We start from the raw sequence: 57,671 nt of genomic DNA, 5'->3' as shown, positions 1-57,671 counted from the left end.
TGGGCGATGTTTTTTTGGATTTTTCCGCATGCATGTCAACACATATTGCCCTGGAAAAATCGGACAGCAAACCAAACAGCACCGCGGTCGCAGCTGTATGGTGCGCCTCTGTCAGATACTTGACCGCCGATATTTTGAGCCAATGCTTGCGTATAAACTGCTCAATTCACAGTCCTTTGGGTAAGTCAGTGCCCGCCCCAGACCCTTTACAAATCTTTATAAACACAACCCGCTATGCGGCCATAGACAAAGCAGTTGACCTTGGCAAAAGGACCTGAAATGTCAACACAGTGCCTCGGCAGCTGACACCATATTTGACCACAACTAATTGGAAAATCTGAAACCTGAGACGAGATTGCGAATGCAGCGCACCGGGAAAAGGATACTTGGTTGCGGCCAAGTTTAAGAAATTTTCAAGGAGAAGCAATGATACTTTCTCGCAGGCATAAGTTTATTTTTATCCACATTCCCAAAGCAGCTGGCCAATCGGTCGCCAATGCCTTGATGCCTTTTGCCGCGGGGCCTGTGCAAAGAATGTTATCGCCCTTGTTGCCCTATAGGCAGCAACTGAAAATACACACAAAGCTTCACGAAAGAACGGGACTTCGAACAGTGGCTCAACCGTTCAAAGACCACGTTCGGATTGACGAAGTCGTAGACAAGCTAGGTCAAGAAATTTTTGACGACCTGTTTTCTTTTACATTTGTTAGAAACCCTTGGGATCGGCTTTTTTCTACCTATAGCTATACTTTGTCAAACCCTCGCCATTGGAACCATTCATTCGCGAAGTCCCTAGGTGATTTTTCTGCATTTGCAGAATGGCATTGCGGGCGGGGCAACATCCCATTTCAGTCAGAGTTCGTCTTCAACAGGAGCGGGCAGAAATTAGTGAAATATGTAGGTCGGTTCGAAACGATCGAAGACAGCTTTCAGGAAATTTGCGAACAGGTGGGCATAGAATGCCAATTGCCGCGGTTTAACACGTCAAGGAATACTCATTCCTATAGAGAGGCCTTTACACCTCAGACGCGGGATCTTGTTCATCGCACCTACGCCAAAGACATCGAAGCCTTTGGTTACGTATTCTGAGTGGCAGTAGACAGCAATGACCCAGCTATCGCGCCCAGATCGTTTCAATAAAGTTGCGTTAAAAGTTCAAGGCTGTAGAGTTCGCGCTCCGCAACGAACGATCACAAAAAAAACTAGTTTTCGGGTTCAGCGACCGCCTCAAGCCTCGTGAAGGTGCTTTCTGACGGTTGGATCAATCCTATTGCTTTGGGCAGGATAGATTCCACAAGCAGCAATTGCCTCACGGGCGGTTACACGCTCGTGCAATCGTTTCCAGATTGCCTTGGCAGCGTAGGGATGCGGGTAAGGGCGCCATGCGACGCCCATTGTCATGCCTCGCAGATATTTCAGCTGTTGACGGTGTGCGGAATACAAAATCGTATTGGCAACGCTACCTTCGCGCGTAAGCTCGTGCTCGGCCACGAATATCCTGTTTCCGCGCATTGTCACCAAACCAGCATAGCGTGAAATCTGGTGCGTACTTTTGTCTGGAGACGTAGCAATTTCTCGGGAGCGGATCGTGAACAGCCCATCAACTTCCTGAATTCGGATCAATGAACAAAAGATTTTTCCTTCCCATGAAGGTGTGCAGAAATAGGAATGATAGAACCCTACATACCGCCTGAGGTTTTTCTGTTGACCTCGAAAAGGTTCCAAAAAAGCATCCGTTGGCGTTGTTCCGGTATGCGACAGGGTGCCTTTTAGCATCAGTTCGAAGACGCCGGTTTCAGCGAATAAATCGGCTTCTGTCAGGTCGAAATGACGCGCAATGCGACGCATGTTGTACGCGGAAGGCAGACTGGAACCATTCAAATAACGATTGAATTGCTGTCTGTTGACGCCGATATCACGACAAATCTGCGAAATGTTCCCATGTTCTGCGCATAACGACCGCAGGTTGGCAGAAAAATTCTCAGACACAGGCAAAACCTTTCGCATTCTGACGCGATATCACTGCAAATAGCGTCAACCCGCATAAGATCGCACAATTTGTTTTGTCTGCAAATCGGTTTCTTCTTCGGTATCGGCCCACAACAGATAAGTCTCAGATGCCAATCGAAACCATCGAAAACACATGGATCACCCTTGCGGACGGGCGGCGGCTTGCCGCGCGGATCTGGTTACCCGAAACAGATCCGGCCCCGGCCATTCTGGAATACCTGCCATATCGCAAACGCGATGGCACTGCGCCAAGAGATGAAACGACACACACCGTATTTGCAGAGGCGGGCTATGCCTGCATCCGCGTCGACATTGCTGGGACCGGAGACAGCGAAGGGCAGTTCGACGACGAGTATTCCGAGCAGGAACTGCGTGATGGCGAGGAGATCATAGCCTGGATTGCCGCGCAGGATTGGTGTGACGGGTTTGTCGGGATGATTGGAATATCGTGGGGCGGGTTTAACGGTCTGCAACTGGCCTTTCGACAACCACCTGCGTTGAAAGCCGTGGTCAGTGTCGCTTCGACTGTGGATCGCTATGCGGATGACATCCATTTTATGGGTGGATGCCTGCTAAGTGACAATATGAACTGGGGCAGTCAGATGTTTGCGTACCTGACCCGCCCTGCTGATCCTGAGCTTTGTGCGGATTGGCGAGAGGATTGGCTTGCCCGACTGCAAAACGTCCCATTCTCTGCGGTGGATTGGTTGCGTCATCCGACACGGGACTCTTTCTGGAAGCACGGCTCAATTTGCGAGGATTGGGCCGCGATCCAGACCCCTGTATTGGCAATCACTGGCTGGGCAGATGCTTATGTCAATGCACCCCCGGCTTTGGTCGCGAACCTAACCGTGCCCGCCAAAGCCGTCATTGGACCTTGGGAACATCGCTACGCGCATATCTCGAAACTTGATCCGGCGGATTTTCACTCAGAAGTCATCGGCTGGTTTGATCGCTGGCTGAAAGGGCAAGAAAATGGCGCCGAGGATTTGCCTGCGTATCGGACCTATATGCAGGAACACTTCAACCCAACAGCGCATAACAGCCCTCGGCAAGGTCGTTGGATCGCTGAGGCGACATGGCCTTCGCCTCATGTCTCTAAACAGGTCTGGCATCTGACAAAGGGCGGTTTTTCGCAGGAGTCTACGGCTGGCACGGTCGCTATCGCGTCGCCCTGCAATATTGGTGCCGATGGCGGGTATTTCTGTGCCGGCATGCGGATCGACAACGAACTTGCGGGCGACCAAGTCAGGGACGATGCCCTGTCGGTTTGTTTTGACAGCGCACCGCTGCAAGCTCCGTTAGAGTTGCTGGGGCGCGCAAAGCTGAAGTTTCAATTTTCAGTGGATCAACCTGTGGCACAATTGGTCGCGCGGTTATGCGACGTCTCGCCCGAGGGTGTATCGCAGCGGATCAGCTATCGGTCTTTGAACCTATGCCACTACCACAGTCATGAGACGCCGCAAACGCTGGAGCCAGGTCAGATTTACGAGGCCGAGATAGCCCTGAATGAATGCGCGCATCACTTACGCGGGGGCCATGTGTTGCGGCTGGCCCTGTCTACATCTTACTGGCCGATCGTCTGGCCGGCGCCGAATTCTGCCGAGGTGACATTGCACTTGCAAGATTGCGCCCTGCATCTGCCGGTGCGCGAGGTCACACGCGAAATTCATGCCTCGGAACCGGGACCGGCACAGACATATCCGGTTCTGGAAGCTGAACCTTTGCGTCCACCTTCAGCCCATTCCGAACGCATGATGACCGACGATGGTCGAGTGGTTCTGGAAACGTTCGATGACTACGGCAAGACGCGCGATCCTTATCATGATCTGATTGTCGGCAGCGATGTGCGAATGCACTACGGTATCCACCCCGATGATCCCGCCACCGCCGTCTTCGAGACCGCCTGGAATTTTACCTTTGAGCGGGCGGATTGGCAGGTGGCCATCTCGACCGAGTGCCGCATGACCTGCGATGCGCAAAATTTCTATCTCTACCGCAAACTACGCGCCACCGAAGGCGCCGACGAAATCGAAGTTCTGACAAAGGAATGGTCGGAAACCGTTCCGCGCGGGCTTCTGTGAATTAATCCAAGGGAGGATACTATGAAGATCGAATGGACAAAGGCCAATGTCGGTCGCCGAGGGTTTCTGAAAGGCGCAACCGCGCTTGGGGCCGCAACCGCGCTTCCGATGGGGTGGGCGGACCGTGCGTTTGCAGCAGATGACGGTGTTTTGCGTGTGCGGGCTTATGGTGATGCACAGAACATGGATCCGGCCCATTCCGTTGGTGTTGTTGAAGAGGAAGTACATGCTTCGATCTACAACAAGCTGATCCAGTACAAACCGGGCGAGGAATGGGGCTGGCAGCTGGATGCCGCAACGATGATTGAGCAGGTTGATCCGACCCACATCAAATTCGCACTACGTGACGATATCGGGTTCACCAAGGGTTTTGGTGCCATGACCGCCGAGGATGTCAAATTCAGCATGGAACGGGTCGTGGACGACGCGACCGACAGTCCGAACAAGCCCGACTTGGGGCCATTCAGCCATGTTGAAGTAACTGGTGAACGCGAAGGGACAATTGTTCTGAACAAGCCGTTCGCACCGATCTGGTCGATCGCCCTGCCCTATATCACCGGAAACATCGTCTCAAAAGCGGCAGTCGAAGCCGCCGGTGGCCGGATCGGGGCTGATCCGGTTGCAGAGTCCGGGCCGTATCTGCGGGACAGTTGGTCACCCAAGGAAAAGACGGTTCTTAAGCGCAACCCTGATTGGAAAGGGGATGCACCGACCTGGGATACTGTCGAGATTTATCCAATTGACGATGAAAACACAGCCGAGATTGCGTTTGAGGCAGGTGAGCTGGATGTAACCCGTGTGTCGCTGGGCTCGGTCGAGCGGTACCGCGCCGGTGTTCCGAATGGCGGATCGCTGGTTGAAAAACCCTCGCTTTATTATGTCTGGTTGGGAATGAACGTCGAGCATCCGAAGCTGCAAAATCAAAAGCTGCGGCAGGCGATCCAGCACGCGGTGGATGTACCCAGCATTCTAGAGGCCGCCTATTTTGGTGCCGCTGATCCATCGACCGGCATCATTGCACCTGGTCTTGCAGGGCATCGACCTTCTTCGCTTGTGCCACCCGAGGCGAATTTTGAAAAAGCGGCGCAGTTGCTGGCGGAATCCGGTGAAACCAATGTTACGCTGACCCTCGATACACTGAACAAGACGACCTTTACGACAACCGCCCAGATCATTCAGGCGACACTGGCGCAGATCGGGATCACGGTTGAGGTGAATGTTCTAGAATCCGGGGCGTTCTGGGCGTCTGGCGACAATGAGAACCTTCAGCTTGTACTGAATCGCTATTCCATGACCCCTGATCCGTACTATGCGACGTCGTGGTTTACGCCCGAACAGATTGGCAAGTGGAACTGGGAGCGTTTCAATAGTCCTGAATTCAACGAAATCCATGAAGCCGCGGCTGCGGAAACGGATATCGCAAAACGGGCTGAAATGTATCAGCGCGCGCAGGACTTGATGGAAGATAGCGGTGCCTATCGCTTTATCACCCACGAGGCGACACCGGTCATCCACAGCGCACGTGTCATTCCTGCGCTTCGGCCGGATGGCCTGTCCCTGCTTCGCTATTTCGGCAAGGCGACCTGATCTCCCCAGGTCGACCGAGGTACGGCGGGCGCGTAACGCTCGCCGTACCAAAAACAAAGCCACCAAGCCGCAAGGAGCCAGTTGGCCATGCTGAATTTCGCAACCCGTCGTTTCGGGCTGTCGCTGCTTATCCTCTTCGTGGCGGTGACCGTCATGTTCCTGATGATCCGCGCCGTGCCAGGTGATCCGGTCCAGATCATGCTGGGCCCGCGCGCCACGCCCGAGCTTCAGGCTCAGCTAACTGCGGCGCTGGGGCTTGATCAACCGATCTGGAAACAACTTTTGATCTTCTATGGAAACCTCCTGCAGGGTGACCTTGGCACTGACGTCTTCTCGGGCCGTTCCGTGACCGAGATTGTGTTTCAGCAATTGCCTTTCACTCTGGAGCTGATCTTTGCGTCTATCCTGTGGTCTGCAAGCTTGGGCATTGCGCTTGGTGCCTATGCGGCTGCGCATCCTAACACCTTGATCGACCGGATCGCTGCTGCAGTATCCGTCAGCTTTGTTGCCGCGCCGGCCTTTGTTGTTGCACTGTTGGCGCTGCTTGTTTTTGCCGTGCATCTGCAATGGTTCCCTGCCATTGGCGCGGGCGAAGGGTTCTGGGATCGACTGGACCATCTGGTCCTGCCGGCCTTTGCCATAGGGCTCAGCTGGGTTGGCTATATTGCCAGGCTTGTGCGGGCTTCGATGCTGGAAGTTATGGGCGAAAGCCATGTACGCACGGCCCGGGCCTTTGGTATCGCCGAACGTCGCGTGGTCATGGTTTACGCGTTGCGTATTGCCATACTGCCAGTGGTTACCGTGATTGGGGTCGGGATGGGCTTTCTTCTCAGCTCGGCCGTTTTTGCAGAAATCGTCTTTGCCCGCCCCGGGCTGGGAAAGTTGGTGATCGATAGCATCACGACCCGCAACTACCCGATTGTCATGGGTTCGGTCCTCGTATCCACCGCGCTGTTCGTGGTGTCGACCGCATTGGCTGATCTGATCAATGCGTTGCTCGATCCACGTGCGCGGACGGCTCATTGAGGAGGGGGAGTTATGGAAAAATCTCGTTCTGAATTGGGCCAGATCATAGTCGGTGTCGCTCGCGACCCGCTTGGCCTAATGGGTTTGATCATCGTTGGCATCATCGTGTTCTGCGCGATATTCGCGGCCTGGATCGTGCCCTATGACCCGATTGCGATGGATATCAAGTCCCGCATGCAAGGACCGTCCGCGGCGCACTTGCTGGGGACCGACCAGCTGGGTCGCGATACGTTTTCGCGTGTGATTGCCGGAGGCCAAGTCGCGCTCAAGGTGGCTTTGCCTGCTGTGTTTGGTGCCATGGCGATTGGCCTGACGCTGGGTATGATTGCAGGGTACGGCCCGAAATGGCTCGACAATCTTTTGATGCTGTTTTTCGATACCATTCGGTCCTTTCCGACCGTGATGTTCGCGCTTGCTGTTGTGGCCCTCGTCGGGCCGAGCCTTCAGACCGTGGTTTTTGTGGTCATGGCGACCTCGATCCCGACCTATGGGCGGGTGGCGCGAACCCAGACGCTGACGCTGCGCAACTCCGAGTTCATACTGGCCGAACGCTCGATGGGGGCCAGCATGGCGCGCATCTTGGGTGTGCATATGCTGCCTAACATCATTGGCGTTCTGGCGGTACTGGCGGCGATGGACATCCCCACAGTTATCGCGCTTGAGGCTGGCCTCTCCTTCTTGGGACTGGGTGTCAAACCCCCAACCCCCAGCTGGGGAGCGTTACTGAAGGACGGTTATTCCCTGATCCGCCAGACGCCTTGGCTGGTAGTGGGCGGCGGCCTGCCAATCATTCTGGCAACGCTTGGGTTCACCTTCCTGGGTGAAAGCCTGCGCGACGTGGTTGACCCGAAACTGAGGAAACAGAGATGACCGATATACTTCTGGAAATCGACCACCTCAGCGTCGACTACGAAACAGGACGCGGCGACCTGAAGGCCCTGCGCGATATCACTTTCAACGTCAACAAGGGTGAAATTGTCGGCATTGTTGGGGAATCCGGTTGTGGCAAATCCACCTTGATTTCATCCATCCTGCGTTTGACCGCGCCCAATACGCGCTTCCGCGAAGGAGAGGTTAGGTTCAAGGGGCAGGATTTGCTGCAAGCCTCTGAGCGTCAGATGCGTGACCTGCGTGGGGCGGATATATCCATTGTCTTTCAGGATCCGATGCAAACGCATAATCCGGTTCTGACTATCGGGCAGCAGATGCTGGACATTCAGCACCGATCCAAGCAATCCAAAGCAGACAAACTGGCCCACGCAGCCAAGATGCTGGGTGCCGTTGGCATTCCCGATCCCGAAGCGCGATTGAAACAATATCCTCATGAGTTCTCGGGCGGGATGCGTCAGCGGATCGCGATTGCGATGGCGTTGATGTCCGAACCTGATCTTTTGATCGCAGATGAGCCGACTACGGCGCTGGATGCGACGCTTGAGGTGCAGATCATTGAGCGCCTGCAAGAACTACAACGCGAATTTCACTGTGCCATCCTGTTTATCTCGCACCATCTGGGCGTGATTGCGGAACTCTGCGACCGGGTAGTTGTGATGTATGCTGGCGCGGTCGTCGAAAGCGGGGATGTGCGTGAGATTTTCCACAACCCCAAACACCCCTACACCCGCCGTCTGATCGAATGCGACCCCGGTCACATCAAAGAGCGCGCCCGCATATTGCCGACCATCCCCGGCGAGGTGCCCGATCTGGCCAACCTGCCAGGTGGCTGCATTTTCAGAGATCGTTGCGATCAAGCGATGGCACGCTGCGCGAGTGAGGTACCCCCTTTGGATCAACTAAAAGAAGGCCATCATGCTGCGTGCTGGCTGAACCATGAGGAGGCCACAACATGAGCTTGCTGAACGTCGTGGACCTTAAAACCAGCTATGGACCGGTCAATGTTCTGGCGGGCGTCAGCTTTACCGTAGAACCCGGCGAGACCTACGCGCTGGTTGGTGAAAGTGGCTCTGGCAAAACGACGGTTATTCGCGCCATTGCGGGACTTGCCCCGGCGCAGGATGGTTCGGTCACTTTCGAAGGCCAGGAAATTCGAGGCGCGCCGGAAAAGGTCATGCGTCCGCTTCGCAAGGACATGGCAATGATGTTTCAGGACCCAGTCGGAAGCCTGTCCCCACGCTTGACGATCCGCAGCCTGATCACAGAACCCTATCGCATTCAGGGCATGAAAGACCGCGATCTGGATGCCGAGGCCAAGCGCCTGCTGGAAATGGTCAACCTGCCCACGCATTTTGCGGATCGTTATCCTTACCAGCTGTCTGGCGGTCAGGCACGGCGTGTGGGCGTGGCCCGTGCGTTGGCGCTGGAGCCCAAGCTGATCCTGGCGGATGAACCAACCGCTGGCCTTGATGTGTCGGTGCAGGGCGAATTGCTGAACCTGCTCAATGACCTGCGCGAAAGGCTGGGTTTGGCGATGGTTATCATCACACATAACCTCAGCGTCGTGCGCCACGTGGCCGACAGGATGGGCATAATGTATCTGGGCCGATTGGTCGAAGAAGGCACAACCGAGACGATTTTCAACGACCCGCGCCATCCTTATACGCGCTGTCTTCTGAGTGCCAATCCAGAGCCCGACCCGGATGCGCGATTGGAACGGATCGCTCTTAAAGGTGAACCCCCCAGCCTGCTCAAGCGCCCTTCCGGGTGCGAATTCCGCGAGCGCTGTCCTTTTGCCAAGGATATCTGCACCCAGACACCAGAATGGGAAGTGGGCGAAGGCCACGGCCTGCGTTGTCTGGCCCCGCTGTCGTAGTAGGAAATCCAATGCCAAGCACACTCTATTATAACGGCACTGTCCTGACGATGGACGCGCAGAACTCTTCACCAGAGGCTGTTCTGACCGAAGGAAGCAGAATTCAGGCAGTGGGGGCCGAGGCTGACCTGCGCGCGCGCATGCCTTCTGATGTTCAAGAGCATAACCTGCAAGGGCGCACTCTGATGCCTGCGTTTATCGACCCACACGGGCACTTCCCGGATCCGGGGTTTATCCGACTGTTCCGTGTTGACCTGTCCCCGCCCCCATTGGGGGATTGCACACAAATGGCTCAAGCGCTGGACAGACTTCGAGAGAAAGCCGACGCAACGCCCGAGGGTGAATGGGTCATGGGGGTGTCGTTCGACAACACGTCCATTCTAGAAGGCCGAATGCCCACACGGGCCGAGTTGGACGACGTATCATTACGCCATCCCATCTGGGTTATCCATGCGTCGGGTCACAACGGGGCGGCAAATTCTGTTGCACTCGAGAGGCGCGGGATAAACCGTCAAACACCTGACCCGGAAGGTGGCCGCTTTGGTCGTGATCCTGATACCGGCGCCCTAACAGGTTTGATCGAAGGGCTATCGGCCATGGGTGAGATGGGCGACACGGATTTCCTTATTAACCGGGAAAGATTCTGGCAGGGCTTTGATGCTTGTCGTGACGAATACCTGGCCCACGGCGTGACCTATGCGCAGAATGCTTGGACGTCGCAGGCCATGCTGGATCACTTTGCCAGTTTGCCCGCAGATCAGGACCCGGGAATAGACATTGAGCTTTTACCCATCGCAAGCCTGGAGCCCGAACTAAGCACGCATTGGATCGGCGCGTATTGGCCCGGCAATCCACATTTCACTCTTGGTCCGCGCAAGCTGTTCACGGATGGGGCGTTTCAGTTGCAGACCGCCTATCTGTCGGCCCCCTATTATCGACCGATAGATTCGGATCATCCATGCGGAATGGTTTACACCTCGCAAAAACAGCTGGATGCTGACGTTCGCAAGCTTCATGAAAAAGGTCTGCAAATTCATTGCCACTGCAATGGCGATGCCGGCGCCGAGATGTTCATTGATGCGGTTGATAAAGCCCTGCAGGCGCACCCCCGCGCAGATCATCGCCATACCATTATCCATGGTCAAGCCCTGCGAGATGATCAGCTAAGGCGTATGGCCCTGCTTGACCTGACCGTCAGCTTCTTTCCCGCTCATGTGTATTTTTGGGGGGATCGCCACTTTGACACCTTCCTGGGGCCCGAGCGGTCTGAACGGATTTCCCCTGCGGCGTCAGCGGAAAAGTTCGGCGTGCGATACACGATCCACAATGACGCCTCGGTCACGCCAACACGGCCGATCCACTTGGCCCATTGCGCGGTAAATCGCAAAACCGCTTCGGGCCGTGTGCTTGGCGAGGATCAAAAGATCAGCGCTCTGTCGGCCTTACGCGCACAAACTATCGACGCGGCTTGGCAAGTCTTTAAAGAGGATCAGCGCGGGTCTATCGAGCCGGGTAAGGTCGCTGATTTCGCCATTCTTTCGCGCAACCCTCTGCACGCCCCGGATCACCTGACAGACACACAGGTGCTGGAAACAATTCGCAACGGTCAAATTGTATTTTCAACACTGCCCACCGAGCAAGAAGTCGAGCATATATAATGACGGCCAAGCGTATCGCGATCGCTGGGTTTCAGCATGAAACCAATTGCTATGGTGTGACAAAGGCTGGTCTGGCCGAGTTTGAGATGGCGGATTCCTGGCCTAGTATGCTGCACGGTGTGCAGGTTATCTCGGAAACGGCTGGCATGAACCTACCCGCCGCAGGTTTTGCAGAAGCTGCTGCAGCAGCAGGGTTTGAAGTTGTGCCGATACTGTGGTGTTCGGCAGAGCCGTCCGCTCATGTAACCGATCACGCATTCGAAACGATTTGCGGGATGTTATTGGATGGAATCCGCGCTGCGGGTCAGATTGACGGCGTGTATTTTGATCTGCACGGCGCGATGGTCACCGAAAGCTTGGCTGACGGTGAAGGAGAGGTTTTGCGTCGCGTCCGCAATCTCGTAGGCCCCGAAATTCCAGTGGTTGCAAGTTTGGACCTGCATGCCAACATCTCTGCTCAGATGGTTGAACACGCAGATTACCTGTCGATCTTTCGCACCTACCCTCATTTGGATATGGCAGAAACAGGGGCAAGGTGTGTTCCTGTACTGCAGCGATTGCTGGCAGGTGAACCACTGTGCAAAGCGTTTCAAGCGGTGCCGTATCTCATTCCGCTGCATGCACAATATACCGGTTCTGCGCCATTCGACGAAATCTATCAATTGCCAGCAAGATTCGAGCAGCAGGATGTACTGGCAGAAATCGCGCTTGGTTTTACGGCGGCGGATTTTCCCGACACCGGCCCATCCTGCATTGCCTACGCAGCCACGGCGAAGGAAGCGGCCGCTGCCGTTGAAGAGATCGTCGACTTGTTTTTGACCCAGGAAGCACACCTTGATTGCTCCATGCTTTCTCTGGAAGAGGCTGTTTTGACAGGCCGCCAAAGACGGGAAAAGCCGGTTGTTTTGGCTGATGTTCAGGACAACGCCGGTGCAGGAGGGACGTCTGACACCACTGGGTTACTGGCAGCCCTGATTGAGGGTGAAGCCACAAGCGTTTTGATGGGCCTATTCAATGATCCGGTAAGCGCAGAACAAGCCCATGCGGCGGGTGAAGGTGCATTGGCCAAACTGGCAATTGGTGCGAAATCCAACTTGGCGGGTGACGTTCCGGTCACGGCAGAATTTGAAGTTCTGGCATTGGGTGACGGCACATGTCGCTATAGCGGTGAAATGTATGGTGGTGGCGTTGCCACGCTCGGCAAGACGGCGGCCCTTCGGTTGGTTGGGCACAAGGCCGAGATTGATCTTGTCGTCACAAGCATACGCAACCAATGTCTGGATCGCGCACATTTCACGCATATCGGATTAAACCCAACGAGTTATTCCGTGATTTGCGTGAAGAGTACAGCCCATTTCCGGGCAGATTTCGAACCTATTGCAGAAGAGGTTTTTGCGGTTTCTTCACCAGGTACCTTTCTCTGCGACCTGGAAAAAATCCCCTACACCCGTATCACCAGAAGGCTGCCCAACACTGTTGGGTCTGCGGCAGAGGGCGCACCAATCAATGTCCGCTATTCGGGTGTGGGCCCGGCATAGCTTCGCGCTTTGGACATCTTTCCAATTCCAGGGTTGAACGAATTGGTCGGATCGCAGCATTTGTAATGTGCCGCCAGATCGGGTTTTGCGGCATATAAGTGGCCCACATTGTGTTCGGCCGGATATTCCGCGCCCCGTTCGTCAAACAATTTGAGCATCGCCGCCTTCAATGCTTTAGGCTCCGCACCTTTTCGAACCACATAGTCCTGATGCATCACGTGGCACATGAAATGTCCATAATAGAGCTTGTGGACAAGCTGATCATTGATCTCGGGTGGTAGGTTTTCCAGCCAATCCTGATCATTGCGACGCAGGGCGACGTCCAAGGCGATAATGTCCTCGACCTCATCTGCGTGGATGGCCATGTAGCGCACGGCCGCCCCCGCAGCGGCGAAACGGTGAAGCCCCGCAATCTTGGCCTCACGCGCTGTGCATTCAAAGAAATCGGCGTCACGATCTTCCAGAAATCCGGGCAACCAATTGGCCGCTTCATCTATCCCGGCATCCTTCATTTTAAGGATCAGGTGATGTTCAAATCGGTCGCGGAAACCCAGCATTCTTTTGGGCAGAACTCGTGGCCACAGCGCCACTGCCATTTGCATGAAGCGGTCGGTAAAATTGCGCAGGAACGGAACCCGTCGCAACCGCGCATCCACAGCCCCTTTCATGGCAAAAAACATCGGCAGGCGGTCAGTGCCTAGCTTATCGATCATCACGACCGTGTCCTTGCCATAGCGCGCAGTAATATCGAACACGTCGCGGTGCATGTATTCTGCGGACACTGGCAAGACTTTAAACTCGGACAGAATGTGGCGGCGTAGGGCGGCCAGATCACCGGGATCGTTGGCACCGATGTAAAACACCTTCTCAGCATCGTTCTTGGGAAAGGTATCAAGGCGCACGGCGAATACGGCCAACTTTCCAGCAGACCCGGCGGATTCGAACAGTTTTCCCTTGTCGGCGTTGAACCGCGCAGGCGTTTGAGCATCCACATCGCGCACGATCAGCGCATAGTCACTGGCCGAGGCGCGTTTATTAGAGGATTCTAGTGTCCGGTTGAAGGTTCCGGCGTCCAGATTGGTCAGAATTTCTTCGGGCGTCTCGCCCAGATCAATACCCAGATGATTGACCAACTCTAGATCACCCTGTTCGGTGATCCGGGCATAGACCGAAAGTTCGGTGTAAACTGGGCCGCGTTCGACCAAGGAACCTCCCGAGTTGTTGCAGACCCCACCAACAATCGACGCCCCGATACAGGACGACCCAATTACCGAATGCGGCTCGCGTCCCAGCGGAGCCAACAGTTTTTCCAGTGCGAAAAGTGTGGCACCCGGAAAGCTGACAATCTGCGCGCCGTCATTCAACGGAACCAGGGTGTCCATCCGGCGAGTGTTTATCAGGACCACATCTCGGTCATAGTGGCCGGACGGGGTCGAGCCCTCGGTCAGGCCGGTGTTGGCCGCTTGCATGATGACGATTTTATCCGCCGCGACGCAGGCTTGCAGCACCCTCCACTGTTCCAACAGCGTACCCGGTCGGATGACACACAATGCCTCGCCCTCACCCGAGCGAAAGCCGCGGCAAAACCGTTCCGTCGCGCGTTTGTCGGTCAGGACATGGCGAGAGCCGACGATGGCGCGGAACGTCCCGATCAGGTCCTCATTGGTCATGCTGCGTCCCTTTGCACATTCAAAGTGGGCGCAGTGTCCTTGAACCGGACATTATTGCGGTTCAACTGGTCGATACGTGTCACACCCATCAGTTTCATATCGCGTTCAATCTCGGCCCGCATCAATCCCAACGCGCGTTCGACACCTGCCTGCCCCGCAGCGGCAAGCGGATACAAATAGTGACGCCCTACCCCAACGGCCTTTGCCCCCAGCGACAGCGCCTTCAACACATGGGTTCCGCGCTGGATACCGCTGTCCATCATCACGTCCAGCTTGTCACCGACCGCATCGACGATCTCGGCCAGTTGGTCGAACGGCGTGCGCGAGCCGTCCAACTGACGACCGCCATGGTTTGACAGGATAATCCCGGTGCATCCGATCTCAGCCGCGCGACGCGCGTCTTCAACGGTCATGATCCCTTTCAGGCAGAATTGACCGTCCCAATCCCGCACCATCTGAGCGACGTCATTCCAGGTCATCGACGGATCCAGCATGTCGGTGAAATACCCGCCGATCGAACTGGCACCTCCACCCATGTCTACATGTTCCTCTAACTGCGGCAGGCGGAATTTCTCGTGGGTCACATAGTTGATCCCCCACATCGGCTTGATTGCGAACTGGATCATACCCCCCAACGTCAGCCGGAACGGGATCGAAAAGCCGGTGCGCAGGTCACGCTCGCGATTGCCGCCGGTGATGCTGTCGACGGTCAGCATCATGACTTCGACACCGGCCTCTTTGGCGCGCTGCATCATGGCGGCGTTCAGGCCGCGGTCCTTGTGGAAATAGAATTGATAGACTTGCGGGTTCTTGTGCTTTTGCCGCAGCTCTTCAAGCGATACGGTGCCCAGTGACGATACGCCAAACATGGTGCCGTATTTCTCGGCCGCTGCGGCCACCGCGCGTTCGCCCTGATGGTGGAACAGGCGCTGCAGTGCCGTGGGCGAACAATAGACGGGCATGTCCAGCTTTTGACCCATCACTGTGACGGACATATCAACATCCGATACCCCGCGTAGAACCGAGGGCAGCAGATCGCAGCGGTCAAACGCGTTTGTATTCTCGCGATACGTCACCTCGTCATCCGCACCGCCATCGATATAGTTGAAGATGGGCCCCGGCAGCCGCTTTTTGGCCAGCCGCCGAAAGTCATGAAAGTTGTGGCATTGGCTCAGACGCATCACGCGAACTCCTTAATAGGCGACCGAAGGCAACCAGGTGGCAAGGGTCGGCCATAAGAAGACCAGGGCCAGGCCGGTAAGCTGCAGCAGCACAAAGGGAATGATCCCCTTGTAGATGTGCATCAGCTTGATCTCGGGCGGGCAAACGCCTTTTAGATAGAACAGCGCGAAACCCACGGGCGGTGTCAGGAAGCTGGTTTGCAGCGTCACCGCGACCAGGATCACGAACCACACCAGCGCGGGTTCGTCCAAAACGCCAAAGCCCGGGATGTCGATGCCAAGGCCGTTCACGATGGGGCGCATCAGGGGCAGCACGATCAGCGTGATTTCGATCCAGTCCAACACAAACCCCAGCAGGAAGACGATGAACAGGATAAAGAGGATGGTACCGTTTGCATTGAATCCGGTGGATTGCACCACATGTTCAATCAACTCGTCGCCGCCCAGTTCCCGCAGGACATACGAAAACACGGTTGCACCAAGGAAGATGGCAAAGATGTAGGCGGTGGTATTGAAGGTCGACACCAGCACGTTCCACAACTTGTGGAAGGTAAGCTTGCGATAGCCCAGGGCCAACAGCGTCGCGCCCAGTGCGCCGATGCCAGAGGCTTCGGTCGGAGTGGTCAAACCAGCAAAGATCGAACCCAGAACCGCAAGGATCAGCATTAGCGTCGGGATGACGGCGATCATTACGTCTTTGACCGCAGCCCAGTCGGGGGCCTTCGCGCCTTCAGGCACGGGGGCCGCGTCACGTTTCACCAGTGCTAGTATGAAGATGTATGTCAGGTAAAGGCCACCAATGATCACACCCGGGAAGACCGCGGCCATGAACAGGTCACCCACCGACAGCGCCATCTGGTCGGCCATGATCACCAGCATGATTGAGGGCGGGATCAGAATACCCAGCGTACCGGATGCCGAGACCACGCCCGCCGCAAGCGTCGGCTGGTATTTCTGTTGCATCATCGACGGCAGGGACAGCACGCCCAGCAACACCACAGATGCACCGATGATACCGGTCGAGGCCGCCAGAATGATACCGATCAGGGTAACGGTGATGGCCAATCCTCCACGCACTGTACCAAACAGGCGCTGCATCGAGGACATCAGACGTTCCGCAACACCGGATTCGTCCAGCATCAGACCCATGAAAATAAACATCGGCAGGGCCACCAGAACCGCATTGGACATCGTCGCATAGACCCGGTTCACAACCGCACCAAGCGTCAGATAGTCGAGCCCTGTAAAGGTGCTCTCCAACCCGGTCCACAGCATCAGATCGTTGTCGAACAGATAGGCCAGACCACAATAGGCAACGCCGACACCCGCCAGAACCCAGGCTACCGGGTACCCGGTAAACAACAGCGCGATGAAGGTCAGGAACATGGCGATGACAAGCTTTTCCTCGGTAGTTTCCACGAGGAAGGTCAAGCCGACGCAAACAGCGGCAAACACGGCCAGAACCAGCAGGATACGACGCAAAGATGCACCTTCGCGCTCTGAGGCCGGTCCATACAAAAGCGCGTGCCCATCGTGGATCAGTCGCGCAAGCGCCGCCAGTGCTAGAAGAACAAAGCTGATCGGGATTACTGCCTTGAAAGCCCAGCGGGCAGGCAGGCCGGTTGGGCTGTCCGAGCGTTCATTGACCCGGAAGCTTTCGTAGAAATAGTCGTACCCCTGATCGATCATCAGATAGATGAACGGGGTCAACAGGGTAAGAATACCGATCACCTCGATGACTCGCTGCGCCCGGCGTGACAGCTGCATGTGCAGAACATCGACGCGCACGTGACTGTCGGTGATCAAAGCATAAGAGATGCCGATCATCGTCACGATGCCGTAGAAATGCCACTGGATCTCGTCCAACTTGGGGTAGTTCTGGCTGAGCAAATAGCGCAGAGCGACCTGGGTGAAAATTGCCCCCATCAGCAGGACATTTGCCCACATGACCACATGGCCGACAGCCTTGACGCTTGCGTCTATCGCGACCGCAATCTTCTGACGGTCGGTTTCGGGGTGTTCCAGGATGCCTTCGTAGGCTTCGACCGGATCGGTAAGGTTGTTCTGTGTGGTCATGGTCATACCTCGCTCAGCAGCCCGACGCGCGGGCAGTGAAAGGATAGAAATTCCGAAGATCAGGAAATAAGAACCGGAGCGACGGATACCGCCGCCCCGGTTGCGTCAGCAAGAGAGACTACTGACGAGGGAGGAACGCGTTCGTTTTCCAGAGGTCATAGCCGTCGCGGAACTCGTTCATGTCGGCCAGTACCTGTGCGAAGAAGGCGTCGTTAGCAGCTTCTTCTGCTGCAACCTCATCCCAAGTTGTGCGGAAGGTATCCAGCATCTCAGGCGACCACTGTTTGATGGTGACACCGTTGTTTTCAATATTGTCGATCAGCGCAGCGTGCTGAATGGCTTCGCCTTCGGCAAAGCTGTCCGCCATCGAAGCTTTACAGGCGCTTTCAATGATCGCTTTGTGCTGGTCGCTGGTTTCGTTCCAGACGTCCTTGTTGATCAGCAGTTCGAACACAGTTGCCTGCTGATGCCAGCCGGGGAAGTAGTTGTATTTCACCAGCTTGTGGAACCCCAGACGCGCGTCGATGGCAGGCATCGAAAATTCGGTCGCGTCGATCGCGCCTTTTTCCAGCGCAGGGAAGATCTCACCACCTGGCAGCAGCGAGGTCGCCACGCCCAGTTTCTGCATCACTTTTCCACCCAGACCAAAGAAACGCATCTTCAGGCCGTTCAGGTCTTCGGGTGAATTGATCTCGGATGCGAACCAGCCCGAAGTTTCAGGCGCAATGATCGCGCAGGGCAGGACTTTGACGTTGAAGCCCGCCTGATCATACATCTCTTGGTAAAGAGTCAGGCCGTTGCCGTAATACAGCCAAGCCATGTATTCGCCCGCCTCGGGGCCAAAAGGAACGGCCGAGAACAGCGGCGCGGCAGGAATTTTGCCTGCCCAATATCCGGCCGTAGTGTAGCCAGAATTGATCTTGCCGGTAGATACAGCGTCCAGAATTTCAAACGGCGGAACCAGTTTGCCCGGCTCGTAGACTTTCATCTTCAACGTACCGCCCGACATCAACTCAAGCTGTTCGGCAACGCGCGGGATCGGTGAACCCAGGCCCGGCAGCTCGGTCGAAAAGGCAATCGGGGTTTTCAGCAACAGTTTGTCTGCGGCAACTGCAGGTGCGGCCAGCAGGCTGGCAGCTACGGCGAGGCTCGTCAGGGTCTTCTTCATGAATTCTCCTCCAGGGTAGGTCGGAACATTGTCCCGATCAGCGGCGCAGGTCCCTCCCACACCATTCCGGTGGTAAACTAACTTTACCAATAAAAACCAGTCAACAACTTTATTTACCAATGGAATTCAGCCGACGTAACAACGCAGTCACCTCAGCTACATACGTCACTCGCAAAGAAGAAAAGAAAATCGATCAAATTACGTTCAAAAACAGTCACCTGTTATACGGCGATCTTCCGGATCTCACTGCTTGAATCTAAACAGATTATGGTTATATTTATTTACCAGTGATCTTTACTTAAGACATCGAACAGAGGCACAGCACCATGAGCCCCACAGCGATATTTGAACCGGTTGGACACGAATCACTGGCCGAGGCTGTTGTGTCTCAGATCGAAGATTTGATCGCCTCGGGCATCCTGAAACAGGGTCGCAAACTGCCTTCGGAACGAGACCTCGCGGAGATGCTGCGCGTTTCGCGCCCGAAACTGCGCGAGGCTCTGTCTGTTCTGGAAGAGCGCGGCTTGGTCACGACGCAACATGGTGAAGGAACCTTTGTCGCGGCTCTGACAGGTCAGGCCATGATGCCGGCACTACTCGCACTTTATGAGAGACATGAGCCCGCCTTTTTCGATTATCTGGAATATCGGCGCGAACAGGAAGGCTTTGCCGCCCGCCTTGCAGCGCGCCGCGCGACAAAAGCAGATCAAGAGAGGATTGCCGAGATTTTGGTCGAAAATGAACGCGCCTGGCGTGAAAACGACACCAAAGCTTCTCAAGAGGCAGATTTTGCGCTGCACTCTGCAATCGTCGACGCCAGCCAGAACGCAACACTGATCCATATCATGGCTTCAATCTACAAACTTACGCGCAAGGGTGTATTCTACAATCGCGACTTTCTTAAGACGATCGATGGCACCGGCAAGAAGCTGCTGGATCAACATATGGAGCTTGGCCGGGCCGTAATCGACGGCGACGAGGAACGTGCAGAAAAGGCCGCAACCGACCACATCGATTTCGTCGAGGAGTCCTTTAGGTTGGGGATCGAACGCAGCCGCAGGGAAGCAATGGCTGAAAAACGCCGTCTGCTGTCGGATCAAAAACCCTCGTAGCGCTTTCAGATCATGAGGATGGGCCACACATCTTTGCCTAAGGAAAATGCGATCTGTTGCCCAAGGCAGCGCAGCCGAATATTCCGCTGCTGGTTGTTGGTGGGTCACAACAATCGATCCCGTGGATTGCCGAACATCTGGCTCGGGCCAGAGCAAAACTGCGCGATAACAAAGTCTAGTGGATCAGCGAATTTGTCGACCGTTGTCTAAAGATAGCCCTGCGCGCTTTTCAACTTGGGGCTAGTCGCATCTAGCCAACGGCGACATTCGCACTGTTCAAGTAGAAGCCAAGTATTTTCATAGCTGTTCCCATATTTCGCAATTAATGGATGTCGATCAGGGTTTTGCAAATTTTTACAATCGCAAAAATCATCTGTGACATGTCTGATCCTTCCTGACGGATGATCGATTGCGGCAACCACCATCTGTCGCTGCAAGCCCTGAATGTAAAACTGCGCGGTTCCAAAATCTTTGAGGCGGACAGGGAAACCACGTGGCATATTGCACCTATCGGATTTACGCATTGGACCGAGTGGATATGGACCAGATCAAAGCAAACCTGATCGGCGCAGGCCGGGTCGGCCAGACCTTCCTGAGCCTGTTGAACTCATTACCATATTGCCAAATTCAAGACGTCCTGAGCGCGCGTTTCGCTTCCGCTCAGGAAGCCGTTGAGAGGGCAAACGCCGGTCATGCCGTGCAAAGCATTTCCGATTTACGCCCCGCCGACCTTTGGGTCATCGCTGTCCCTGATACTCAGATAGCAGCGGTTGCCTCTGATCTGGCAACAACGCTTTCCCCGACAGATGGCACACAAAAACCACCCATCGCCTTTCACTGCAGCGGGTATTTTGCGGCCGATGAAATGGCTCGGCTGCGCGGACTGAACTGGCGTCTGGCAAGTGTCCATCCGGTTCTGTCCTTTGCAGATCCTGACAAGGCAATGGATCAGTTCAAGGGTGCGCTATGTGGGCTGGAAGGAGACACCGACGCCCTTGAATTCCTTCGGCCCTTGTTGGGCAATCTTGGCGCTGAATGTTTTTCGATCCGTTCCGACGCCAAAATTCTTTATCACGCCGGGGCTGTGATTTCGAACAATTTTGCCGTAGTATTACAAGCAATTGCGCAAGAAGCATGGACGGTGGCCGGCGTTTCGGAAGATGTTATCGCGCAACTGAACGCCAAACTGATGGAAAGCACTGCTCAGAACGTCATTGCCCTGGGCCCCCGACGCGCGTTGACCGGTCCAGCAGCCAGAGGAGACGATGAAGTTGTCACCTCGCAGGGCGAAGATGTTGCGGACTGGCACCCTGATGCTGGGGAGGTTTACCGAATCTTGAGCGACATGGCCCGGTCACTCAAAACGAGTGGCGTAACCAAATCTGATCGTTGAGTTTCGATAGTCAGTTTTCGAGAGATCGCATTGCCCCAGCAAGAACCAAAAGAAGATGGTGGAGCAGCGCGTGATCTAAAGGCCTGTTTCAATTTCAGTGGTTCCTCGTCGACCTGGTCAAAATTCAGTGGTGTTTTCTAACTCAGCTATGTCGGAGTGTTCTGATCGGGGAACCGTTCTCTCGGGGCAGCTTTGCTGTTGACGTTCAGTACCTCTGTCGGGCCGACATTGAAAACTTCGCGGAATGTAGCGGAAAAGGCGCTGGTACTGCCGTACCCACAATCCTGTGCCACAACACCGACGGGCGTGTTTTTGGCAAGCGCCTCCAAAACACTCCTCTGGGCCGGAACCTTCCAACATTCCTGGCAGGCTATTGACCCTCAAACTGTTTCAGGCGCTGCGTCAATAAAGTCCGACCCTAGGAACATCAGTTTTCAGACCGCGAGTTAACACAGGCTTTCGGTCCAAGAGCTTCTGCAAGCTCGCGCCAGGTTGCTGATTCCTGACGATCAAAGACGTTTGCGGGTGGGATATTTCCAAACTTCTCTTCAATGCTCAGCATAAGTATCAGGCTAAGGATGGAATCGAGAAACGGGTGTGTGTTGTCGGGATCAAAACCTGCGCGCGGGACCAACCCCTCGTGATCTGCGAAGTTTCGCAACACCTCAAGCATTGGGGACAGAGGTGACTCAGACACAGTAGCAGCCTTCGGTTGCCGCGTTGGCAAACCAGATGTGTCTGTCCCCCCGTTTTCCAATATTGATCGAAACTTTTTACGATCCAATTTCCCACTGGGAAGACGCGGCAGTTCCTCTGTGTGTACAAATCTCAATGGCGCGGCGGCGGGAAAGAAATTTTCGGTAATGGCCTGCCGCAATTCCTTTTCCAGAATGTCGACATCCTTGCGTTTGGTTTCAATGGCAATGGCAACCGCATCTGCCTCGCGAATTTGCGCGACGGTGACAAAGGCCCGCTCGATCCCTGCTACGTTTTCTGCGATTTCGGTAACGGCATTCAGCGACAGTCTACGCCCCCGGATGTTAACCACATCGTCCACTCTTCCCAATACATCTAAACTCCCGTCAGGCAGAATGGTCACCCAATCATCAAGAAGAATGGGATCCTTGAGTGGATCAAAAACCGGCTTACCTGCCTGCAAATTCTTGAAATTGCCCAGGGTCCGGTCGTAGCCAACGGCCTTGACCCGGCCAATTTCGCCGGGTTGCAAGTCGTGACCGTCTGCATTGACTGCTTTTGCACCAGCCAAGAACATTCCACCCGGAGATCCCTGATACTTGGCAAAACCTTCGGCGGGAAGCTTTCCATGTGAAACTTCAATAAACTCCGAAGCGCCGTAGGTCGCGTTTAGTTCAGCTTTGGGAAAACGCTTTACTATATCCCCGATGAGACGCGCGCGACTCGGTTCCCCCCAGGGGTAAAAGATGAACAATCCGGGCAAAAACTCGGGTGAGAAGTCGGGGTTTTGCAACATACCGTGCAATACGCTGCACGGTGCGGACAAAGCTGTGGTGGACGTTGCGATCATAAGATCACAAAGCTGCTTTAGATCGGAAAACCCGGTGATTGGAGGCAGAACAATCGTGTGCCCCCCCACAAAAGCAGGCAGTGTTTCCAGCGCAGTTGCCGTGTCCCAACGCACAACTGTCAGCAAAGTTTGCGGCTGATCATAATCGAACACCCGCATCCGCGAGGCCATGCCCGCTGCCAGGACAACACCTTTGGGCTCGCCCGAGCTGCCAGACGTGTAAACAACATAGGCGGGACACCGAAGATCAAGGGGCGGCAAAGCCGAGGCTTCGGAAAAACTGTCTAAAAGAAAGTCCAGAGTAGCTGCGTCGCAATCGTCGCCGATGATCACAGCGTTCACATTCTCAAGCTCTGGGTTTGAAGCTATCAAACGACTCCAAAGTGAAAACGTGACAAGAACCAAATCAGGGTCAAACGCTTTCAGGCGACCCACAAGCTGTTCGTCTGAGTCCTCTGGTAGACCCACGCAAAGCAGACTTCCGATTGCCGTCGAGGCCAGTTGCGTCACAATTGCCGCAGGGCTGGCCGGTAGCAGGCACAAAACCCGGTGTTGGCACCCAAATTTACGCTCGGGGTCTGAGTGATTGGGGGCAGTATCCTGAAAATGCAACAACATGCTGGACATGCGCAAACACAGGCTTGCCAAAACCCCATAGGTGATAAACCCAGACACTGTTCGAATAGCGACATGGTCCGGGTCATGATTGGATAGCCAACACAACTTACTACGGCGCACCGTGTCGCTGCGCGTCCAGGTTTCCAGATCAACCAGTTCGCGCCTTGGCATTGCTCCTCCGTAAGCGGCGATCAAATGCCGCTGAACCGGCATTTTCTGTGCCAAAACAAAGCTTCGGCAAGTGCGCGCCAGTTGCTGGGTAAGCCACAACCGCTGAACCAGATTTGAACCCGAACGAGGCGGCAGTTTGAGCGGAACGAGGTCAATGACCGGCACGCCATCCTCGTCAATCCATGTCGCAGCAAAGCAGACATCCGCACCGCTGGAAATCGCAAGTTGCGCCGGAAATCCGGGCAGTTTGCCGGGGCGTAAAAGCCACGGTACCAACAACCGTTTGCCGGGGGCTCTTTCTCCGTCGAAGTATATTTGAAGCACTCCGCCCGCCCGCAAATGGTCCAGGTATCGGTTTGAGTAGGAATTGCGTTTCGTCACCCGCCGACCCGATAAAGTGATGTCGTAGCCTTCGCGACGCGCGGCGGTCAGAAAGTCCGAGGGTTCAGCAGGGTCGCCAACTTCGGGTGCAACCTCGACAAGTGTTTGTACCGGCTTCCCCATTCCCGCCAATGCGACTTGCAAACGTCTTGAAGCGAAAGTCAGGTTCTGAGAGTGAGGCGAGTACACTACGATCCCGTTGGCGTTTTCAGCATTTTTTTCCAGCCAGGATTTTGCCCGATCGGTAAGCGAAGAGCCGACACCGTATGCTACCCCTTTCGACGAGGTTGCATAGTCCTGATCTGCTGGAAATGCGGTGGGCATTGATTCTGGACCAACCACGCGCACACCCTGAGTTTTCGCCACCTCAATCAATGGATCATTTCCAAACGACACCCAACCCCTCGCAAGTCGTAACAGTTTGCCGAACAACCGCTTCTTGGCCGCGTTCTTTCTTGGCGGAGATATTCGACCCGACATCGCGCGAGTAAGCGATGCTTCGACATGATAGGTTTTACCGTCTGAGATTGCCTCATCTAGCGCGTTAACCAGATGCTTTTCATCGACCCAATGCCAGTGTGAAAAAATCACGAAACGCGCCATTGGTGGAAGGGGCGATGCATAAAAAATCAGCGTGGATTTGTAGCTGGCATCCAAACCATCGTTCAGAAAAACAACCAATGACAGGGCGCGCAGGGGATCATTAGAAATGTCGCAAAGCAACGCATCGATATCTGAAGTGTTCCCTTCTTCGTTGGCCAAAAGGGCATTCACAATTTCCTGGTTGGCTGTTCGCCACTCCGTTTCAAAAGGTTGTTCAGAGCCGGGTTCTCCAACCGAAGCTTCGCCAGGACGGCCCGCCAGCCTGTGACCGCATTCCGAAAATGGATCCCCAGTCTCGTGCCTGATTAAGCGTGTCCGAAGCGGTTCATATTTCTCACGCAGTTCGGTTTTACTTTGCGTCAACAATTTGCGCGCGCTGTCGAAGGCGCGCAAGCCAATAAGGCTTTGAACTCTCTGCACAATACGATCGGAATTATCATCCGGCGTGCCGACAATCGCCTTGTTCACCACATTTGGGTATTGGTCGTTCAACGAGCCCGCTGCATCGTCAATTGCCTGTGACAATTTCCAACGGGGGACTTTTGCAAGACCCACATCCCGCATTGATTTCAGAACAAGTCGGCCCAACCTTCTGCGCGGTGTTGCGCCAAACAAAAATAGCAACCAACCTACTGCGCAAATCTGGTTTTGTCGTACCTGGTAACCGAAATCTGGGCTGGAAAGGTTTGAATTTGGGTATTCAGGCGAAGTCTCTGCTTGCCGATCCAAACCCACGGCGATTGCGCACAGGATTTTTTCTAACGTACTCGCGCTGCCATCATTCGGCGTCATCTGACTTTTCCTGCCCCAAATTAGCTGTTTGGACGCGATCCCTTTTCAAACCCTTGGTTTCCGCTTTGAAGCTAAGTCTTATTGCGTCGTCAGCCGGGGTCAAATGTGAAAAAAGCACAGACTGCGACCTACGACACCGGCTGGGGCCTTCTGCAAAGTGCATTGGGGCAAGGTAAGCTTTTCCCAGCCCCAACATTTTGCACGTATCAGTCGTTTTGTGCTTCTTAGACGAATAGGTTAGCGTCAAAAGGCGACCTACACGCCAGATTTAACCCGCGTCCACATGCGCGTCACGAAACGCTGCATCTCTGCGTCCCAAGGCATCTTCATATAGAGGTTCTTCATCCCTTCTTCAGACGGATAGAGGCCCGGATCATTTAATATCGCTTCGTTCAGAAACTCTTGCGACGCAAGGTTTCCGTTTGCATACCAAACATAGTTTGAAATTGCGGCCGCGTTTTCTGGCTCCATCAGGAAGTTGATGAACTTATGGGCCAGTTCCGGATGAGGGGCATCCGCAGGGATCGCGATCTGGTCGAACCACATGCCCGAACCTTCTCGGAAAGCGCTATACTCAATTACAATCCCGTTTCCGGATTCGGCGGCCCGGCTTCGGGCTTGCAGGCCATCACCTGACCAGGCCATTGAAACGCACACTTCACCGGTCGCAAGGTCCGAGATATAGCCTGTCGAATTGAATTTCCTGACATAAGGACGAACCGCGTTAAGAACCGGTTCAGCTTTGGCGATAACATCGAGATCGCGCGTATTCGGATCCTCTCCGATATAGGTCAGGGCAGCGGGGATAAGCTCGGAAGGAGCATCCAGAAAATTCACGCCACAATCGGACAGCTTGGACACGTAATCCGGGTTAAACAGCAGCTCCATCGAATCCAGTGGGATATCGTCACCAAGCGCCTCGCGAACTTTTTCGACATTCACAGCAATGCCCGTTGAACCCCACATATAGTTTACTGAGTAGCTATTTTCCGGATCGAAGGTCGCGGTTCGTTGTTCGATAGCATCCCACAGGTTAACCGAGTTGGGCAGTTGGGCTTTGTCCAGCGGTTGGAAGACACCGGCTTCTATCTGACGTTGCAAAAACGTGCCCGAGGGAAACACAACGTCATAACCAGACTTGCCTGCAAGCATTTTGGTTTCAAGCAAGTCATTGGAATCGAAGTTATCGTAGACGACTTCGACCCCCGTTTCGGTGGTGAATTTTTGCAGCAGAGCCTCGTCGATATAGTCAGCCCAATTGTAAACATAGACCTTTTCCTCGGCGTACAGCGCGGTTGTGATAAGCAAGGTCATCGACGCAGCCGTCAATATTGATTTCATTGTGTACTCCTAGGGCTTTGCAACATGTTCCCCGTGGGCTGTGAGAAACGCGGTCCACCCGTCTTATGGTCATGAGGCAGATCCAACAAGCCTGAAGTTAAAGCTGAGCCTTACCAAAGGACATATCACCACCCCAGTTGGTGCACCCCTTAAACAACAGGAATGTTGCACCCATAGCGTCAAACGATGTGGTGAGAATGAAGAGAAACTTGCCGCGATACTTGATCAGGTATTACTTGCCTCTGACTTCGGAGATGGTTGTCTCGCCGAGACGGTCGACTAGGCTTTGCTCGATCTCCTTCATGATACTCGAAACGCGACGGTGCAAAGCATGTTCCACTGAACATTTGGGGGCATGGTCTTCTCTGCCAGAGGCGATCAGACTTTCGTCCAACGCAAGATACACATCCGCCAGGGTTATGCTGTCTGGTTCGCGTGCCAGACTCCACCCTCCTGCGTGGCCTTTTTCCGAAGTTAACAGACCCGCGTCACGAAGCCGTCCCAAGACGCGGCGTACCACCACCGGGTTCGTCCCTGAATGCTCGGCGATATCGGCAGATGTACGCTTACGATTCGGATCTCCGGCCATGTGGCCGAGCGTGTGCAGGGCGAGGGATAGGCGGCTATTGCGCTTCATTTGTCGTTCTTCTCCAGGCAGATATCACAAGTAACAATAACTGTTGCATTCGTCTAGTAACTGCGTAAGTTACGTGACTCTCAAGGCACCATCGGAGCAACCCATGTCAGATACCCGACTTCCTGTCACCGTCCTTTCCGGCTTCTTAGGGGCGGGCAAGACCACCCTTTTGAACCGAGTCCTGAACAACCGCGAAGGGCGTCGGGTCGCGGTCATCGTCAACGATATGTCCGAGGTGAATATCGACGCCGATCTGGTACGGGCCGATACCGAACTCAGCCGGACGGATGAAACTCTGGTAGAAATGTCGAATGGCTGCATCTGTTGTACCCTTCGGGACGATCTTCTGGAGGAAGTCCGGCGCCTCGCTGCGGAAGGACGTTTTGACTACCTGCTTATTGAATCCACAGGTATTTCCGAACCATTGCCTGTGGCAGCAACTTTCGATTTCCGGGATGAAGCGGGCGACAGCTTGTCGGACGTGGCGCGGCTCGACACCATGGTAACGGTTGTCGATGCGGTGAACTTGCTGAACGATTTCTCGTCCCACGATTTCCTAAGAGACCGAGGCGAAACGATGGGAGAGGAAGACGAGCGAACTCTGGTCCACTTGCTTACGGATCAAATAGAATTCTCTGATGTAGTGATCCTGAACAAGGTTGAAGATGCGGGGTCAGAAAAAGTTGATGCGGCACGCAAGATCATCCGCAGTCTGAATGCAGATGCCGAGATCATCGAGACCAACCATTCGGAAGTTGCCGCAGAAAAGATCCTGGACACCGGCCTGTTTGACTTCGAGCAAGCCCATGAACACCCGATGTGGGCAAAGGAGCTGTATGGCTTTGCCGACCATGTGCCTGAGACTGAGGAATACGGGGTTGCGTCATACGTTTACCGGGCGCGACTTCCGTTCGTTCCCGAACGCATTTTAGACGTTCTCAACGGTGATCTGCCAGGGGTGATCCGGGCCAAAGGCCACTTTTGGATTTCGACACGCCCCAACTGGGTGGCTGAATTTTCACTCGCCGGCGCATTGTCCAGCGTCAAACCACTCGGCACCTGGTGGGCATCAGTTCCCGAAGAGCGACGCCCCGCACATGACAGCGCCCGCGCCTATATGCAGGCCCACTGGCAAGAGCCGTGGGGCGACCGCCGTCAAGAGATCGTTTTCATCGGTGCCGGGATCGTCTGGCAAAGTTTGAAGGCACGATTGGACAATTGCCTTATTCCAGCAGTTTCGGCGGCAGGGCCCGACAATTTGCCGGAACTGCCGGACCCCTTCCCGATTTGGCGCCGGGCAGAGGATGCAGCATGAACTTCGTTAGAAAGCCCGTGAAAGACAACGTCACCGGTGTGAGCTTCGCAGATGATCCGGCGGCACTCCGCACTTTTGCACAGCCAAACTGTGCCGCTTTGATTTGGCGCCGGCGAACCCCGCCGGATATGCAAAGCTGGCTTGACCAACTTGATCCCAAGGCTTTGCCAAGTGGGCGAGTCATTCTTCCACCAAGCGCCGTTAAGACGACCGTGGGGCAACTCTGCGATATCTCCGGTATGCCTAACGGGACTGAAAGAGCGTGGCTTCAGGATGATATCACTTCTCTGGCCGACATGTTCTGCGAGCTGATGAACGCCAACTTCCTGCGACTGCGGCTGGATGTTGTCACCACCAATGCTTGCCGTAAATTTCATACCGATGCTGTCACCGCCCGGTTGGTCTGCACCTATCGTGGCACTGGAACACAATACGGCACCTCGACTGATGGAAACGATCCCGCGCTTGTGTTTACCGTTCAGACCGGCGCTCCGATCCTGCTACGGGGAACACTCTGGCCCGAGCGACCATCGTCAGGTGTGGTGCATCGCTCGCCTCCGATCGAAGGTACCAGTGAATCCCGTCTCGTCTTGGTTTTGGACCCAGTGGAAAATCCGGAAACCTAAGCATGAGACGTAACCTCGGGCAATGCAGCTTGCGCCGCAAGCATCGATCAACCAATCCGATGGATGTGTTTGACGGCCTGCCAGCCCCGTTGCGACAGTGGTTGTCAGAAGCGGCATTGCCATGGTCCCCGGTATCCGCGCGCCGCATCTGGTCAAAATCGCGGGCCAAGGGGCTTTCATCAGAAGAAACGCTCGTGTCACTCAGCCGGGCCGAAGCCCGAACGCTCGCGCGCGACCGGCAATCGACTGTTTTCAAATTAAATTCTCAAACATGAAGGAAAAAATGCCACCTCTAACACAGTATGCTGTCGCGACCCATGCGGCACTGGGTGCCGCACTTACAGCGAAAACGCATGCGGCAGACTTCGAAACCCTGAGCGTTTGAGTTCCGATCGAAAAGTTGTTGTTTCAAATCGTGATTGACACGGCCCCCAGTCTAAGACAAGCAAGGGCCAGATGGTTCCCGATGGTACGCCCAAGGGATGAAAAGGGAATACGGTGCGGTTCGCCACTTTGGCGCCAAATCCGTGACTGCCCCCGCAACTGTAAGCGGTGAGCAACGCCAAAATCCACTGGTCATCGGGCCGGGAAGGATGGCCAAGCATCGACCCGCAAGTCAGGAGACCTGCCATCACATGTTCAACCAACCCGGGGCGGGGCGTCCTGGAAGGAGGCTTTGATGGCACGTCTGAAACGTGTGTACATGATCGGCACCTTCTGTCCGCGCTTGGCTTCAAGCGGAGCGGACTATGCCGGAAACACCTGACCATTTCCTTCTGATCTGCTCGACCTGTACCGGCGCATTGTCTGTTGATGTCATGCGCAATGCGTTGATCGGCAGGTTGCCAACCGGGTTCGCAGTGCGCACCGTTACCTGCATGGCGGGCTGCGCGCGACCAACGGCCGTCGGATTTCAGGCTGTCGGCAAAGCACACTACCTATTCGGCGATATTGAAACTGCCGAAGATGTCGACGCGCTGGCGGAATTCGCACATCAGTACCGCAACGTCGCAGACGGTTGGACCAACGCGACGGCCCGGCCGCAACCACTATTTACAAAAACCCTTTCTCGTTTGCCTCGAATTCAATTGGAGGAGCCATCATGACGACCTCATCTTTTCTGGTTGCGCGTGATCTCGAATTTTATGCGCTCAATGGTGACGTTCTTCTGCAAGGTGTCTCGTTTGAATTGGCCGAGGGCGCGATACTGGCAATTGCCGGTCCAAATGGGGCGGGAAAAACCACGCTTTTGAACCTTCTGTGCGGGGCGGCTGAGATTGTATTGGGCAATGTATTGGTCAAGGAACGCAGCCTGAAAAATATGCCCGCAATGGAACGCGCCCGCATGATCGCTGTTGTGGGCCAGCAAGAACAACCGGATGGCAGGCTGTTGTTGCGGGACTATGTTGCCATGGGCCAGATTCCGATCTGGGCCGACCGTTCGGCGGATGAACATGCCAGAGAACTTAACAGAATCCTTGAGCTGACCGACCTTGGCGCGCTGGCAGACAAGCGCATGGCGGTACTGTCCGGGGGCGAACGTCAACGCGCGCATATCGCCCGGGCACTGGCACAGAACCCATCGTTGTTGTTCCTGGATGAGCCGACCAACCATCTCGATCCGGATGCCAAGGGTCGGATGCTGTCTCTGGTCGCCGAACTCGGCATCACGGTTGTGATGATTGTCCATGATCTTGTCATGATCCCGGAATTCGCCACCCACGTGGCGCTGATGAAATCAACGCGGCTGACGGGATTTGGCCCTGTGGCCGAAGTGCTGACCCCCGAGCGGGTCCGCGATACTTTTGGCGTTGAATACCTGTGTTTTCACCACGATGGCCGCGTGATTCCAGCGCTGGATATCCGAAAATCCACAATCTCAACCTAAACCAAGGAACATTCCCCAATGAAACACATCTGGTCCGTGGCGCTGGTCACAGCCATGGCAGGCGGCGCGTCCGCCCACGAGGTCACCGTCGACAACTGCGGAGCGCCGCTGGTGTTCGAAGCCCAGCCCGAGCGTCTGGTTGTGCATGACATGAACATGACCGATATGGCCTTCGCGTTGGGCCTGCAGGACAAGATCGTCGGTCTGACCGGCATCACCGGCTGGTACAAAACCAGCCCGGAATTCGACACCCTGCGCGGCGATATCCCCGAACTGGCACCGAAATACCCAACGGTCGAAAACCTTGTTGCCGTGGAACCCGACCTGTTCTTTGCTGGCTGGTATTACGGCATGAAACCGGGCGGAGATGTGACCCCGGATACGCTGGAGCCCTTTGGTATCAAAACCATGATCTTGACCGAAAGCTGTGTGCATCTGGACAAGGCTCGCCCCAAAGCCAGCATGGATCTTCTGTTCAATGACGTCCTGCGCCTGGGTCAGGTCATGCACGTCGAAGACAAGGCCGAGGCGCTGGTCACGGGCTGGAAAGACGAACTCTCAGCGATCGAAGCGCAGACTGCCGACCTGGCGAAACCCCGCGTTTTCTTGCTGGACGGCCCGGCGGACGCACCCTTCACCGCAGGTAAGTTCGCCATCCCCGATGCTATGATTGCTGCCGCGGGTGGTGAAAACGTGACCCACGACATGGAAACAAGCTGGGGTCGAACCTCGTGGGAGGCGGTCGCCGCCGCAAACCCGGAATTCCTTGTGCTGCTTGATTATCAGACAGGCAATGGCGCTGCGGACACGTTCAAATTTCTACAGGAACATCCAGTGATGTCACAGACCGAAGCCGTGAAAAACGAGCGCTGGATCGGTCTGCGGTACGAGGAATTGACCCCCGGACCGGCAAATATCAAAGCGATTTCGAAAATGGCCCAGGCCATGCATCCAGGCCTCAACTGATATGGGCCGACTGGGCCTGACACTTGTGCTGGGGGCGGCCGTATTGGCCGCCCTCTTACTGATGTCCACCATCTATGGCACCACATCCATCCCTGTCGCGGACACGGTCACGGCGATCTTGCTGGGAACGGGCCTGAGCGAAGGAGAGATGTCACCGCTGCACCGGATCGTCTTTGATCTGCGCCTGCCGCGCGCCTTGTTCGCGGCCGTGATCGGGGCTGGTCTGGGCATTGTCGGTGTGGTTTTGCAAACCACTACACGCAACGATTTGGCCGACCCGTTTTTGTTTGGCCTGTCCTCGGGCGCGGCGGCAGGTGCCGTGTTCGTCATCACAGTGACCGGGGATATTCTGGGCTTTTGGACCTTACCTCTGGCCGCGTTCTGCGGAGGACTTGTAGCGTCGGGTATCGTGCTGGCGCTGGTTCACGGGTTGCGCACCAGCGCACCCGAGAAACTGATATTGGCCGGTTTGGCCGTGTCCTTCTTGTTCTCTGCCATCACCAATTATTTGATCTTCGCAGGCGACAGCCGCGCCGCGCATTCGGTGATCTTCTGGATGCTGGGCGGTCTGGGCCTAGCCCGGTGGGAGACGTTCCCGCTGGTCTGCGCAGGATTGCTGCTTATTCTGGCCTACGCGCTCTATCGCGCCCGCTGGCTAGACGCATTGCTGACCGGAGACCTGACAGCTGCAACGCTGGGCGTGCCGGTGCAGGGGCTGCGGTTCAGCATGTTCTTTGTCGCGGCCCTCGCAACAGCTGTGTTCGTCTCGGTGGCTGGCGTGATCGGTTTCGTCGGCTTGATGGTCCCTCATATCGCCCGTGGGATCGCAGGGCCGTTGCACCGGCATCTATTACCCACCGCAGCGATTGTCGGGGCGGCCTTGCTGACAGGTTCAGATATTCTCAGCCGCCTATTGCTGGCTCCGCAAGAACTGCCCGTTGGGATCGTTACCACCTCGATTGGTTCCGTTTTCGTGTTCCTGCTTTTATTCAGAACGGCAAGAAACCAGAGGTAGCTTTCTAAGGCCGCCGACCACCCAACCCGGGCAAGACTAAAGCTTTTGCCCGGCCTGCTGAGGGATGCGCATTATTCCACCAACAATCCAATTTGTTTCAATGACCTCACAGATACGGAAAATTCTGTCTCGCGCTTGTCAGCGGGTGTGATCCAAATCGCGCGCAGGCTTACTAGTTCACTCGGATCGGCGCCTTTAAGTGTTGTGAACGCCGCGTGAGGTTACCTTGCGGCAAAGCAGGTCAGTGAAACAACTACGGGAGCCCGCTTCGACATGAATATGGCAGAGTTTTCAGGAGCAGCCTTTCAATTGCTTGAAATACTTACGTACTCTTTTGTCCTTTGTGTCGGCCTGGCGGCGCTTTGGGTTGTGGTTTTATATGTTCGCGACCGGACGCAAACCGAAAGCACGCTGCGCCGCAACTACCCGGTCATTGCGCGGTTCCGTTACGGGTTCGAACATGTCGGTGAGTTTCTGCGGCAGTATTTCTTTGCACTGGACCGAGAGGAGATGCCGTTCAACCGGGCGGAACGATCCTGGGTTTACCGGGCGGCCAAGGATGTGGATTCCACTGTCGCCTTCGGATCAAGCCGGGATTTGAAGCCGTCGGGAACCGTGTTCTTCGCCAACTGTCCATTTCCAACGCTGGAGAAAGACGCCGAGGAACCCGCCGAGGTCGAAATCGGACCTTTTGCGCGTCATTCCTATAAGACCAGTTCGATTTTCAACATCTCGGGCATGAGTTATGGAGCCATCTCAATCCCGGCGGTGCGTGCCCTGTCTTTGGGTGCAAAAAAAGCGGGGATCTGGATGAACACGGGCGAAGGCGGGCTGTCGCCATATCATCTGGAAGGCGGCGCCGACATCGTCTTTCAGATCGGAACCGGCAAATTCGGCGTTCGTAAACCCGAAGGCGGGTTTGACGAGGACAAGCTGCGCGAGGTTGCGGCGCATGATGCCGTCAAGATGTTCGAGATCAAATTAAGTCAGGGGGCAAAACCCGGCAAAGGCGGTATTCTGCCCGGCGTCAAAGTCACCGAAGAGATTGCCGAAATCCGGGGGATCGAACCCGGGCAGGACGCGATCAGCCCGAACCGGCATCCTGATATTGACAGCGTTAACGATCTGCTGGACATGATCGCCTTTGTGCGGGAAGTTACTGGCAAGCCGGTGGGCTTCAAGGCGGTGATCGGCGCGCAAGGATTCTTTGAAGACCTCTGTGCTGAAATTCTGCGGCGCGGTGTTGAAAGCGCCCCGGATTTCGTGACCATCGACAGCGCCGATGGTGGCACAGGCGCAGCCCCCATGAGCCTGATCGACAATATGGGGATGCCGATACGCGAAAGCTTGCCTCTGGTCATTGATGTGCTGAACGCGCATGGTCTGCGCGACCGGGTCAAGGTCTGCGCCAGCGGCAAGATGATCAACCCGTCCGAAGTGGCCTGGGCCTATTGCGCAGGGGCCGATTTTGTCAACTCGGCCCGCGGGTTCATGTTTGCCCTGGGCTGCATTCAGGCATTGCAGTGCAACAAAAACACCTGCCCAACGGGGATCACCACCCACAATCCCAAGCTGCAATTCGGTTTGGACCCGGTCAATAAATCAGAACGCGTGGCCAGCTATGCAATGAACATGAAGAAAGAGATCGGCATTATCGCCCATAGCTGCGGTGTGGCTGAACCCCGACTTCTCAGGCGACACCACGCGCGGTTGGTATTGGAAAACGGCCGCTCTTTACCGATGAGCGAGCTTTATCCCGAACCGCAACATGTGGCGGCGGCTGAATAACTCGCAATTGCTGTCTATAGTTCCCTTCAAACCCCATTTAGGTGAGTGTTTCCATGTCTGCCAAATCTACTCCGACCAAAGCCTCTGACCTGCTTGTTGCCGCCCTCAAAGCCGAAGGGGTCACCCGAGTTTTTGCTGTGCCTGGCGAAGAAAACCTTGATGTTCTTGAATCCTTGCGCACGTCATCCATCGAATTGGTGTTGACGCGCCACGAACAGGGCGCTGCCTTTATGGCGGCCACCTATGGCCGTTTGACCGGCAAGGCAGGTGTCTGCATGGCGACGCTGGGACCGGGGGCGACAAACTTCGCAACTCCGGCTGCATATGCCCATTTGGGGGGGATGCCCCTGATTATGATCACCGGGCAAAAACCGATCAAGAAATCCAAACAGGGGCAATTCCAGATCATTGATGTAGTGGGCCTGTTTGACCCGATCTGCAAGATGTCTAAGCAGATCGTGCATGGCAACACGATCCCTGCCCTGATCCGCGAGGCGTTCCGCGTGGCCGAGGAAGAGCGCCCCGGCGCGGTATTGCTGGAACTGCCAGAAGATATTGCGGCTGAAGCCACCGACGCACCAGTTCTGCAGCCTCATCCGCGCCACTATGCTGTGGCGGATCATACGGTTTTGCAGGAAGCCGCTGAACTGATCCGATCGGCAAAGATGCCCCTGCTTTTGCTGGGGGCCGGGGCCAATCGCAAGGACGCGCGCAAAGCGCTCAGCCGGTTTGTGGCAGACACTCAGATCCCGTTCTTTGACACACAAATGGGCAAAGGTGTCATTGATGAACGGTCTGAGCTGTTCATGGGAACGGCTGCGTTAAGCGACGGCGACTATCTGCACTGCGCCATCGACCGGGCCGACCTGATCATCAATGTCGGCCATGATGTCGTGGAAAAGCCTCCTTTCTTTATGGAAGAGGGCGGCACCAAGGTCATTCATGTGAACTACAAGGCGGCGCAGGTCGATCAGGTCTATTTCCCGCAGATCGAGGTTGTCGGCGATCTGGCCAAATCAATCACGCGCCTGGCCGAAATCCTCGACGGTCCGCTGGAGTTTGATGACAGCTATTTCCGGCTTGTGCGCGAAGAGACGGAAAAACACACATCCGAAGGGGCCGATGATCCGCGCTTTCCGATCATCCCGCAGCGTATCGTTGCCGACACCCGCAAGGTGATGGGTGACAGCGACATAATCGCGCTGGACAACGGCATCTACAAGATCTGGTATGCCCGAAACTATAAAGCTTATGAGCCCAACACCGTGCTACTGGACAACGCGCTGGCGACGATGGGGGCGGGGTTGCCCTCGGCGATGATGGCGGCGATGCAGTATCCTGGCCGCCGGGTCATGGCGATCTGTGGCGATGGTGGATTCATGATGAACAGTCAAGAACTGGAAACCGCCGTGCGGCTGGGGTTGAACTTGGTGGTGACCGTGCTGAATGATAGCTCTTACGGAATGATCCGCTGGAAACAGGCTCATGCAGGGTTTGACGATTGGGGATTGGAATTCAACAATCCCGATTTTGTGCAATACGCCAACAGCTATGGCGCAACCGGCCACCGCGTCGAACGCACCGAAGACTTGGTTCCGACATTCGAGGTCGCCTTTGCATCGGGTGGCGTGCATCTGATCGACGTACCTGTCGATTACAGCGAAAACCAGCGCGTCCTGATCGAAGAACTGGAAGCCAAGGTATGCCTGATATGAGTACCAGCCTGGATGTCGTGAACCCATTCAGCCTTGAGAAAATAGGCGCGATTGACCTGCGAACATGGGACGAGGTCGAGCCGATGCTGGATCGAGCTCACTCTCTGTTCCGGGACAGGTCCGCGTGGTTGCCCGCTTATCATCGGATTGAAATTCTGGAAAAAACCGCTGCTCTGATGCGGGCCCGGTTCGACGAATTGGCGCATCTGATCGCCGATGAAGGTGGCAAACCCTTGATTGATGCGCGGGTCGAAGTGACGCGCGCCATAGATGGGGTGGGTTTGTGCATCCACGAGATCGGGCAGATGTCCGGGCGCGAAATCCCGATGGACCTGACCGCCGCCGGAGCCGGGCGCTTGGCATTTACGACCCGCGAACCCATCGGGGTGGTTGTGGCCGCCAGCGCGTTCAATCACCCGCTGAACCTGATTGTGCATCAGGTCGCCCCTGCTGTGGCAACCGGGTGCCCGGTGCTGGTGAAGCCGGCCCTCGACACGCCTTTGTCCTGCAAGGTCTTTGTCGACATGCTGCACGAGGCTGGCCTGCCGCAGGATTTCCTTCATTTTGTAGCCTGCGACAATGCAGTGGCGGAACAGTTGATCACCGACCCGCGCACGGCTTTCTTTACCTTCATCGGATCAGCCCGTGTGGGGTGGATGCTGCGATCCAAACTAGCACCGGGTACACGCTGCGCATTGGAACATGGCGGTGCCGCACCGGTGATTGTGGACACCGATGCCAATCTGGACGCAATGATCCCGGTTTTGTCGAAGGGCGGGTTTTACCATTCCGGGCAGGTTTGCGTTTCGACACAGCGGGTCTTTGCGCCAATGGATATGGCCGAAGAGGTCGCCACGCAACTGGCCGAGGCTGCATCTCAGCTAAAGGTTGGAAACGCCACTGATGAAACGGTTGATTGCGGTCCACTGATCCGTCCGGGCGAAGTTGACAGGGTTGCAGAATGGGTAGACGAGGCAATCGCTGGCGGCGCACGCGTTCTGACCGGCGGTAAACGGTTGGGGCCGACAACCTACGCGCCCACCGTATTGCTGAACCCTCCGGCGGATGCCAAAGTCTCGACGCTGGAAATTTTCGGACCCGTTATCTGTGTTTATGGCTATGACACTTTCGATGGCGCAGTTGAGGCCGCGAACACATTGCCTTTCGCCTTCCAGTCTGCGGTTTTCACCCAGTCACTGGATCGCGCGCTGACGGCGGTACGCACGCTGGATGCCACGGCGGTCATGGTCAATGACCATACGGCCTTTCGGGTTGACTGGATGCCCTTCGCAGGCCGCCGCCAATCCGGTTACAACACCGGCGGGATCAGATACACGATGCACGACATGACACAGGATAAAATGGCAATTATCCGGCTGCCTCAGGATAAGTGACGGCCCTGTATATCCCGGTTCTGGCTCCATTCACTGCAAGGTATCTCCCTTTCAGGTCAAAGGGCGTTGGTTGAATCGAAAATGCATGCTCGAATTGGTTCAGTGCCAATCCAACTGACGCGCCCTATTGTTTGACCCGTAGGGTAGTTAGGTTTGAATAAGTGCAGCTGCTTTGCCAGCCGTATACGCGTTCATTTATTGCCGACATGACGCACGCGGACAGTTTCCAAAAGGAGGCGCGGGTTATTGTATCGATCAATCGCACCGTTGCGCACAAAGTAACCACGATCGACATCGGCAAGGGTATCGCAAAACACCCGCGTGTTTTTAAGCATTGCGCTGGTTCCCATTGCCTCAAGGACCCGGGCGTTGGTCGCGTCATCATCCCTATGGGGAATGGCAGGGTTGTCTCCGGCGACGCGCAGATGCACCGATGCTTTCAAGCCGTGGGGCGTAACCACCCGATCTGCGGCTTCTAATCTATCCGCAACCGGCTCGGTGTTGCCCAGCCGGAACACAGCACCCGCAAGTCCGCAGGAATTCGGAAGGGTCGCGAGAATTTCTATCTGGTGCCTGTCATGTGTATCGAACCCGTGATTAATCACATGAAAATACGTACCATCAGCTTTGATATCCTCTTTCGTGCGCATCCGGGAAATGTAGATCGGCAAGCCGGTTTTTTCGTATGCATTAGACAGCGCATCAACAGATCCCTCCACGTCGCGCCAATTCAACGTGATCTCCCAATCAAACAAGTTGTCAGCGACGGACGCGATCAAATTCAGGTGGTTTTCAGGAATACTGTAACCAAACAGCGTGATGCGAAATCCAAGATGTTTCAGAAGGCCGATCCGGGCGCGGCGCACAGGGTCCAGAAGATCATGCAGAGGGAGACGCACGTCCCGGATGCCCATCTCTTGCAGCGCCAGAAGATGATAGTCATTGCGAACCGGTTTGCGATCGAATTCGTCCAAGCCACCGCTGGGAGGCACCTCTGATATCTCCGCCCAATTCTTACGAAGGTCAAAGCCTATCAGTGGCCGGGTGTTTTCCCTTGGGTCAGGGGCCAAAGGCTGCAGATCGCCGGTTGGTTTTTCACCGGGTGCCAGCTCTGCTCCGTTGGTACGCACAAACTTCGTGACGTGGCCGTTTTCATAAACACTCACCAAAAAATAGCCCAGTTTTGCAGCGTCATTGCGACCGAATTCACTGCCTTCCGGTGGAATTGCCCTCAGCATTTCTGAATAGTCCTGCCGGACAAAGCTGGTCGCTGGCGCCAGGTAAAAATCCGTCTCGCCGTAACGATCGTACCAGAAGTTGTGGGCGTGACCTGAAAACATGGCCTCGATCCCATGCTTTTCGAGCAGCCCCAACAGCCATCCCCTACCCGGCTGATCAGTATTGTCATAGTGATCAAGTTCGTCGGGATAACACAGATAGGCTGGATGGTGCAGCATGAGCATGACCCGCTGCCCTTGCGCCGCGGCAAGCTCGTTTTCAACCCAACGTCTTTGATCCACTTCATCTTGCAGCCCGGAATTGATCAATTGCGCGTTCAGCAGAAGAAAACGCACCCCACCCTTTTCGAAGCTGTGGTATTGGGCGCCAAACTCCTTTTCCCACGCTTCGATCATTTTGGGCGTGGTGGGGCTTGCTGGCCCGCCACTGATTGGCGTGTCGCCGATATCGTGGTTTCCCGGCAGCACATGGATTGGCATCGTCAGGTTCGACACAATTGCGCGGTAAGCTTCAGCGGCCCGCGCAAACAGCTCTCCAGTGTCAGGCACGGGGTGAAGCAGATCACCGAGGTGGACAACAAAGTCCACCTCTCTGCGGTTGATATCCGCAACTACATAGCGAAACCGGCGATTGGCGCGGGCGTTCACGGGAAAGGGCGAGTTGCAGCGATCTTCGTCTGGATTGACATGGGTGTCCGAGATCACCGCAAAGCTGTAGACAAAGAGGCCCAGACCGGCCTTTCCCGTATTAACCATGATGTCTTCCTTGTATCTCGGGATTATCCGCCAGTGGTCAGAACCGATGCCTGCCCTGTGCGTGAGGCACGAATGCGGGATCGGATCAGTACAAAGATCGACAACGCTGTCAGCAGCCAGAACAACCAGCAAATCGCGTTTCTGGCAAAAATTGAAAGACTCCCATCAGACAACAACAGTGATTGACGGAAGTTGTCCTCAAGAAGCGGTCCTAGAACGAAAGCGATCAAAAACGGCGCGACCGGGATATCAAGCCGCATCATGGCGAATCCAACAAGACCCATGCACAGCATTACCAAGATATCGAACAGGTTGTTGTTCACCGCATAGGCACCATAAACACACAGTGTAAACACGATCGGGTACAGAATGCGGTTCGGGATCAGCGCGACGCGGCTGAAGGTCTTGATCGCGACCTTGCCCACGATGAACAAATAGGCCGAGCTAAGCAGGATACCCATGAACAGCGCATAGATCATTGGCAGGTTTTCCGCGAAAAGAATGGGGCCCGGACGCAACCCATGGATCATGAATGCGCCCAGAATTACCGCCGTGATCACGTCACCGGGTACGCCCAAAGCCAGCAGCGGGATCATTGTCGCCCCGGCTACACCATTGTTCCCAGCCTCGGCCGCAGCGACGCCTTCAGGCTCACCCTTGCCGAAGTTTTCGGGGTTTTTCGAGTTTCTGCGTGCTTCGCTATAGCTCAGAAAGGCGGCCGGGGCACCGCCGATGCCAGGAATTGCCCCCAATATCACACCGATGAAACTCCCACGGACCACCGATTTCAGCGTCTTGCGGAAATCGGCAAAGCTTGCACCACTCCCCAATTCCTGACGCTGTGCCCCGGGTGGCCTTGCGCGCCGCGTCGCGCGATCCAAGATTTCGGGGATGGCGAACAGGCCGATCAGAACAGGAATAAAGTTCAGACCGGACATCAGCTCGTAGTTTCCAAAGATGAACCGGTTCGTGCCGTAGATCAGATCAAGCCCGACAGTGGCCAACATCAAACCCAGGCACGCAGACAAGATACCTTTGGTCAAGCTGGGTCCTGCAACACCTGCGATGATTGTCAAAGAAAAAACGATCAGCGTGAAAAACTCCGGTGGACCAAAACGCAATGCGAATGTCGCCAGAAAACCGGCGAACATGATCAGCGCTATGTTCGAGATCAGATCAGCCACACAAGATGCATAAAGCGCTATGTCCAACGCCTTTCGTGCTTGACCCTTCTGTGCCAGCGGATAACCATCCAAAATGGTACAGGACGCCGCCGGGGTTCCGGGTGTCTTGATGAGGATCGCCGTCAAAGACCCGCCATAAAGGCCGCCCTTATACACTCCAAGCAGTAGCAGGATGCCGGTCACTGGCTGCATGGTGAACGTAAACGGCAGCGCCAGAGCTACGCCCATTGGGGTTGTCATCCCCGGTATCGCACCGATGATGGTTCCAATCAGAACGCCGATGCCAATCACCAGAATGTTTTCGAAACTCAGGAAAAGCTGAAAGGCAGTGGAAATATTCTCGATCATGTTCAGCTCCTACTCAGCTAAACGTTTCGAATATGCCAAGGGGCATTGGCACACCTGCGACGTGCAAAAAGAACAGATAAAGAAGAATAGGAAGAAGGATGCTGATTGGAACGATGTAGTACCATTTTCGCTCACCAAAAAAGAGCATCATGGCAAGCATCAAAACAATCGAGCTGGCAACCACGCCCAGCGTCGTAAGCGCAAAGTAAAACAGGAAAAGTGCAAAGATCAGAATTACCGTTCGTAGCGTTCCCGGCAGCGTCTCCAACTTGTAGATTGCATCTGCTTCCGCGTCCTCATCCGCATCCACCTCGGGTGTTTTGAGGAAGTATGATTCCGCCACCAAACTCAGCGCGACAAAAACAACGGCGAAAGCAATGACGCGAGGCCAGAACTGGGGTGACAACGCCGAGATCTCGACATTGCCCGGAGAATCCACCCCTGACGGTATGAGTATTACGATTGTCAGAATCCCAAGGACCAGGAACAATGCCCCCGCGAAAAAATCTCTCCGTTTTGATGGCTCCACGGTCAGTTTCCTCCCTTCAGCAAATTCAAATCCAACTCAGCGTTTGCGATGTTTTCGCTGAGCGATAACAGCCGAGCCGCGCCCATATGCGTCATCTCGCTGGACTTGATCTTGATTGGTTGCTGCAGATCCGACTTGAGGGTGTCGATCTGCTTTCGAAACGCTTCAAGGTAGATGGGCGATTGGGCCAGCGGCCCTGCAAGCAACACCAGTTCTGGCTGCAAAACCGTCAAACTTAGCGAAAAGCAGTTCGCTGTCCGTGCGCCAAATTCTTCCAAAACCGATCTGTAATCGCCGTCCGTTTCGTCCGCCCCCGAAACGACCTCCCAGATTTTTCGCGCCCTATCCCGATCGGAAAGCGCATTGAAAACGTCCGAAGAAAGTAATTTCTGCAACAGCGCTTTCCCGCCGCACAAATCTGACAACGTCACGGGCAGATTGGACCCCAAGCCGTCGGTGGTCTTAGCTTCGGTCAGAACACCACCAACCCGACTGATCCCACTATAGGGCTGCCCATTGATCTGAAGTCCGATACCAAAGCCAAGCGCGCAGTAGATCACTACCACGTTTTCAATGTTGCGTGCGGCCCCAAATGCAGCCTCGGATTGACAGATTGCAGCGCTCGGTGTTTCCAGCGCAACCGGAACTCCAAGCTCTTTCTGGACCAGATCCCGAACACCCACTTCGTCATCCCACCCAAGTGTCGGGGCCGAAATGACGGTGCCACGCGCCTTGTCCAGATTTCCTGCAATCGTAAGCCCAACACCAAACAACCTGTCTCTGTCAGGAACATGTTGTTCAATGAGCTTTCGGGCATGATCACAGCATGTCTTCAGAAAGCCTTCGCCTTCGGACAAACCTTCACCACCAGCATCCCAGGACGCAATTCTGTTGTTTGAAAGATCGGCCAGTGTAACGACCTGCTGATAGGCGTTGATACCTATTCCGATAACGTATCCACCAGTGCGGTCGACAGACAGTCTCTTGGTGCGCGGTCCCCGCCGCCCCTCGGATTTGGCGTCGCCGACTTCCTGCACCAAGCGCGCCTCGATAAGTTCGCGCGTGATCCGGGACACGCTTGCCGCGTTCAATTCCAGCTTGTCGGCAATTTGCGACCGGGAAATTGTACCAGACCCCAATATCTCACTCAGAACCCTTTGCCGGTTTCCGCGCCCGATTTCTTCCAGTGATGAACCTGCCATTTTGAGCCTCCCATTTCATATTGACTTAATTATTTACTTACTGCAAGTAATTTATTAAGGTCAATTCATTCGATTCAGGGAGACGCTATAAAATGAAACTGAAAAATACATTAGTCGCTACGCTGAGCTGCCTTGCCCTGCTCGCAATCCCAACTGTGGCATCTGCGCAGGAATATCCAAGCAAGCCAGTAACTTTGGTCGTTCCGTACGGCCCCGGCGGTGCCGCTGATCTGGCCGCCCGCACTATGAGTACAGAAGCCCCCGAGTATCTGGGTGAGAACATTCTGGTCGTCAACAAAACCGGCGCTGGCGGAGTCGTTGGCTCGACTCAGGTCGCAAAATCACGCCCGGACGGCTACACTTTGCTTATGGCGCGAGTGGGCTCTCAGGCCACGGTTCCTGCGATCAACCGCACAATACCGTACAAGTGGGACGACTTTACCTTTCTCGGCCTGATTGAAAAGAACCCGTTTGTCTTGGGCGTAAGTGCAGACTCGCCGTACCAGAACTTTGACGAACTGAAAGCAGCAATCGAGGGGGGCGAGCGCCTTTCTTATGCGTCTGCCGGAGTTGGCACTTTGTTGCATATGGCCATGCTGATCATGCTGGATGATCTTGGGGTGGATTCCGAAGCCCTGATCCATGTGCCCTTCAAAGGGGGCGGAAAGGCGACCGCTGCCGTTGTCGGCGGGCACGCCGATTTGATCTTTCACAACCTTTCAGGTCTGTCCGGCGCAATTGAGAGCGATCAAATTCGCCCATTGCTGACCACCACGCCTGAACGGTTCTCAGCCATACCAGACACCCCGACCGCGCAGGAGCTTGGTCATCCAAATCTGGAAAATGTCGTCGGTTGGACAGGCGTATGGGGCCCAAAAGATCTGCCGGAGGACGTTGTCGCAAAATGGGTCGAAGTGCTGGGCGCGATTTCCGCCGATGCAAGCTGGATTGATACGACTGAAAAGCTGGGCTCGGTCCCTATTGTTCTGTCGCCAGACGAAACAAAATCGTTTGTCGAGAGTCAGGTCAAAACCTTCAGTGACACCGCCGAAAAGCTGGGAATGGTAATTCAATAAGCAGCTCGGCGTCCCGGGCGGCCGCTCCTCCCCTTGGCCGCCCGGGACAATTTTCTTTCACATTTGGGAACCCACAATGGCACGTCCGAACATCCTTTTTATTCAGGCCGACCAGCTTGCAGCAAATGCGTTGAAAACATACGGAAACAAGACGGTGAAGGCGCCAAACATCGACCGCCTTGCGCAGGCAGGTGTCGTGTTTGAAAACTGTTATTGTAACTTGCCCATGTGTGGTCCGTCCCGCGCGTCGATGCATGCCGGAAAGCTGCCTTTCTCCATTGGCATGTATGACAATGCCAACGAATTCCACGCCGATATTCCAACATTTGCCCATTACTTGCGCAGTATGGATTACCGGGTTGAAATGTCCGGCAAGATGCACTTTGTCGGCCCCGATCAGCTGCATGGATATCACAAACGCCATACGACAGAAATCTACCCGGCGAACTTTGCCTGGACCGTGGATTGGTCCAAAGGGCGTGAATACAAGCCCACGAACCTGACCATGGCACCCATTCTGGAAAGCGGCCCGGCAGTGCGCACCATGCAGATGGATTACGATGACGAGGTCGAATATCACGGCATTCAGGCGCTGTATGACCTGGCGCGCACGGGCGATGACCGGCCCTTTATGTTGACCGTTTCCTTTACCTCACCCCACTCTCCGTTCGTGATCGGACAGGAATACTGGGATCTCTACGACCATGATGAGATCGAGTATCCAGCAGTGCCACCACTTGAGCTAAACGAGATGGATCACCTCAGCCGCAACTTACATTATTGCCAGTCGCGCCACGAATTTACCGTCACCCCCGAAGATCGTCGAATGGCACGCCATGGGTATTACGGCATGATCTCGTATATCGATGATAAAGTCGGCCACCTTGTGGAAGTTCTGGAAAAGACGGGTCAGATGGAAAACACCATCATTATCCTGACCGCCGATCATGGTGAGATGATGGGCGAGCGTGGCATGTGGTTCAAACAACACTTTTTTGAATGGGCCGCCAGTGTACCTTTCATCGTCTACGCGCCAAATCGGTTCAAACCAGCGCGGGTGAAAAAAAACATCTCACTGATCGATCTTCTACCAACACTCACAGACCTTGCCGCTGACGGCGCGTTCCAGGATTTTGCGTCGCCCATAGATGGCCAATCCCTGGTCCCTGCCCTGAACGGAGACACATCTACACTGTCGGATGTCGCGATCTCGGAGTTTGCGGCCGATGGTTCAACCGGGCCCAGCCGAATGGTTAAAAAAGGGCCGTGGAAGCTCATGTGGCTCGAAGGTGAAGACACATTGCTCTATAATATCGACGAAGATCCCACCGAGGTGAGAAACCGCGCGAACGATCGTGACTGCACCGAGATCCGGGCCGAGCTTGAGGCTATCTTGTTCGATGGTTGGAATCCGGAGGAATTAAAGACAACCATTCGCGCCAGCCAGGTTCGCAGGCTTGCAATTCACAACGTGACAGGTGGGGATCCGACATATGTTCATACAGTTCGCCACGATGATGGTGAACGCTACATCCGCAATGCAGGGGCGGCAGACACCAAGGCGCGGGCGCGTCTACCTTACGTGGCTCCGGCAAAGCCAGATCAGGCGTAAATGCACCGCATGACTACACCCTTGTTGGCGCAGGCACTGCGGGGTTCTTTTGCGTCGCATCTGCCTTCGGACCAAAATTCCGACCGAGCCAATTGAAATGGAACGCGCTGGCCACCGTAGATATCGAAGACAATCCGTTGATCCTTTAAAAGGACATCAGGGCTAACCGTCACAGATCAGCCCAAATTACACTTTGCTTTCCGGCGGCCGAAACCGGACGTTGCCACGCCTCTTTATTATTGGCGTCAGCGTCGTGGTTAGATGGGCAGAACACAAAGGCGTCGTCCCGGATTCCTGGCCCGCAAGAATGTTGGAGCGCAAGTCATCCCTGTTGGTTAGGGAAGCACTGGCTAACAAAATGGCACGGATCGTCTGGGCGTTGATCGCGAAAAATTTGCAACAGAGCCCCCACCAAACCCTTGGGTTTCCTTTCACAGTAGGTTCAGCAGTATCACTATTTTTATAGCCTGGATTACCTCACGGTTGTTTTATACGCAAAATTTAACGTTTTTGCACATTACTTTTACTTAATCATAATCCGACCGCCAAACTCGATGAGTATCGCTTTTCGGGATTGATAGATATTGTCCGGAAATGAGATCAGAATACACCCATGACAGACCCCGTGTCCTATCTCCCTGCCTCCTCCCCTGCTCTGTCACCTGCAGATCAGGAGACGCTGAACGCTCTCTATGTTCGCGGAACTCTGTCCAACACGTTGCGGGTTTATGAGCGGGACTTACTCTACATCACCGCCTGGAAAGCGGCCCGCTTCGGCACCGTGCTGGACTAGACAGAAAGCAACGCCACGGCGCTAGCCTAAATACTCGATCACACCCAGATGAATCAGGTGCGCGCCAAAGCGCGCCGCGCCGCTGCCCGGCCCCCTGCCCCACAATCCGACCGTCAGATCACCCGTGACATTCCCGAACAACCGCCGGCCACTTGTTACGGCCCGTCTCTTAGGCTGACCAGGTTTTGAAACGCCGGCTCTCCCCGGATGCGATCGCGTAGATCGTCAAACACCGACTGGCGTTGGCCGGGCTGTCTGAGGGGTGCGCCTTACCCCACCGGCTGCGCTCGGGCTTTCTGACCCAAGTCGCGCTGGACGGCGCGCCGATCCAGGCCGCCATGCGGCAGTCCTTACGCCGGTCCGTGGCTCAGGCTTAGGCTTAGGCTTGGGCTTAGGCTTAGGCTTAGGCTTAGGCTCAGAAATACTATGATGATGTAGACACTGCGGAAAACCTGGCAACAGATCTGTTGGGGAGACACGGCAAAAAAGAAACGCCGGGTTTCGACCCGGCGTTTACTTGCCCAAGAATTCAGGTGTGAACCTTACCCGTGGGTAAGATCATCTTCTTCCTGCAAATCGTCGATCAAGGTGGCAATCGCTTGTTCCAGCTTGGCCCGATCAACCCGTGTAAAGTCCAGATCATAGCGCAACTCGATCCGCCCGCTCGAGGCCGAGCATTTCGCGACCCCTGCCCGCCCCGACACCTGAAATGTGGTTTTTGCCCGGCGCGTTCTACCAGCACCTGACGGTTCAGGCTTTTTCGTCGCGGTGCTATCTGCTTCTATAAACGTCCGCAAAATGGCAATTTCGCGCGGGCCGTCGCGATCCGGTTCGCTCATGATTGCGGTGCTGACCTGTCGAACCAATCCGGGATTGGCGTCAAATTTTCGCTTTAATTCGACCCCCAAATTACGCGGAATTTCATTGGGGTGCATCAGCACCTTGTCCAGCATCATCAGCAAACTGGCGAACGCGCGAATATAGCTGCGCTTGGTATAGCTGGCGGATTTGAACAGGACCGCAACGGCCTTGTCTACGTCAGCACAATCGTTTGACGGGTCTTCGGCATACGCTCTGGCCAATGCACCCATCTCAGCAAACGAGATATCTTTGCGGATCAAGTTTTCATCTACCATGCGACGGTAGCTGTCGTTCAGGTCTGCCGCTTCAGAGATACCCGCTGGAATACGCGCATAAAGCTCATCCCCCGTTTCCTCATGCAACGCGCGATAGGCCGACAGGCGGCGCATGCCCTGTATAAGGTCGAACCGGCCATCCGCACGGCGTTCCAATCGGATGGGATTTGACAATCCGATATCCCGGATCGAGGCCTTCAATTCCTCCAACTCCGGATCGGGGCCGGGCTTGCGGTCACGTGTCAGTTTTTCGGTGACCACTTCTGACAAGACTATATGTTCGGTCACCAAGCCATCCGACCGCAACCGGACCAGCTCATGCGCCAGACGATCATTTTCGGCACGAATGGTTTCTTCGGTCGATTGCTGGTCGCGCAACGCGTCCGCGTTTTCCGATATTGCGGTGGCCATCGGTCCGCGCCGCTTTTCCAGCACCTTGTCCGGAACCTTGCCGACCGGAATGTCATCCATGGCCGGCATGTCGATGTCAAACATTCTGCGTTTGCGGCTCATGCGTCATCCTCCAGCTTTTCCCAGGCCGATAGCATCACGTCCCGGAATTCTTCATATACATTGTCAAAGGTCGAGCGCGCGCGGCGCCAGGTTTCGCGCGTCATCTCTCGGTAATCCATCTCATAGACAGAACTTAAGAAGCGGCCGGATTGCTCGACTGCACGGGTCATCTCAACCGGGTGTTCGGCCACGTGGTCACCAAACACTTTCCTAAACGCATCGAACATCGCCAGGTGCAGGGCATTGCCCGGCTCGTAACGTGTCAGCAGAAAGCGCAGCTCACAAAAGGTTTTGGGCAAGCCGATCTTACCCGTGGGTAAGGTCTTGTCGAAACCATAAGCGAGGTCTTCCAACGCCTCGGCCAGCTGACCGATGAACGACGTGGTCGAGTCATATTCCCAGTAGCCGGGACCAGAGGGGACATAGAGCATGTCAGCTGCAAAAACGGCGTTCATGGATTGGTACCCAATCGCCGGGGGGCAATCGAATAGGATCAGGTCGTATGCATCATCCGGGATCTGATCCAGATAGCGCGATACGGCGGCAAAGAAAGACCACTCGGGGTTCAGGTGCCGATACTGCGCGGAAGCAAATTCAACGAAGGCGGCGTTGGCACAGGACGGGATGACGTCAATAGTCGACCAAGAGCTTTGCTTGATGAAATCCGCAATGCGCAAATCGCCCAGCCCCATATCGGTAATCGAGGGTGGCAATTCACGGTGGGGCAGGGTGGTGCCGGATTCGGCGGCAGCAGGGCGGTTGTTCATCCGCTCGGTCTCACGGATCAAATCTCGGGCCATGATGCCCCAGACGGTGAAATCTTCGGTCACGTCGGTCAAACCCATCGAGTGGCTCAGCGTTGCCTGCGGGTCGAAATCCACCACCAGCACCCGGTACCCATCCAGCGCCGCGGCATGGGCCAGATGCAAAGCAACGGTCGACTTGCCCGCGCCGCCCTTGAAATTGGCCACCGCCGCCCGGATGGCGCGCTTGCCCACGGGGCGGGGTGGCATCAGGGATTTGCGGTTCACCTTAAGGCGGCGGCGCAGCTCGTTTACCTCTTCCAGGCTGAACCAACGCTGGCGGCCATCCGGCTCAACCTCACCACTGGGCAGGGACGGGTCCGCCGCCAGCTTGCCGCGAAAGGTCGACTGGTTGACGCGAAAGATCAGTTCGGACACCTCCCAGCTTGAAAAGCGGCGGAGGGTCTTTTCCATCTCAGGGCTGAAGGTCTGTTGGCGGATCCAGCCCTGCAATTTGAGGGACTGATTGCGCAATGCGTTCAGGTCTTCGTGCGTGTACATGCCTCAAGTCTCATTCTTTTGGACGCTATTTTATACGTTTTTACTATTTACGCTTGATTTGCGCTTTACGCAAAAGAAAATATGATAAGAGCGCAATCTTACCCACGGGTAAGAAAACAAGGCGCTACACCGCATGATCCGATTCGACTGGCATCCGATTCGACCCCTATGGTTTCCAGGGCAGCGATCCAAGATTTAGGGGGGCGCTAAGCACTGAAATGCCCCATATAGGGGGTCAAAAGTAGATATTAAGGGGACACCTTGGATGCCCCCCATCACCAATACTTCACCTATTTTCATTTTTAATTTGAATTGGATTGGGGGCCGCAGCGATCCAAGATCAGACTCCGCTTGACAGAATCGTCGGTTTGGACGCTAATCAGGTCATCAAGATGAAAAGCGTTGGCAAACAGCGTATCATTGGCGGTATAACCCGTCTGAGGCAGACAGAGCGGTGAGAATAGGAATGCAGGTTGCAAAACCGGTAGGGCGAAATGCGCCTGCCATAAAATACGACATTCTATCAGCGTTGACAGTTTACGCCCTGTCTGGCGACAAACATCGCCAGCGCAGCATTTTACGCATCATTGCCTTGATCACCACCCGGTATAACTGGCGCAACAATGAGTTGTCGATCGGGCGGGAAGAGATCGCGCGTCTGTGGTCCGTAAACGAACGCACGGTGAAACGTGAAATGGCAAAACTGCGGTCGATGGGCTGGATTGCGGTCAAGCGAGCCGCTGCGCGCGGGCGAGTTGCGGTGTATGAGCTGGACCTGAAGCAGGTGATGCTTGATACTTCGGACATCTGGCCCACCATCGGGTCCGATTTTCAGGCCCGAATGTCGGATGATTCCGAACCAGACACAAATATCGTCCCTTTCAAAGTTAAACCTGCACCATTTGAACCGTCGGACGAGGGGGTCTGGACGCAGGTGCAAGCCATATTGCACGGGCGCGATCCTGAACTATGGGCGAGTTGGTTCCGACATCTGACAGAGGCTGATAGGGCAGGGGGGGTCGTCACCCTGATGGCACCGTCGCGGTTCATGGCGGATTACATCGCCCAAAAATGGTCCGCGCGGTTGTTGGCCGCCTACGGCCGGGTTGACCCCTCGGTGCGCCGTCTGCGCTTTGAAACCGCTGAATAGACAGGATTACTGACGCTTGAATTTTCGACTGCTTTGAAAGACCTGAGGGTATGAAAGATTTCAATTGTCCCAATTGCGGGTCTTTGTGCCCGATCTTATTGGACGCGGCCAAGGTTGTAACCTGCTCATCCTGTGGCACGACACTGTTTTTAAAAGGGGACCATATTGCGCTTGCGGGCGATCGGGGTGTCATGCATGACAGCGCCGCTGTTGTTCGGGATCAGGGGCACGGTCTAGCTGGGGCGAAAAGCGATCCAGATTCTTGGACACGCGCGCTATTCCTATGGTCGCGGGTTCTGGGACGAGTTCTGCGGGACGTCTCAGAAAGGCGCGATCTCCCGGGTTTCGGTGGATGAGGGTGACGTGGTCGAACAGATTAGCATTTCCGACAGACGGATGCCAAAGTTCCGACCGCCTTTCAAACCGGGCGAGACGCTGGAGTATGAAAACAACACCTACACGGTCAGCGAAGTGGAACAAGCCGAGTGTATTGCACAGCGAGGGCAGGTCGACGAGGAACTGCAAGTGGGTGAGACTTATGACTTCGCCAATGCCACGGGCGAAGACAACAGATTGCTGTCGGGCGAATTTTGGGGGGCAGGGTCGATGTGGTTTCAGGGGCGGTGGTTCGATCCGTTTGGCATAAAGATACAGCAGACGTGACAAGGTCGCCCGAGCTTACCTCGATCAATTGCACCTCTTGCGGTGCCGGGCTGGACGTTTTTTGGCGGTGGTCGGGTAATGGTCCAAATCTGCGAATTTTGCGGATCAGAGCTGGACGCGCAGGACAGTTATAAGGTGTTGCGCAAGTTGGTTTTGTCGCAAACTTTGTTCCACCTGTCAGACTGAGTGTCGTTTTGGTAGCGCATGCTCAGAAAGGACAAGAGAAGACCATGACCATCTCATTCAAAGGTGCGCACTTTCCGAAGGACGTGATCTTGTACGCTGTTTTCTTCTATCTCCGATACGGCGTGTCAAATCGGGATCTGGAGGAAATCATGGCGGAAAGAGGCGTTGAACTGGATCACGCGACACTGAATCGTTGGGTGAGCCGATATGCCGGTCTTGTAGCTGATGCTTGGCGGCACAAGAAGCGTCCTACCGACCGTTCGCGGCGCATGGATGAGACCTATGTTAAAGTGAAGGGTGAGTGGGTTTACCTCTATGGCGCCATCGACAAACACGGCAAAACCCTGGATCTCATGCTATCCGAACGCCGGAATAAAGCTGCTGCAACGAAGTTCTTCGCTTGTGCGCTTGAGATGAACGGTTTGCACGGAAGATTGTCATCGACAAAAGCGGCGCCAACACTGCTGGCATCAAAGCTATAAACAAGATGCTGAAAGGCTTTGGTGATCCGATACCGATCGAGATGGTGAGGCAGAAGTATCTCAACAACATCATTGAACAAGAACATCGATTCATCAAACGTCGGATCAGGCCCATGTTGGGTTTCAAGTCTTTCGATTCAGCTGCATCTGCCCTGGCTGGCATCGAGTTGGTCAACATGATCCGCAAAGGTCAATTCACACCCGAACTCTCCCCGTTTCAGCAGTTTGTTCAACTGGTAGGATAATCAACCCGCCTGCGTTGCCTTCTCGTCCTTCAAAGGAATTTGCGACAGAACCGTTTCGGGGAACGGCGGTTTGTGCTGGCCTCACCCGTGCCACTGTCGGGGCGAGGTTTGGATGTGCCGGATGGGCTGAGTTATCTGACACCCGAAGTCTGGCGGCCGTACAGGTGTTTGGTGCCGATATGGACCGCGTTGCGGGCGATCCACCAAACGATTTAAGCAACTTAGATTTCCGCGTTTTCCAGACCGGTTATGCTGGCCTCAAGCAATGTCTTCAGCTTTGAGCGCCATATTTCAGTCAGGGCGTCTTCGCGTGTCACCAGTGAGATGTTGCGAAACAACGGTTGCGGCTTACACGGCAGGACAAGAACCTGTTCAGCGCCATACCGCAATACGTCTGTTTTTGGTAAAAGCGCGTATCCGATGCCGTTTTTAACGCAGTTTACGATGGCTTCGATACTATCAAGGATAATCACTTCCTTCGACTTCAATTGCATCTGATCACGGTATTGGGCGATCAGCTTGCCAATGCCCGACGACGGAATGAAATGCAAAAAAGGGTGTGATCCGGAAAGTCCGCTTAGTCCTTTTACCTTGCTGTCCAGCGGTGCCGCGATCACCATTTCCTCACGGATCACGGTTTCGCAGGAAAGATCAAATGTCGCGTCTGCGATTTCAGTTACGATTGCGGCATCCAGTTGACCGTTCCGGACCTGTTCGCACAAAGTCTCTGACAATCCGGTGCTGGTTCTCAACATTGCTTTTGGAGCCAGCTGTTCTGCCGTTCCAAGAAACAGGGGCAGAATGCGAGCAGCAGCAGAAGGGACAAACCCGACCCGGTACGTTCCGGTAAGTTGATCGGTAGGCACACATCTTGATTTCAGAACTGAGTAGGCATCAACTATTGTCTTGGCGTCCTGAGCAACCCTCACTCCGAGAGGCGTCAGTTTGGGCGGCCGATACCGGCGGTCGAACAACGCTGTGCCAAGCTCTTCTTCCAGCGATTTCATCTGCATGCTGACAGCAGACAGTGTCATGTTGCGCACTTCTGCGGTTCGAGAAAATGAGCTGTGCTGCGCAATCGCAACCAGTGTTTCAAAAGCTGAAATCTGCATAAATTCAATAAAACTTAATTTAAAGGCAAAGTAAATTCGATTGAAAATAACATGCGAGCTCTCACATAATTGTGAATAGAGAGGATGACCCAATGCTTGACCAGGGAACAAAGACGTATCAGGAAATCGCCCGCGAACTTGCTCCAGGATTTGCGGAACGGGCCGGTCACTGGGACGAAACTCGCACCTATTGTTGGGAAAATGTACGTGAACTGACTGACGCAGGGCTTATGGGCATGACAATCCCGCCCAGGTTCGGAGGGCTCGGCGCCTCATACCTTGACGTGGTTTTGGCCGTCGAAGAAATCGCCAAAGCCTGCGCGTTGAGTGCCAGGATCGTCGTCGAGGCCAATATGGGCGGCATCAGCGCGATCATGACCTATGGCACAGATGAGCAACGGGATTTTGTGGCCCCGCTTGTCCTGTCCGGGGACAAGCCCGCGATCTGTATAACTGAACCCAACGCCGGCAGCGCGGCGACCGAGATGCAGACAACGGCCCGGCGTGTTGGCGGGAAATATCTGATCAACGGCAGCAAACACTGGATCACGGGCGGCGGCGTTTCGAAGCTTTACCTAATTTTTGCGCGTGTTCTGGATGAGGACGGAACCGATCTGGGGATCACCGGTTTTCTGGTTCACTACGATCCTGAAAACGGTATCGCCCCCAAAGGGTTCGATGTGGTCGGTCGCGAACGGACCATGGGGCTTTGCGGAATGCCCGAAACTGAGCTTCGTTTTACTGATCTGGAAGTTGATGAGCGTTTCGCGCTGGTCACCCCATCGGGAATAAAACGTGGCTTTGCCGATCTGATGACCGCTTATAACAGCCAGCGTGTCGGGGCGGGAACGGTAGCCATGGGAATTGCAGCCGGTGCGCTGGAGCACTCAAAAAGATACCTGCGTGAGCGTCATCAATTCGGCCGCCCGTTGCAGGAGTTTCAGGGTCTTCAATGGATGTTTGCAGACATGGACACGGCGGTCCATGCGTCCCGTCTGATGTTGCATGAAGCCGCTGGATCCCTTGGTTCGACTGGGTTTCCCGACATGGCAATGGCAGCCAGGGCAAAAGCCTTTGCGTCTGAACAGGCGATCAAAGTCGTCAACGACTCCTTGCAGATATTCGGTGCGCGCGGATACGGCGCGCAGGAGCCAATCGAGCGCATGTATCGCGACGTGCGCATGTTTACCATCGGTGGTGGAACTGCGCAGATACTGAAAACACAGCTCGCAGGTAGTTTGTTGGGCATTAAAACGCCACAGACCAGAGACGGGTACGCGAAGCTGGCCAGGGGTTGATCGCCTCAAGCCGCTGCGATTGCGGGTATTGATCTGTTCTTTCTTGGATTGTTTTTTAGGTCTAAGAGCAAGTCTTCCAACTCTGGCTGTTTGAGTGCTTTCGCAGTTCCTTTCGGTGAAAGCCAGTGCCTTATTCTTTCGTGGCTTTCCTTCCACCGGCGCTTCACCTTATCGATGTAGAGCGGGTAGACGGTGGCTTTCACTTGGACACTGGTACCGTCGTTAAAAGTCTTAGCGTTCTCAACTCACCGATCGGCTTGCGAGAAACTGTATCTTCCACACCAGCCTCCGCCAGCGCTTCAATTTCTACCGTGCGCCAGTCTTGCTCACCGTCCATCGGCCAGCCCTTGGGCATGATCCAGCGTCCTGTGTAACGCGACGTGATAAGGAGTACTTTGGGGCGACCGCCGAACAATTGCAGAGGCAATGCTGCAGCTTGTTTAGTACGCTGAGCCGTTATGCTTCTCGCCCTACACAGGAGGTTGAAGTGAAGATGTGACCAACCCTTTCCGATTGCGACTGGAAGAAACATAAAAAACGTCACGAATTAGCAATGCAGTATTCACTGGTTGTCGATATGCCAACCCATGCCTAAATCCGACAGATGCCTTTGAACCCGCCCAGGGTAATCAGATACGATTGCATCCACGCGCAGGTCGATCATCCTGTCTATTTCCTCGTGCTCATTGACCGTCCAAACGGCAACACATAGGCCCAGATCTTTTGCGCGCGCCACATTTTCAGCCGTTACATCCGCGTAGTACGGGCACCAAAGCGAACCGCCAGCTTGCTTAACCAAATCGGGAATTTCATCACAACGACCACGAAAGTCAGGGCAAACCGCTTTCGAGGAATCCTCCCCAACATCATCCGCGTTATCTGGAAGCTGTGTAAGGTAAGAAGACGGCATATCAGGAGCTTTTCGCTGACATTCCTCCAGAAGGTTCCAGTCAAAACTGTGCAGTACCGCGCGCGACGAAAGACCTTTGCCGCGAACTTCCTGTAGAACTCGCCCGACAAAGTTCTCCCTATGAAGCGGATCATCGGCCACGTCAGGATCCGACTTCAGTTCGAGCATCAGATAGGCATCGCCGTATTTTGGTTCACTTACCAAATCTAGCAAGTCCATCAGCCTTGGGACTCGAACGCCTTCCAATTGGGCTTGGTCTGGAAAGCGTTGGCCATAGGCAGAATGCCCGTCTAACCGTCCAATATCGAATTGCTGAATCTTTTCGAAAGTCAGTGACGAAACCTTGGGTTCCTCCCCGGTCAGAAAAAGGCCATCTGCGCCGCGAAAGCTCGGGGCGTGCAGACGATGATTATGGGTTATGACCGGCACGTCATCCGCCGTCAGGACAACATCAAACTCAAGAAGCGGGACACCGATAGACAGCGAGAAATCAAAACCAATCATGCTGTTTTCGGGCAAAACGCCTCTTGCCCCTCGATGGCCCACGATCCGGATCAGGTTTTCGCCACCACGGAAGGCTTCGACTTGAGGAAACGTCATTAACCGCCCAGCCTTTCACCGGTTGATTGGTCAAACAGATGCATGTGCTCTGGAGCGACCGAGAACCGCATGTTCGGATGCCGGCCTTCGATCGGATGGACTCCCGGAAGGCTTATCGTGATCGCTCCGCCGACTCTCGCTAGTTGACCGTGCAACAAAGTGTTGGCCCCCAACGGTTCTGCCATCTGAATCGCAGATTCTAGCGGACCATTATCATCCAACAGCAGATGCTCTGGGCGTATCCCCAGCTTCAGCGCGGTATCAGGACCTGCAGATCGGCCGACCGCAATTTCACCGATCTTGATCGTCCCGTTTTCACGCTGGGCGTCAAACACATTCATCGCAGGGCTGCCAATGAACTGTGCCGCGAACAGAGTTCTCGGTGTTTCGTAGACCTCTAACGGCGTTCCAATCTGCTCGGCGATGCCACCATTCATCACGATCATCCTGTCGGCCATCGTCATGGCCTCGACCTGATCGTGGGTCACATAGAGCGCCGTGATCCCCAGCTTTTCCTGGAGTTCGCGAATTTCTAGACGCATCTGAACCCGCAGCTTGGCATCTAGGTTCGAAAGCGGCTCATCAAACAGGAAAACTGCCGGCTCGCGGACAATGGCCCGACCCATCGCCACCCTTTGACGCTGACCGCCTGATAGCTGTCTGGGCTTGCGGTCCAGCAAAGGTTCCAACTGCAACAGCTTTGCTGCCTCGGTCACTTTTTGATCGATTTGATCTTTGGGCAACCCGGCGATCTTCAGCCCGTAACCCATGTTCTGACGTACCGACATATGCGGATAAAGCGCATAGTTCTGGAACACCATGGCGATGTCGCGATCCATCGGCTCTTTCTCGTTGGCCCGTTCTTCGCCAATTCGAACTTCACCGTCCGTCACGGTTTCAAGGCCCGCAACCATGCGCAGAAGTGTGGACTTTCCACATCCTGATGGGCCAACGATCACGATGAACTCACCATCCGCAATGTCGATATCGATGCCATGGATGACGTCCGTCGGGCCAAAGCTCTTTTTGACGTTCTCAAGGGTTACTGTTGCCATTTCTTACTTCTCGCTATCGACAAGGCCGCGGACAAAGAGCTTTTGCATCGACACCACCACGATGACTGGCGGGATCATCGCCAGAATGGATGTGGCCATGATGACAGGCCATTCGGCCACATCATCGCCAGAAGGGAACATCTGTTTGATACCCATCACAATGGTGTTCATTTCAGGGTCGGTGGTTATCAAAAGCGGCCAGAGATATTGGTT

The 57,671-nt window shown here is 55.0% G+C and carries 49 protein-coding genes and 1 riboswitch (2 of these 50 running past the window's edge); of the genes, 29 read left to right on the top strand and 20 right to left on the bottom strand.

Annotated elements, in window-relative coordinates; genetic code table 11:
- Both wzy and ACR0M2_RS19050 read left to right on the top strand, forming a co-directional pair.
- Nucleotides 1-123, top strand: the 3' end of a protein-coding gene (wzy, locus tag ACR0M2_RS19055) for an O-antigen polysaccharide polymerase Wzy (RefSeq protein ID WP_480706612.1). It extends 1,350 nt beyond the left edge of the window; 123 of the gene's 1,473 nt are visible here — the last part of the coding sequence; its start codon lies off the left edge, out of view; the stop codon is at nt 121-123.
- Nucleotides 124-426: 303 nt separating this feature from the next.
- Complete coding sequence (locus ACR0M2_RS19050; RefSeq protein WP_226689507.1) at nt 427-1,089, top strand: sulfotransferase family 2 domain-containing protein; 663 nt, start codon at nt 427-429, stop codon at nt 1,087-1,089.
- 138 nt (nt 1,090-1,227) lie between these two features.
- Here the strand turns inward: ACR0M2_RS19050 and ACR0M2_RS19045 are convergent, their stop codons facing one another.
- The gene (locus ACR0M2_RS19045; protein ID WP_480706610.1) at nt 1,228-1,989 is read right to left on the bottom strand and encodes a helix-turn-helix transcriptional regulator; all 762 of its coding nucleotides are present in this window, start codon (nt 1,987-1,989) and stop codon (nt 1,228-1,230) included.
- A gap of 128 nt (nt 1,990-2,117) precedes the next feature.
- On the opposite strand from ACR0M2_RS19045, the gene ACR0M2_RS19040 reads away from it, so the two are divergent.
- From ACR0M2_RS19040 to ACR0M2_RS19005, 8 genes are all read left to right on the top strand, one after another.
- Nucleotides 2,118-4,094 carry a CocE/NonD family hydrolase gene (locus ACR0M2_RS19040; RefSeq protein WP_480706609.1) on the top strand — a complete coding sequence of 659 codons (1,977 nt, stop codon included), beginning with the start codon at nt 2,118-2,120 and terminating at the stop codon, nt 4,092-4,094.
- A 21-nt stretch (nt 4,095-4,115) separates the two neighbouring features.
- Nucleotides 4,116-5,681: an ABC transporter substrate-binding protein gene (locus ACR0M2_RS19035; protein WP_170551102.1), complete on the top strand. Its 1,566-nt coding sequence runs from the start codon at nt 4,116-4,118 to the stop codon at nt 5,679-5,681.
- Between the two features lie 87 nt (nt 5,682-5,768).
- Nucleotides 5,769-6,707 (top strand): ABC transporter permease, encoded by a 939-nt coding sequence (locus ACR0M2_RS19030; protein ID WP_170351176.1) that lies wholly within the window; start codon nt 5,769-5,771, stop codon nt 6,705-6,707.
- A 12-nt stretch (nt 6,708-6,719) separates the two neighbouring features.
- Nucleotides 6,720-7,577, top strand: a complete 858-nt coding sequence (locus ACR0M2_RS19025) for an ABC transporter permease (protein ID WP_170362625.1) — start codon at nt 6,720-6,722, stop codon at nt 7,575-7,577.
- The gene (locus tag ACR0M2_RS19020) at nt 7,574-8,554 is read left to right on the top strand and encodes an ABC transporter ATP-binding protein (RefSeq protein WP_170362624.1); all 981 of its coding nucleotides are present in this window, start codon (nt 7,574-7,576) and stop codon (nt 8,552-8,554) included. The genes ACR0M2_RS19025 and ACR0M2_RS19020 overlap by 4 nt, the downstream gene beginning before the upstream one ends.
- Nucleotides 8,551-9,474 carry an oligopeptide/dipeptide ABC transporter ATP-binding protein gene (locus ACR0M2_RS19015; RefSeq protein WP_170362623.1) on the top strand — a complete coding sequence of 308 codons (924 nt, stop codon included), beginning with the start codon at nt 8,551-8,553 and terminating at the stop codon, nt 9,472-9,474. Before ACR0M2_RS19020 ends, ACR0M2_RS19015 begins: the two co-directional genes overlap by 4 nt.
- A gap of 11 nt (nt 9,475-9,485) precedes the next feature.
- Nucleotides 9,486-11,132: an amidohydrolase gene (locus ACR0M2_RS19010; protein ID WP_480706607.1), complete on the top strand. Its 1,647-nt coding sequence runs from the start codon at nt 9,486-9,488 to the stop codon at nt 11,130-11,132.
- A complete protein-coding gene (locus ACR0M2_RS19005) occupies nt 11,132-12,670 on the top strand; it encodes a M81 family metallopeptidase (protein ID WP_480706606.1) in 1,539 nt (512 codons plus the stop codon). Before ACR0M2_RS19010 ends, ACR0M2_RS19005 begins: the two co-directional genes overlap by 1 nt.
- On the opposite strand, the gene dld is transcribed toward ACR0M2_RS19005, so the two are convergent.
- The 4 genes from dld to ACR0M2_RS18985 all read right to left on the bottom strand — a co-directional run bounded on the left by dld (nt 12,646) and on the right by ACR0M2_RS18985 (nt 18,765).
- Complete coding sequence (gene dld, locus ACR0M2_RS19000) at nt 12,646-14,340, bottom strand: D-lactate dehydrogenase (protein ID WP_480706605.1); 1,695 nt, start codon at nt 14,338-14,340, stop codon at nt 12,646-12,648. The two genes, ACR0M2_RS19005 and dld, sit on opposite strands and share 25 nt — an antisense overlap.
- Nucleotides 14,337-15,521 (bottom strand): alpha-hydroxy acid oxidase, encoded by a 1,185-nt coding sequence (locus tag ACR0M2_RS18995; protein ID WP_480706604.1) that lies wholly within the window; start codon nt 15,519-15,521, stop codon nt 14,337-14,339. The genes dld and ACR0M2_RS18995 overlap by 4 nt, the downstream gene beginning before the upstream one ends.
- Before the next feature lie 12 nt (nt 15,522-15,533).
- Nucleotides 15,534-17,603 carry a TRAP transporter large permease subunit gene (locus tag ACR0M2_RS18990; RefSeq protein WP_368040150.1) on the bottom strand — a complete coding sequence of 690 codons (2,070 nt, stop codon included), beginning with the start codon at nt 17,601-17,603 and terminating at the stop codon, nt 15,534-15,536.
- Between the two features lie 112 nt (nt 17,604-17,715).
- Nucleotides 17,716-18,765: a TRAP transporter substrate-binding protein gene (locus tag ACR0M2_RS18985; protein ID WP_170518204.1), complete on the bottom strand. Its 1,050-nt coding sequence runs from the start codon at nt 18,763-18,765 to the stop codon at nt 17,716-17,718.
- 326 nt (nt 18,766-19,091) lie between these two features.
- On the opposite strand from ACR0M2_RS18985, the gene ACR0M2_RS18980 reads away from it, so the two are divergent.
- Both ACR0M2_RS18980 and ACR0M2_RS18975 read left to right on the top strand, forming a co-directional pair.
- Complete coding sequence (locus ACR0M2_RS18980; RefSeq protein WP_480706602.1) at nt 19,092-19,877, top strand: FadR/GntR family transcriptional regulator; 786 nt, start codon at nt 19,092-19,094, stop codon at nt 19,875-19,877.
- Nucleotides 19,878-20,370: 493 nt separating this feature from the next.
- Nucleotides 20,371-21,270, top strand: coding sequence for a Rossmann-like and DUF2520 domain-containing protein (locus ACR0M2_RS18975; protein ID WP_480706600.1), 900 nt, complete (start codon nt 20,371-20,373; stop codon nt 21,268-21,270).
- Nucleotides 21,271-21,416: 146 nt separating this feature from the next.
- Here the strand turns inward: ACR0M2_RS18975 and ACR0M2_RS18970 are convergent, their stop codons facing one another.
- From ACR0M2_RS18970 to ACR0M2_RS18955, 4 genes are all read right to left on the bottom strand, one after another.
- Nucleotides 21,417-21,599, bottom strand: a complete 183-nt coding sequence (locus tag ACR0M2_RS18970) for an AraC family transcriptional regulator (RefSeq protein WP_480706598.1) — start codon at nt 21,597-21,599, stop codon at nt 21,417-21,419.
- A gap of 98 nt (nt 21,600-21,697) precedes the next feature.
- Nucleotides 21,698-25,114 carry an AMP-binding protein gene (locus tag ACR0M2_RS18965; RefSeq protein ID WP_480706596.1) on the bottom strand — a complete coding sequence of 1,139 codons (3,417 nt, stop codon included), beginning with the start codon at nt 25,112-25,114 and terminating at the stop codon, nt 21,698-21,700.
- 522 nt (nt 25,115-25,636) lie between these two features.
- Entirely contained in the window at nt 25,637-26,722 is a 1,086-nt protein-coding gene (locus ACR0M2_RS18960) for a polyamine ABC transporter substrate-binding protein (RefSeq protein WP_480706594.1), read from the bottom strand.
- Between the two features lie 232 nt (nt 26,723-26,954).
- Nucleotides 26,955-27,359 carry an RrF2 family transcriptional regulator gene (locus ACR0M2_RS18955; protein WP_170351190.1) on the bottom strand — a complete coding sequence of 135 codons (405 nt, stop codon included), beginning with the start codon at nt 27,357-27,359 and terminating at the stop codon, nt 26,955-26,957.
- Nucleotides 27,360-27,462: 103 nt separating this feature from the next.
- Here ACR0M2_RS18955 and ACR0M2_RS18950 point away from each other — a divergent pair, with 103 nt between their 5' ends.
- From ACR0M2_RS18950 to ACR0M2_RS18905, 10 genes are all read left to right on the top strand, one after another.
- Complete coding sequence (locus ACR0M2_RS18950) at nt 27,463-28,674, top strand: GTP-binding protein (protein WP_480706592.1); 1,212 nt, start codon at nt 27,463-27,465, stop codon at nt 28,672-28,674.
- Nucleotides 28,675-28,691: 17 nt separating this feature from the next.
- A complete protein-coding gene (locus ACR0M2_RS18945) occupies nt 28,692-29,300 on the top strand; it encodes a DUF1826 domain-containing protein (protein WP_480706590.1) in 609 nt (202 codons plus the stop codon).
- A 2-nt stretch (nt 29,301-29,302) separates the two neighbouring features.
- Nucleotides 29,303-29,575: a DUF6525 family protein gene (locus tag ACR0M2_RS18940; protein WP_480706588.1), complete on the top strand. Its 273-nt coding sequence runs from the start codon at nt 29,303-29,305 to the stop codon at nt 29,573-29,575.
- Nucleotides 29,576-29,740: 165 nt separating this feature from the next.
- A riboswitch (cobalamin riboswitch) is annotated at nt 29,741-29,947 on the top strand.
- Between the two features lie 102 nt (nt 29,948-30,049).
- Nucleotides 30,050-30,406 carry a DUF1636 domain-containing protein gene (locus ACR0M2_RS18935; RefSeq protein ID WP_170351193.1) on the top strand — a complete coding sequence of 119 codons (357 nt, stop codon included), beginning with the start codon at nt 30,050-30,052 and terminating at the stop codon, nt 30,404-30,406.
- Complete coding sequence (locus ACR0M2_RS18930; RefSeq protein ID WP_480706586.1) at nt 30,403-31,188, top strand: ABC transporter ATP-binding protein; 786 nt, start codon at nt 30,403-30,405, stop codon at nt 31,186-31,188. The genes ACR0M2_RS18935 and ACR0M2_RS18930 overlap by 4 nt, the downstream gene beginning before the upstream one ends.
- 18 nt (nt 31,189-31,206) lie before the next feature.
- Nucleotides 31,207-32,154, top strand: coding sequence for an ABC transporter substrate-binding protein (locus ACR0M2_RS18925; protein ID WP_480706585.1), 948 nt, complete (start codon nt 31,207-31,209; stop codon nt 32,152-32,154).
- A gap of 1 nt (nt 32,155) precedes the next feature.
- Complete coding sequence (locus ACR0M2_RS18920; RefSeq protein WP_480706583.1) at nt 32,156-33,169, top strand: FecCD family ABC transporter permease; 1,014 nt, start codon at nt 32,156-32,158, stop codon at nt 33,167-33,169.
- 273 nt (nt 33,170-33,442) lie between these two features.
- Nucleotides 33,443-34,957, top strand: coding sequence for an FMN-binding glutamate synthase family protein (locus tag ACR0M2_RS18915; RefSeq protein WP_480706581.1), 1,515 nt, complete (start codon nt 33,443-33,445; stop codon nt 34,955-34,957).
- A gap of 53 nt (nt 34,958-35,010) precedes the next feature.
- The gene (locus ACR0M2_RS18910) at nt 35,011-36,672 is read left to right on the top strand and encodes an acetolactate synthase large subunit (RefSeq protein WP_480706579.1); all 1,662 of its coding nucleotides are present in this window, start codon (nt 35,011-35,013) and stop codon (nt 36,670-36,672) included.
- A complete protein-coding gene (locus ACR0M2_RS18905; protein WP_480706578.1) occupies nt 36,669-38,066 on the top strand; it encodes an aldehyde dehydrogenase family protein in 1,398 nt (465 codons plus the stop codon). Before ACR0M2_RS18910 ends, ACR0M2_RS18905 begins: the two co-directional genes overlap by 4 nt.
- Nucleotides 38,067-38,257: 191 nt before the next feature.
- Here ACR0M2_RS18905 and ACR0M2_RS18900 read toward each other — a convergent pair whose 3' ends face one another.
- From ACR0M2_RS18900 to ACR0M2_RS18885, 4 genes are read right to left on the bottom strand one after another with little or no spacing between them, the layout of a single operon-like run.
- Nucleotides 38,258-40,060: a metallophosphoesterase family protein gene (locus ACR0M2_RS18900; RefSeq protein ID WP_480706576.1), complete on the bottom strand. Its 1,803-nt coding sequence runs from the start codon at nt 40,058-40,060 to the stop codon at nt 38,258-38,260.
- Nucleotides 40,061-40,083: 23 nt separating this feature from the next.
- Complete coding sequence (locus ACR0M2_RS18895) at nt 40,084-41,592, bottom strand: tripartite tricarboxylate transporter permease (RefSeq protein ID WP_170351200.1); 1,509 nt, start codon at nt 41,590-41,592, stop codon at nt 40,084-40,086.
- 13 nt (nt 41,593-41,605) lie between these two features.
- Nucleotides 41,606-42,121, bottom strand: coding sequence for a tripartite tricarboxylate transporter TctB family protein (locus ACR0M2_RS18890; RefSeq protein ID WP_480664014.1), 516 nt, complete (start codon nt 42,119-42,121; stop codon nt 41,606-41,608).
- 2 nt (nt 42,122-42,123) lie between these two features.
- On the bottom strand, nt 42,124-43,323 hold the full coding sequence (locus ACR0M2_RS18885; protein WP_480706574.1) for an ROK family transcriptional regulator: 1,200 nt from the start codon (nt 43,321-43,323) through the stop codon (nt 42,124-42,126).
- A gap of 92 nt (nt 43,324-43,415) precedes the next feature.
- On the opposite strand from ACR0M2_RS18885, the gene ACR0M2_RS18880 reads away from it, so the two are divergent.
- The 3 genes from ACR0M2_RS18880 to ACR0M2_RS18870 all read left to right on the top strand — a co-directional run bounded on the left by ACR0M2_RS18880 (nt 43,416) and on the right by ACR0M2_RS18870 (nt 46,804).
- Nucleotides 43,416-44,399, top strand: coding sequence for a Bug family tripartite tricarboxylate transporter substrate binding protein (locus ACR0M2_RS18880; RefSeq protein ID WP_480706572.1), 984 nt, complete (start codon nt 43,416-43,418; stop codon nt 44,397-44,399).
- A gap of 76 nt (nt 44,400-44,475) precedes the next feature.
- Entirely contained in the window at nt 44,476-46,011 is a 1,536-nt protein-coding gene (gene betC / locus ACR0M2_RS18875) for a choline-sulfatase (protein WP_480706570.1), read from the top strand.
- A gap of 613 nt (nt 46,012-46,624) precedes the next feature.
- Nucleotides 46,625-46,804: a hypothetical protein gene (locus tag ACR0M2_RS18870; RefSeq protein ID WP_480706568.1), complete on the top strand. Its 180-nt coding sequence runs from the start codon at nt 46,625-46,627 to the stop codon at nt 46,802-46,804.
- A 542-nt stretch (nt 46,805-47,346) separates the two neighbouring features.
- On the opposite strand, the gene ACR0M2_RS18865 is transcribed toward ACR0M2_RS18870, so the two are convergent.
- The gene (locus ACR0M2_RS18865; protein WP_480706566.1) at nt 47,347-48,453 is read right to left on the bottom strand and encodes a ParB/RepB/Spo0J family partition protein; all 1,107 of its coding nucleotides are present in this window, start codon (nt 48,451-48,453) and stop codon (nt 47,347-47,349) included.
- Nucleotides 48,450-49,757: an AAA family ATPase gene (locus tag ACR0M2_RS18860; RefSeq protein WP_170551038.1), complete on the bottom strand. Its 1,308-nt coding sequence runs from the start codon at nt 49,755-49,757 to the stop codon at nt 48,450-48,452. The genes ACR0M2_RS18865 and ACR0M2_RS18860 overlap by 4 nt, the downstream gene beginning before the upstream one ends.
- A 466-nt stretch (nt 49,758-50,223) precedes the next feature.
- On the opposite strand from ACR0M2_RS18860, the gene ACR0M2_RS18855 reads away from it, so the two are divergent.
- The 3 genes from ACR0M2_RS18855 to ACR0M2_RS18845 all read left to right on the top strand — a co-directional run bounded on the left by ACR0M2_RS18855 (nt 50,224) and on the right by ACR0M2_RS18845 (nt 52,483).
- On the top strand, nt 50,224-50,907 hold the full coding sequence (locus ACR0M2_RS18855) for a DnaA N-terminal domain-containing protein (protein WP_480706564.1): 684 nt from the start codon (nt 50,224-50,226) through the stop codon (nt 50,905-50,907).
- A 237-nt stretch (nt 50,908-51,144) separates the two neighbouring features.
- Nucleotides 51,145-51,570, top strand: a complete 426-nt coding sequence (locus ACR0M2_RS18850; RefSeq protein ID WP_480706664.1) for a DUF4178 domain-containing protein — start codon at nt 51,145-51,147, stop codon at nt 51,568-51,570.
- Nucleotides 51,571-51,800: 230 nt separating this feature from the next.
- A protein-coding gene (locus ACR0M2_RS18845; RefSeq protein WP_480706562.1) for an IS6 family transposase occupies nt 51,801-52,483 on the top strand; the annotation gives its coding sequence in 2 pieces (ribosomal slippage) (nt 51,801-52,179 and nt 52,179-52,483; 684 coding nt in all).
- A gap of 221 nt (nt 52,484-52,704) precedes the next feature.
- On the opposite strand, the gene ACR0M2_RS18840 is transcribed toward ACR0M2_RS18845, so the two are convergent.
- Nucleotides 52,705-53,688 (bottom strand): LysR family transcriptional regulator, encoded by a 984-nt coding sequence (locus ACR0M2_RS18840; protein WP_480706560.1) that lies wholly within the window; start codon nt 53,686-53,688, stop codon nt 52,705-52,707.
- Between ACR0M2_RS18840 and acdA the strand changes: the two genes are divergently transcribed.
- On the top strand, nt 53,688-54,893 hold the full coding sequence (gene acdA, locus ACR0M2_RS18835; protein WP_480706558.1) for a 3-sulfinopropanoyl-CoA desulfinase: 1,206 nt from the start codon (nt 53,688-53,690) through the stop codon (nt 54,891-54,893). The genes ACR0M2_RS18840 and acdA overlap by 1 nt on opposite strands.
- Before the next feature lie 199 nt (nt 54,894-55,092).
- On the opposite strand, the gene ACR0M2_RS18830 is transcribed toward acdA, so the two are convergent.
- From ACR0M2_RS18830 to ugpE, 4 genes are all read right to left on the bottom strand, one after another.
- Nucleotides 55,093-55,248 (bottom strand): NUDIX hydrolase, encoded by a 156-nt coding sequence (locus ACR0M2_RS18830; protein WP_480706556.1) that lies wholly within the window; start codon nt 55,246-55,248, stop codon nt 55,093-55,095.
- Between the two features lie 207 nt (nt 55,249-55,455).
- A complete protein-coding gene (locus ACR0M2_RS18825) occupies nt 55,456-56,403 on the bottom strand; it encodes a glycerophosphodiester phosphodiesterase family protein (RefSeq protein ID WP_170362663.1) in 948 nt (315 codons plus the stop codon).
- Nucleotides 56,403-57,458 carry a sn-glycerol-3-phosphate ABC transporter ATP-binding protein UgpC gene (ugpC, locus tag ACR0M2_RS18820; RefSeq protein WP_170413330.1) on the bottom strand — a complete coding sequence of 352 codons (1,056 nt, stop codon included), beginning with the start codon at nt 57,456-57,458 and terminating at the stop codon, nt 56,403-56,405. The genes ACR0M2_RS18825 and ugpC overlap by 1 nt, the downstream gene beginning before the upstream one ends.
- A gap of 3 nt (nt 57,459-57,461) precedes the next feature.
- A protein-coding gene (gene ugpE / locus ACR0M2_RS18815) for a sn-glycerol-3-phosphate ABC transporter permease UgpE (protein ID WP_170395270.1) crosses the window boundary here: on the bottom strand, nt 57,462-57,671 show its final stretch. Its footprint extends 627 nt past the window's final position; only the last 210 of its 837 coding nucleotides appear in the window; its start codon lies beyond the right edge, outside the window; the stop codon is at nt 57,462-57,464.

Source organism: Ruegeria sp. BE10 (assembly GCF_056538905.1).
The sequence above is the reverse complement of the archived record's forward strand: the minus strand, read 5'-3'. Positions and strand labels throughout refer to the sequence as shown.

Bases quoted from the DNA above. Each gene is read 5' to 3' on its own strand.
- ACR0M2_RS19050 (WP_226689507.1), top strand. From the start codon at position 427: ATGATACTTTCTCGCAGGCATAAGTTTATTTTTATCCACATTCCCAAA.
- ACR0M2_RS19040 (WP_480706609.1), top strand. From the start codon at position 2,118: ATGCCAATCGAAACCATCGAAAACACATGGATCACCCTTGCGGACGGG.
- ACR0M2_RS19035 (WP_170551102.1), top strand. From the start codon at position 4,116: ATGAAGATCGAATGGACAAAGGCCAATGTCGGTCGCCGAGGGTTTCTG.
- ACR0M2_RS19030 (WP_170351176.1), top strand. From the start codon at position 5,769: ATGCTGAATTTCGCAACCCGTCGTTTCGGGCTGTCGCTGCTTATCCTC.
- ACR0M2_RS19025 (WP_170362625.1), top strand. From the start codon at position 6,720: ATGGAAAAATCTCGTTCTGAATTGGGCCAGATCATAGTCGGTGTCGCT.
- ACR0M2_RS19020 (WP_170362624.1), top strand. From the start codon at position 7,574: ATGACCGATATACTTCTGGAAATCGACCACCTCAGCGTCGACTACGAA.
- ACR0M2_RS19015 (WP_170362623.1), top strand. From the start codon at position 8,551: ATGAGCTTGCTGAACGTCGTGGACCTTAAAACCAGCTATGGACCGGTC.
- ACR0M2_RS19010 (WP_480706607.1), top strand. From the start codon at position 9,486: ATGCCAAGCACACTCTATTATAACGGCACTGTCCTGACGATGGACGCG.
- ACR0M2_RS19005 (WP_480706606.1), top strand. From the start codon at position 11,132: ATGACGGCCAAGCGTATCGCGATCGCTGGGTTTCAGCATGAAACCAAT.
- dld (WP_480706605.1), bottom strand. From the start codon at position 14,340: ATGACCAATGAGGACCTGATCGGGACGTTCCGCGCCATCGTCGGCTCT.
- ACR0M2_RS18995 (WP_480706604.1), bottom strand. From the start codon at position 15,521: ATGCGTCTGAGCCAATGCCACAACTTTCATGACTTTCGGCGGCTGGCC.
- ACR0M2_RS18990 (WP_368040150.1), bottom strand. From the start codon at position 17,603: ATGACCATGACCACACAGAACAACCTTACCGATCCGGTCGAAGCCTAC.
- ACR0M2_RS18985 (WP_170518204.1), bottom strand. From the start codon at position 18,765: ATGAAGAAGACCCTGACGAGCCTCGCCGTAGCTGCCAGCCTGCTGGCC.
- ACR0M2_RS18980 (WP_480706602.1), top strand. From the start codon at position 19,092: ATGAGCCCCACAGCGATATTTGAACCGGTTGGACACGAATCACTGGCC.
- ACR0M2_RS18960 (WP_480706594.1), bottom strand. From the start codon at position 26,722: ATGAAATCAATATTGACGGCTGCGTCGATGACCTTGCTTATCACAACC.
- ACR0M2_RS18955 (WP_170351190.1), bottom strand. From the start codon at position 27,359: ATGAAGCGCAATAGCCGCCTATCCCTCGCCCTGCACACGCTCGGCCAC.
- ACR0M2_RS18950 (WP_480706592.1), top strand. From the start codon at position 27,463: ATGTCAGATACCCGACTTCCTGTCACCGTCCTTTCCGGCTTCTTAGGG.
- ACR0M2_RS18940 (WP_480706588.1), top strand. From the start codon at position 29,303: ATGAGACGTAACCTCGGGCAATGCAGCTTGCGCCGCAAGCATCGATCA.
- ACR0M2_RS18935 (WP_170351193.1), top strand. From the start codon at position 30,050: ATGCCGGAAACACCTGACCATTTCCTTCTGATCTGCTCGACCTGTACC.
- ACR0M2_RS18930 (WP_480706586.1), top strand. From the start codon at position 30,403: ATGACGACCTCATCTTTTCTGGTTGCGCGTGATCTCGAATTTTATGCG.
- ACR0M2_RS18925 (WP_480706585.1), top strand. From the start codon at position 31,207: ATGAAACACATCTGGTCCGTGGCGCTGGTCACAGCCATGGCAGGCGGC.
- ACR0M2_RS18920 (WP_480706583.1), top strand. From the start codon at position 32,156: ATGGGCCGACTGGGCCTGACACTTGTGCTGGGGGCGGCCGTATTGGCC.
- ACR0M2_RS18915 (WP_480706581.1), top strand. From the start codon at position 33,443: ATGAATATGGCAGAGTTTTCAGGAGCAGCCTTTCAATTGCTTGAAATA.
- ACR0M2_RS18910 (WP_480706579.1), top strand. From the start codon at position 35,011: ATGTCTGCCAAATCTACTCCGACCAAAGCCTCTGACCTGCTTGTTGCC.
- ACR0M2_RS18905 (WP_480706578.1), top strand. From the start codon at position 36,669: ATGAGTACCAGCCTGGATGTCGTGAACCCATTCAGCCTTGAGAAAATA.
- ACR0M2_RS18900 (WP_480706576.1), bottom strand. From the start codon at position 40,060: ATGGTTAATACGGGAAAGGCCGGTCTGGGCCTCTTTGTCTACAGCTTT.
- ACR0M2_RS18895 (WP_170351200.1), bottom strand. From the start codon at position 41,592: ATGATCGAGAATATTTCCACTGCCTTTCAGCTTTTCCTGAGTTTCGAA.
- ACR0M2_RS18885 (WP_480706574.1), bottom strand. From the start codon at position 43,323: ATGGCAGGTTCATCACTGGAAGAAATCGGGCGCGGAAACCGGCAAAGG.
- ACR0M2_RS18880 (WP_480706572.1), top strand. From the start codon at position 43,416: ATGAAACTGAAAAATACATTAGTCGCTACGCTGAGCTGCCTTGCCCTG.
- betC (WP_480706570.1), top strand. From the start codon at position 44,476: ATGGCACGTCCGAACATCCTTTTTATTCAGGCCGACCAGCTTGCAGCA.
- ACR0M2_RS18870 (WP_480706568.1), top strand. From the start codon at position 46,625: ATGACAGACCCCGTGTCCTATCTCCCTGCCTCCTCCCCTGCTCTGTCA.
- ACR0M2_RS18865 (WP_480706566.1), bottom strand. From the start codon at position 48,453: ATGAGCCGCAAACGCAGAATGTTTGACATCGACATGCCGGCCATGGAT.
- ACR0M2_RS18860 (WP_170551038.1), bottom strand. From the start codon at position 49,757: ATGTACACGCACGAAGACCTGAACGCATTGCGCAATCAGTCCCTCAAA.
- ACR0M2_RS18855 (WP_480706564.1), top strand. From the start codon at position 50,224: ATGCAGGTTGCAAAACCGGTAGGGCGAAATGCGCCTGCCATAAAATAC.
- acdA (WP_480706558.1), top strand. From the start codon at position 53,688: ATGCTTGACCAGGGAACAAAGACGTATCAGGAAATCGCCCGCGAACTT.
- ACR0M2_RS18830 (WP_480706556.1), bottom strand. From the start codon at position 55,248: ATGCCCAAGGGCTGGCCGATGGACGGTGAGCAAGACTGGCGCACGGTA.
- ACR0M2_RS18825 (WP_170362663.1), bottom strand. From the start codon at position 56,403: ATGACGTTTCCTCAAGTCGAAGCCTTCCGTGGTGGCGAAAACCTGATC.
- ugpC (WP_170413330.1), bottom strand. From the start codon at position 57,458: ATGGCAACAGTAACCCTTGAGAACGTCAAAAAGAGCTTTGGCCCGACG.